This is a genomic window from Streptomyces violaceusniger Tu 4113 (assembly GCF_000147815.2).
GTDB lineage: Bacteria > Actinomycetota > Actinomycetes > Streptomycetales > Streptomycetaceae > Streptomyces > Streptomyces violaceusniger_A.
Map to the genome: position 1 here is coordinate 1 of NC_015951.1, position 54,763 is coordinate 54,763.

A 54,763-nucleotide genomic window follows, 5' to 3' on the forward strand; every position below is an offset into this window, starting at 1 on the left:
ACGCGATTGACGCAATGTCAATTTGGCGTGTGACGGACTCCCTTGGCGGAGAGTGGTTAGCGTCGGAGGGCGACAACTCCCTTCAGTGGGGCTGAGCTTTGAGGGTAGCGAGCTGCAGTGACAGGGTCCGGGCGTTTACGACTACTTGCCTTGACGCAGGCCCGATTGACGGGGCGTGGGCCACTGACATGCGGCTCCACCTCCCTCTGCCGGACCGCACCGTGGCGCTACCGGCGCCGACTACGGGCGAGCATACGCCCGGTACCCCTTTCGTGTCCATCCCCGCTGAACCTGCTGCATCACTCCGTGACGCCGGGTAGAGTCTGTGAAATTACAGCACTACCAGCAGAGCTACAAGAGCCTGAAATTCCATGCAAGTAAAGGGGCGTGTGATGCTGGAAACAAGGCATCGGATCCCCTTCACACACAATCCAAACCCTTCCTACAACACTCATCTTGACTCAGAGTCAGGTGCACCGGAATATATCCACCCGTCGCCTGAAAGCCCTCCGGACAACCACCCTCAATACGAAATAGATCCGGACGGAAAACGGTCGGGAGACGTGTCACATAAAACTTGACTGTGAGGCCCCAGGACGGGGTCTGTTTTACGTGACAGCTACGTTCGGAACCCGTTCGTCTTGACGGGAGGGGTTCGTGGAAACTGAGGGATGCGGAGACCATGAGGACGCGGACGAGGTCGATCGCGGCGGTCAGAGGCCGCTGCGCAGCCGTATCCGGGACCACCTACTGCTGGGGGCCGCGTACGGTGCCGGGAACGGCCTGGCGGGACTGCTGGTTTGGTGGGCGACCCGCCAGTGACTGGCCCGCTGGCGTCGTCGTCACCGGCGGGCGGCGCTCAGAGGGCGGAGCATGCAGCGGGGGTCGTAGAGGCGCGCGTCTAAAGATCAGATAGATGCAGCGCGTTGACCTGCGAAAACGCAGACGGTGTATGCGCCCAGGGTGAATGGATCACGGCTGCGGGCGGCGAGATGCATGCACGTAGGTGAATAGATCGTGCTTGGCAAGGGACACGCCCGGCCGTGCATGGATCAACCGAATAAGATATCGCGGCTGGTATGTTATGCGGCGTCAGAGTTGATCAGAGGAGAGCTCGTGGCCCAGCCCCTGCGGCGTAGTGCGGAGTCCCCCGCGAAGGCGACGCGGCTGTCTCCTGCGCCTCCGCCGCCGAACACTGTCGACGGTGTTGAGTCTGCGCGGCAGCTGCTGAAGAAGCTGGAGGACCTGGCCCGCAAGGGCGGTACGTTCAGCACCAGCCCGGACGTCAAGCCGTATGCCTTCTACGGCAGCCAGCACGTGAGCACGTCGCAGGTGATCCAGGACAACCTGTGGAAGTTCGGGTTCTCCGAGACGGCGCGCAACGTGCTGGACCACATGACGGTCCACCATGATGCCCAGGCCCTGGTGCAGATGACTCAGAGCAGCCTGGCCGCGAAGTTCGGCTGCTCGCAGTCGAAGATTTCGCGGTCGATCGGGCAGCTGAGCAAGCACAACTTCGCCTGGAAGGAGCGGCGCGGCGTGTACCGGCTCCACCCGCTCTACGCGTACCGGTGGGGCAGTGTGAAGCAGCGGAAGCTGCTCAAGGAACTGGGTGAGAAGACACTGACCAAGTACGAGATCGTCGTCCCGGCTGTCAGGAATGAGGCATCGCGATGAGCACTGTCCCCGGCTTCCACAACCCGGAGATCTTCGAGGCCCTGCCGAACGCACGCCTGTCCCCCACGGCCCGCGACGTCTTCGATGTCCTCACCGCCCGCCAGGAGGCCGGCGGCCTGGTCCACATCCGGCAGAAGGACATCGCCAAACGCCTCGACATCAGCCAGGCCGCCGTCTCCCGGGCCATCGGCCAGTTGAAGGACAAGGGCATCCTCGACGGCCGCCACCGCCAAGGCACAGTGCTCATCCACCCGCTGATGGCCGCCTACGAGTCGTTCGCCCACATGGTCAACCACCTCCAGGACCCGAACACCTTCGTATGGCCGCTGAACTTCCCCACCGGCGACATGCGACCGCCGCGCACCAGCGACGCGCGGGTCGACACCGACTTCGACCCCGACCCGGACGGTGGCGAGGACGCCCCAGCCCCTGAAAGCCGGCCAACCCTCCGGCTGGCTGGCTGATGCGAGGCTTGGAAACACGCACTCGGGGGCTCTCAATTCCCGTAGGAGGGAGCGGACGTGACGCTGACATTCCATCCGAAGCCGTGTGAATGGCCTGGCCAGCGGAACCGGAACCTTGGAGTGGCCCCTGCTCATGGGGCGGCCATGGCGGCGCCTCCCTGGTGAACCGACTGCCTACCCGCTGATGCGGGCCGTGGTTCGCCTCAGGGCCCCGTGGCAGGGGGCTCGGTCGTCCCGCCTGCGATCCAGGAGTTACGACTTCGCCCCATCCAGCTCCACGGTTCCTGCAGGTAATGCTGTGCCACGGTGACGTAGTCACCCAGGCTGCGGTCGAGCTCAGCTGCGCCCACCGAGCGGTCGTCCAGAGAGGTGAAGATCGCCTGCATTAGGGAGTCTCCAAGCTCCGTGACTCTGCCGGGTCCCTCCAGCCTCAGCACCTGATACGTCCGCTCCGCCTCCGCGAGAAGCGCCTCGTCCAGAGAGCCTTGATCACGCTTACGATCTTCGACGAGCGCCTGAGCGGCTTGCAGGAAGGCCACGTATACCTCGCGCTTGGCCTCAAGCTGCTGCACTCTAGCCTGTGCTTCCAGGGACTGTTGCACCGTCTTCAAGACAGCCTCGGCCTGCTGCTCTCCCGCATGCCGTGCTGCAGCAGCTTGCTCCTCGCCCGCCAGCCGTGCTGCAGCAGCTTGACGAAATCCGGCACTGCGCGTGAGCCAGCCGGTTACGGCGCTGCCAGCAATCGCTGATCCTGCCGCGATCAGTGCTATCCCCCAGTCGCTCATCACGACATCCTCTCGCGTGCGAGCCGTACTCGAACGCGCGGGGTGGCCGGCAGGGGAAACGTCCCCCCACACCTGCTGAGGCGTGCTCCCCGGCCACAGCCGAGATCAACTACCTGCCATAACACCACTGCAAGGGGGCATGGCCCAAGGCGACTGGATTCGGATCCATCCGGCGACGGTCCGGGGTGAGGGCGGTCGGGAAGACGCCCTCCGCGAAGCGGTCGAGGCCATCAAGGCCGGCGAACTCAACGAACCGGCACCCCCACCCCGCAGCGGCACCTGACCGCCGTGCCCACACGCCGAACCGCATAACACTGCGAGATGAAGGTCAGCGACCCTGTTGCAACCGCTCGTGGAACGGGGGAGTCTCCTGAGGAGTGAGTCCAACTTTGCCCCCCGGCCCGGCTGAGCGGCGCGGCCTGCGTCTCTGGAACGTCGGCCTGGTCCTAGCCCTAGCGTTCATAGCCGCAGTCCTCGTCGCCGCTGGCGTCTTCTACACCACGTGGGACCTTCTCGGAGCCCGCAAGCTCAAGTCCGAGTCCACCATCGACTCGAAGACGCTCTTTGACCTGGTGAAGCTCTCCTTCGGGGTGGTGGCCGGAGCCGGCGCTCTGGTCGCCCTGGTCGTCGCTTACCGTCGCCAGCGCATTGACGAGGACGGTGCCCTGCGCGACGCCTCACGCTTGCATAACGAGCGTTTCACCAGCGCCGTCACCCAGCTCGGTGACGGTTCCCCCGCCGTACGTCTCGGGGGCGTCCATGCCCTCGTCGGCCTCGCCGATGACGCTCCCAGCCGCAGCCTCCGCCAGACCTGCATCGACGTCCTGTGCGCCTACCTCCGCCTCCCCTACACCGCAGAAGCCGATCTACCGACCGGCGACATCGAAGCCCGACATACCTACCTCGCACTGCGGGAAGTCCGGCATACCATCATCCGCCTCATCCGTGACCACCTCCGTCTGCCTGCGGATCATGACCACTCATGGCAAGGACACGACCTCGACCTCACCAACGTCACCTTCGACGGCGGAGACTTCACCAAAGCAGTGTTCTCGGGTGGCACGGTCAGCTTCCAAGGGGCGAGGTTTGTGGGCGGCACGGTGAACTTCCGCGGGGCGTTGTTCTCCGGCAGTACGGTCAACTTCATGGGGGCGGAGTTCTCCGGCGGCACGGTCAAATTCCGCGGGGCGAAGTTCTCGGGAAGCACGGTCAACTTCGTGAGGGCGGAGTTCTCCGGCGGCACGGTCGACTTCAGCGCGGCGACGTTCTCCGGCGGCACGGTCACCTTCATCAGGGCGACGTTCTCCGGCGGCACGGTCAACTTCAACATAGCGACGTTCTCCGGCGGCACGGTCGACTTCCGCTGGGCGATGTTCTCCGGCAGCGCAGTCGACTTCAGCGAGGCGACGTTCTCCAGCGGCACAGTCGACTTCAGCGAGGCGACGTTCTCCAGCGGCACAGTCGACTTCAGCTGGGGGACGTTGTCCAGCGGCGCGGTCGACTTCAGCGCGGCGGTGTTCTCCGGCGGCACGGTCGACTTCTCCCGGGCAGATGGCGACGCACCCTCCCATCTGGTGCCAGCCTCGGGAGCGACCCAGCAGCCTGGACTTCTCCTGCCCGCAAACTGGCTTACATCGGGCGCGTAATCGAGTCGCAGAGCAAGCGGCGCGCTGCGCCATCGCTCCGAGAGAGCAGCGCCGCTTCCCATGTCCGGGTGATTGGTTTGTCGTGCAAATGCTGCGCTCGGCGTCGGGGTACCGTGACGGCGTACGGCCCGGAGTCAATTGGAGTGACTCCGGGCCGTACATGTGTGGGTCAGGTCAGGCGGACCAGCCGATCGAGGAGACGTAGGTGTAGGCGTCCCAGTCGGTGCCCAGGGTGCTTTGGATGATGTCGTCCCAGACGGCTTCGAGTTCTCCCATGTCTTCGGCGATCCAGGCGTCGACGGCGCGGTCCCACACGGCGCCGCGGACGTTGACGCTGCGGGTCTCCAGGTCGCGTTGGTGTCTGCGGTCGACGGCGGACTGGTCGGCAGGGTCGATCTCGATGCGGGTTCCGCGGCCGCGGTTGTTGAGCCGGCGCTTGAGGTCGGCGATCACGTTGCGGCGGCGTAGGTCCCAGTATGCGGCGTCCAGGCGGGCGAGGTTGGCCTTGCTGGGGGTCTGTTCCTCGGCCAGCCAGGCCATGAGGGTGCGGGGTCTGACGTGGATGCCCGCGCGGTCCATGGCCTCGTAGCCGGCGTCGCTGGCGGTGAGGTAGCGCAGGCGGGCGGCCAGGCCACGCTCGGAGTCGACGGGGGATTCGATGCCGGTGACCATCCGGTCGATGCCTTCGGCCAGGGCCACTCCACCATGGACGCCTCGGGCGCGGAAGGTGCCAAGGTGCCTCCAGCGGCTTCCGGAGGCCATCAGCGGGTCACCTTGCCGACGGTGTACTCACCGGACGCCTTGGCGTCGCTGTGCTTGATCTTCATCTGGGCGACGCCCCGTCCCTCGGGGAAGACCTGCCGCCAGTCGCCGGTGACGTGCAGCTCGTCGGTGCCCATCATGGCGATGACGTCCAGACCGGCCTGGTGGGCCTTGTATGCCTTGCCCCAGAGGTTGGCGTACGCCTGGCTGTGAATGATGTGCATCCAGTCCGGACGCACCATTTCGCGGTTATGAATCGACTCGCCCATCGTGGAGATGAACTTCGAATACATCGCCTTGATGTATTCGAAGGTGATGGTGTCGTCCTCGGTGATAGCCGTCTCGCGCGCGGCGGTGAGCGTCTTCCGCAGGGCGTCCAGGAAATTCTCGGTCGCGCCGGACGTCCACGACTCGTGAATATCCGGCGGGTCGAGAAGCCCGTATTTCGGCCCTGAAAGGCGCAGTAGGAGGCGCAGGGTGGCGTTGGTGACCCATACGGGGCCGGGCTGGTCGCGGTCGCCGAGGGGGTCGGGCAGGTGCGGGTGGGTCCAGGGTGAGGGGGTGATCAGGTGGACTCCGGAGCGCTTGGGGTCCACGCCGTCCGCGTCGGTGGAGTGCTCCAGTTTCCCGATCGGGAGCCAGGTCTTGAGGGCGGAGAGGTAGGCGGCGTTGACGTCCAGGGCGGTGACCGCGGTGCTCCCGGAGCTTTTGAGGGAGTAGTCGGGGTGGTGGAAGTTGGGGCGGGCCTCCCAGATCTGGTCCGGCTCCTTCTTGGAGGGCTTCTTGAGGATGTCGGGCAAGGCCGGGTAGGCGGTGTAGGTGTAGCGGGCGGTGGCCCGGGTCTCCTCGAACAGGCGCATGACGTCCGGAATGGCGCGCTTGATCAGGGCCTTGAGGGCGGCGTCGGCGTCGCCTTCGGCGCGCTCCAGCTCTTCGTGCACGGCCTGGCCGATGAGGCCGGCGGTCTCGGCCTGGGCGCGGGCCGCGGACTTCGCCCGGCGCTGCGGCCGCGAGGACACCGGCGCCGGAACCGGTGACGGCGCGGAGGCCGGAGCGGGTGTGGACGTGCTGGCCGGGGCGTGCGCGGGCGTGGCGGCGGCCTGGGGCGGCGTGGCGGCGGGGGGCTGGCACATGGCGCCGGGGTGCAGGGAACGGCCGTCGATGGCCTTGTAGGGCGTTGCGACGCCGCAGCGGAGGCAGGGGGCGGGCTCGCCCTGGACGGCCAGCCCGTCGGGGCCCCACGCGGTCTCCGGGGCGGCGAACTCTGCAGCCGGGGCGCTACTCGGGGCGGCGCTGGGCTCGGTGGGTGCGGGGTGGATCTGGGCCAGGCCCTCCAGCAGCCGCAGGTACTTAAAGCGCCCCGGCGGCTGCGGATCCGTGGTGCCGTCCTCCCAGTTGGCGACCGTCTGCCGACCGACCCCCACCGCCTCGGCGACCTGGGCACGGGAGAGACCGGCGGCCTGCCGCAGCCGCAGACGCTCGGCCGGCTCCGGCATGCGCGCCGTCAGCCGTGCTTCCTGCAACAACGCTTCCACGCTGTCCATTTGGTCATCGCTCATACCTCAACCCTACACCCTGCTAGGCGTAGAATGGCAAGCAATTAGGCGATCATTAGGCGTCCATTTGCGTGGAGCGGTGCGCTGGAGCGGCGGTGATCGGCATTCTGGGAGCAGGCCGTCTCGATCCCGGGGAGTTGCGGCAGGGCGGGTCAGAGGAGGGTTCCGCGCAGGGCGCGGCGGTCACCGGTGAGGGCGAAGCGGCGGGCGGCCAGCCGTCGGTCGAGGGGTTCGCCGATCTCCTCGCACAGCAGGGCCAGGCGGGTGGCGGCCTGGTCCTCGGAGAGGTAGCCGGGGGCGACTTCGAGCATCAGCTCGCCGACGGCGAGGACGTTGGCGGCGAGCTGGTCGACGGCGCGTCGCCCGTCCGCGACGGCTGGGTTCGCCGGCGGTTCGGTGGGCGCGGCCGTCGCGATACGGACGTCGTGGACGGCCTGGTGGACGATGGCCCGGACGGCCTCCGGTTCCGGGCCCCGGGCGCTGCTGGCGGTCAGAGCGGCGAGGCGGCGGGTGATCAGGGCCGCGACGTCGTCGGCGCGGCCGGCCACGGCCAGGAGCGCTCGCTGGGACAGCCCGAAGTCGATCGCGGCCGCCGCCGTGTCGGTGTCTCGCGTGCGAGACGGATCGGCGGTGGTGACGGCGGCGTTGATGGTTCCCAGTGCGCGGGCGATGTCGAGGAGGCGGTACGCCTGGGCGCGGCTGATGCCGAACTCCGCCGCGCAATACGCCTGCCACGAGGCGAAGCCGAGAGGCAGCCAGACGCGGGCGGCGTGCGCATCGCGGACCCGGGCAGCGAGGACGGCGACCGAGCGCCGGACGTCGTCCATCGCCTCCCTCAGCCCGGCCGTCATTGCGCGGGCCTGCGCAGCGGTCAGGGGTGGCCTGGCCCGTCGGGCGACCATGCCCTGGTCCTCGTCCTGCTCGCCCATGTCTCCATGGTCCTGCGCGGCCGCGGGCCGGACCAGGGCGTGTGTGAGGCTCTGTCTGAGCCTCACAGATCCCTGCGTCTACCTGACGAGATGAGGGCTCGATCTCACTGGGGGCGCGCGGAGGGCGGCAGGGCCATGTCCAGGAGACGGTTGATGGTGCTGCGGTCCAAGCTGCTGTCGAAGTGGAGGGACTGGCGGAGGAGGGCGCCGACCTGGACAGGGTCCAGGTCCAGGCGTACGCGAGCGTCAAGACAGATCTCCCCGAGGATGCTCGCGGTGCTGTCGGGGCGGTGCTGGATGTACCAGGTGAGGAGTTTCACCGTGCTGGCCGGGAAGGGCGTGAGATCGTCCGTACTGGTGCTGGTCTCGGTCCTTCGCCTGACGTCTTCGGTGAGGTGACCGACGATGACAGCGATCAGTACCTCGTGCACGGCGCTGTGGGGAATGAAGCCCTGGTCGTGCCCGTACATGAGGCTGGATGCCGCCGTCCATGCGAGCTCGTCGGCGGCTTGCCGGGCCAGGTCGCCCTTCAAGTAGGGCTTGGTGCCCTTGCCACGGGGTTCGGTCAGGCCTTCGTGGAAAAGTTCACGCAGCCGGTTGTGATCGGCCACGAGGCCAGCGGGCTGGGTGGTGTCGTAGACGGTGGTCCCCGACAGCAGGGCTTCGGGGCCATTCTTCTGGTGGTAGTTCTCGGCCCAGTCCCGTGCGACCGGCTGGGACCACCGCATCTGGCTGCCTGATCCCTCCTGCGGTTCGGGGAGTTCTTTGGCCCCGCCGTACCGCAGGTCGGGCATGTCCTCTGTGGGTACTGCCGCGATCTTCGCCAGGCCGGTCATGTCGACCCAGCTCTCGGTTTCCAGCTCGGGTGCATGGAAGTCGACGATGCAGGCGTCCAGAGGCCGTGCGTCGGGCTGGGAGCCGCGGTGTTGAGCCCATAGGGCCAGGTGGTCTGCCCAGTTGGGTACGGGGGCATCGGGCGCGGTGAAGCTGGCGATCTTCGCGATGCTGGCGTTCTGGGCGTTGCTGGGTGCCTTCAGCAGGTCGGCCGCGGTGATCGTCACCTGCTTGTCCACGGGCCGGGGGTCGTACCGCTCGAAAGCCCTGTCCAGCACCTGTCCGGGGCGGTGCCAGCGTTCGCCGTTCCACCAGTAGCCGCCGTGCCGGTAGAGGAAGCCCCCGGGCTCGAACATCCAGGCGTGGTGCAGGTCGCTCAGGTCGCGATCGTGGATGAGGAGGACGGTGCGGCCGTGGACCGGGTGGTGGTACACCGCCCAGGCGAAGGACGGATTCTTCGGCTCGGTGGTGAATGCCACCCAGCCTCCGTTTCGCGTGCGGTCGGTCCTGCCCCACAGGCCCTTCCCTTGGTTCCGGCCGGTCCGCTCGATCGCGTCGGGGTTGTCCAGAGGCAGCCGGCCGTCGTTGACGAAGGGAAGCCCCGGGGCGGGGTGGTCGGTCCTGGTGCCATTGGCCACCGGATGGACGCTGTGCATAACAATTCCCCCTGTGTTCGCATGCGATGGTGAGCCAGATCGGGGGAACGCTAGCCCGCCGACCAGTCGGATATGCATCCAAAACAAGCCCAGATTGCGCGTGACATCCGGCCAGCCGCGGCCACCGCCACAGCGCCTCGCACCACACTGCGCCGCCTCGGCCGGAAGCGGCGTCTCGTCGTTCCCGGACACCTCGACCCGTCTACAAACGGGCTGTGAGGCTCACAATCTCCGCGTCGTCGGGTAGGTCCAGGGGCTGCTTGAGGGGGCGGGGGAGCAGCAAGTCCGGACCGCCGGGCAGCAGGCCCTTGTTGCGGAGGACCTGGGCGCGGCCGCGGCACCAGGCTGAGCAGAACTCCCGGGGCTGGCGGTTGGAGTCGGGGCAGCGTTGCGTACACACTTGGCAGTGGCCAGGAGCGGCGACGGGGGTCAGGCGCTGCAGTAGCCGCCGGACACTGTCTTCCTCCTCCTTCTCGCGCGGTTCGACGTCGGCCGTGCAGCCTTCGAGGAGCTCGGTGAACGCGGCGCGGAAGACGGCGATGTCGCGGCGGCAGGCCCCGAGCAGCTCCAGGTACTCCTCCACTGGCCAGCTGGCGAGCGTGCCGGAGCGCGACAGGTACAGGCCGACGGTGTCGATCCGGTACTGGTCCTCGGCGTCGAGCAGCAGATAGCCGACCAGCTGCCACGCTTCGGCCTGGCGGAGCGTGCGGGTGTGGCGGGTGCTCTTGAAGTCGAGCAGTATCCCGTCGACGGCGAGGTCGGCGTCCGCGGTGATGCGGTCGGTCGGGAACGTAGGGCCGGGCACGCAGTCCTCGGGCCGCGTGCGGGCCCGCAGGGCCTCCAGCGGTCCTCTCGCGGCCTTGTAGAGCTGGGCGACCACGTCGGCCACCATGTCACGGTGCGGGAGCTGAAGCAGCCGCTCGAGGCTGAAGGCGCCGGGGTCCTCCCAGGCGGCGCTGGCCAGCGGAGTGAAGGCGAACCCGATCGAGGTGCGGTAGTTGACCTGGTACCAGGCTGCGGCGATCAGCATCCGGGCCAGGTCCTCCTCCTCGTCATGGGCCCGATCCATCGACAGCTCGCGGTTGTCGAGCTGGAGGCCAAGGACCGTCTCCTCCAGCCGCGCGGCGAGTTCCTCGCCCACGGCCCGCATCCGCTGACTCGGATGGGAGTCGCGGGTGCCGGTGAGCAGGATGCCGGCGCGCGCGACGTGGTCGACGGGCTCGGCAGTGGTGAATGCCAGGCGCATCCGGTAGTCGATCGCGGTGCCGACGTTCCCGGCCTCCATGCCGACTCCAGGGCCTGGCAGCAGGATCTGGTCGCTCTGGTCCCGGGCACGGAAGTTCTTCCGTAGCTGGCGGGCGCCAGCAGACAGTTCACGGTCCAGGAACCGGCGCAGCGGGGTGCGCGGACAGTGAATGCCAGAGGTCAGGCTCATGAGGTCACCGCCTTGGGCAAGCAGCGCCCCGAGGGCGCTCTCGATTCGTCATGAACCCGGACGCTAAGCGGCTGGACTGACAAACCGTCACTCACAAGAAGTAGCCGCCGGTAGCGGTGGCCTCACGGTTCACCCGATCGCGTGACGGCTCGTGTGTCCTCGACTACTGGATAGCCGGGGACACTCAGATTGGTACACGTGTGTCCTGTTCGACGGGAGCGAGCGAGCCGTGAACGTTGTCGACCACCGCCATGAGCGTGATATCGCCGCCGAGCTGGTCGGTCCGGCGCCCTACGACCCGACCTGGCTCAACGGTCAGGGCCGCGCCCTGGACGTGGACAGCACTGCGGTGGCCCGGTTGTACGGGGCGGCCCGAGACGGCTGCGACGTCTGCCGCGAGGACCTGCTGGAGCCGCTGGGCCGAGACCCGGCCCACGTTGCCGCGCTGGCCCTGTGGGCCTGCACGCACGTGATGGACACTTTCAACGACCTGCCCATGGAGATGCTCGAGCGCGGCGACCCGGCCTTTCGACGGCTGGCGCGGGCATACTCGGACAGCACCTTCCGGCACGGCTTCGAGGAACGCGAGCTGACTGACCTGCATGAGGTCTGCCTGCGCTTAGACCCGCACGCCCTCCAGCCCGCCGCAGAGCGGGCTCTGCAAGTGCTGCTCGCAGACTCAGCCGACCCGGACCTGTTTGGCTCCCTGACCGGTGCCTACACGCCCGGCGACGAGGACGATGCCCGGGACTACACCGTCACGAGGCAGATTGCTGCCGCCCGGACCACCGTCTGACGGCATGACGACTGAGCTGGCTCAGCGTCTAGATGTATTGACGCTGAAGCGTTGTTGACGCGGCCTGGCCGGTCGGCCGGCGTCGCGTGTCGCGGTGGCCGGCCATCGCGCGACGCGCTTGTGGTCAGCTGCTGGTGGGTGAGTTGGCGAGGAGGCGGCGGGCGGCGTCGAGGACATTGCCGCAACAGGCTGCCTGGCGGCGGCACCTACCGCCACCGGGGTCTGCCGTGTACGGCCTTCCGGCTGACCCCCGGTGCGGCGGGGGGCTGCTTCCACAGCAGAGCCGGGGGACAGCCGGAGCGAGAAACTTCGGCTACGCCTCTAGCGTGCCGGTACATGAGGAGTCCCGTGTTACTCATGCCGCACCACTCACGCGGCGCCGCGGCTACTTCTGCGGGCGCGGCCACGCCCGCACCCCGGCGCCTGGGCACCCGACGCCTCAGGCACGTTCCCGCAGACAAGCACGTGAATCCATCGCCTCGCCGCAGGAGCCGCACCGAATGGACCGGATAAACACCTCACGCCGCACCGTGCTTGGGCTCGGAACCGCCGCCGCAGCCACACCATGGCTTGCCGGAGCCTCCGTTCAAGCCCGCGCCGCCACCCCGGGAAGCGCCACATCAACAGGGGGCGCCGCGACCACAGGGCTGGAAGAGCTGGGCATCACCGAGCTTCGCCGGCGGATGAACGACGGACAGCTCGACGCCGAACGGCTCACCCGCTACTACCTGGACCGCATCGACCGCATCGACCCGCTCCTGCACGCGGTGATCGAGCTCAATCCCGACGCGCTGCGCGAGGCCCGGCGCCTGGACGCGGAGGGTGATCTGGGCAGGCCCTTGCACGGCATGCCCATCCTGCTCAAGGACTTGGTGGAGACCGCGGACCGGATGCACACGACGGCCGGATCACTCGCCCTGCGGGGCCTGCGGCCGGCAACGGACGCCACGGTCGCCGCCAGGCTGCGCGCGGCCGGTGCCGTCATCCTCGGCAAGACCAACCTGAGCGAGTGGGCCGGCGGGATGTCGCTCACCCACCACGCCGGCTGGAGCGCCCGCGGTGGGCAGACCCGGAACCCGTACAAACTGGACCGGTCACCGAGCGAGTCCAGCTCCGGTACCGCGGTTGCCACCGCGGCAAGCCTGTGCGTCGCCGGAATCGGAACTGAGACCAACGGCTCGATCATCGACCCGGCCTCGGTGAACTGCGTCGTCGGGGTGAAACCAACCGTCGGACTGGTCGGGCGCGGCGGCGTGATCCCCGGTGTGCCCAGCCAGGACAGCGTCGGCCCGATCGCGCGCACGGTCCGCGACGCGGCGATCCTGCTCGGCGTCCTGGTCGGGATCGACGACCGCGATCCGGCGACCGAGGCGAGCCGCGGCCGCTTCCATCGCGACTACACCCGTTTCCTGGACGCCGACGGGCTGCGTGGGGCGCGCATCGGCGTACCGCGAGCGGTGTACTTCGGCTACAGCCACCACGCCGACGAGATCGCGGAGCGGGCGATCGACACGTTGCGCGAGGCCGGGGCGACGGTGGTCGACCCGGCCGACATCCCGACAGCCGAGCAGCTTGAAGACCTGCCCAGTTCGATGGTCGTCCAGGCATATGAGGTCAAGCGTGCGCTCAACGCCTACCTGGCCGGCGCCCCCGGCGACCACCCGCGCAGCCTGGCGGAGCTGATCGCGTTCAACCGTGCGCACGCCGACCGCGAGCTTCGCTATGTACAGCAGGACGGGCTGGAGGCGGTGCACCGACTGGACTTCACCGAACGCGAGTACCGGCAGGCGCTGGCCACCAACCACCGGCTCTCGCGCGCCGAAGGCATCGATGCGGTGCTGCGCCGATTCCGCCTGGACGCACTCGTGATGCCGACCACCGGACCGCCGGCCAAAATCGACCTGATTCGCGGGGACAGCTACGGCGGCGGCGCGTCGACACCCGCCGCACTCGCCGGATATCCCGCGATCAGCGTCCCGGCCGGCTTCGCGTTCGGCCTGCCGGTCGGCCTGACATTCATGGGTACGGCGTGGAGCGAGCCGAACCTGCTCCGCCTCGCCTACGCCTACGAGCAGGCCGGCCGCGTCCGCCGACCGCCGACCTACCGAGAAGCGGACATTGGCTTCTGAGCCGCGTTTGGTACACAAGCGACCCGATGGCGCGCAGGCGGGCACGGCGCTTAGACCCGCACGCCCTCCAGCCCGCCGCAGAGCGGGCTCTGCAAGTGCTGCTCGCAGACTCAGCCGACCCGGACCTGTTTGGCTCCCTGACCGGTGCCTACACGCCCGGCGACGAGGACGATGCCCGGGACTACACCGTCACGAGGCAGATTGTCGGCTCGGAAGCCGTCATCACCTTCACCCCGCACGTTGACTAAGACCACCTGCGCCCTGGCGGTCGGGACCCCGGCACTCCCGGCTGCCACATCGCACCCGCTGCGCGCGCAGCAGCGTCCCGTCCAAGGTTCTGGTCGGGGCGCTGCTGCGCGGAGGTGTGTGGATCAGGCTTCGGCGTAGGCCACCGCAATGAGTACGCAGGGCGGTGACGTAGTAGATCAGTCGGGCGTCGTCCACGTCGTCGGTGTACTCGCGCAGCTCGGGGGGAGAGCCGGCGATGGGGGCGCCGATGTCGGGATCAACGGACAGCACGGCCAAGTCGCGGTCGAGCGCGTGGATCTCCGGTTCGATGGTGGGTGATGTTGTCGATCTACTTGGCGGCGGATTCGCTGAACACCACCCGGGCGCCTGGTGGCGGCCTGGGCCAGTGGCTCAGGTCGCGGCTCTTGGGCGGGATGCGTGGCGGGGGCAGAGGGGCGGGCGCCGGTCCAGGCAGTAGCGCAGCCGCGCCCCGTGCTGGTCCATCTCCCTGCCAGTGAGGTCGGCGACGCTGTCCCAGCAGGCGGCCATTGCCTCCTTGAATGCTTCCTTGAAGGCCGACGCGGACTCTGCGTCAGCAGCCGCGACCTCCATAAGAACGCGCTCCGGCTCCTCGGCGCGTACTTCGTCAGGGCGGCCGGCGGTGCTGGAGTCGAGCGGAGGACGGTTGGGCAGGGTCGTGGCCGATTGCTTTCTTTGCCGCGGGGCCCGTGCAGCAGCCGGGGTCGTACCCAGAATGCGCTCGATGTGCCGTGCGAAGTCCGGCCCGGGCAGAGGGATTTCGTAGCCGGGATTGCGGGCGTAGCCGGCGGCGACGGCGGCGGCGACGTAGCCGATGACGGCGGTGGTGGCTTCGGAGTGCCTGCGGTTGGCGGCAGGGGTGAGGTGGCTGAGGATGCGCAGGACGGTGGGGACGCTGGTGTCGTCGAAATCGTGGGGTGGGGTGTCGAGGCTGGTCTGTTCGCGCCAGAGAGCGGCCGCGTAGCTGTCGCCGAGCGCGAGGCAGTGCAGGTAGAGACAGTAGGCAGCGGCGTCGTCGCCAGCGCCAGCGGCGTATTGCCACCAAAAGCGTGCCCCCTCTTCGGCGTCGGCGAGGTGCAGGAGGCAGCCCAGGATCCAGGCGGCGCGGGGGGCGGGCAGTTGTTCGGTGATGAAATCGGTGAGCTGGCTGGGGGTGGAGCGGTTGACCGCCACTTCGCAAAGGGCCTGCAGGTTCCTCATGGCGGTGTCGTCTCTCACATCGCGGCTGCAGCTGTCCCCCAACGGCGTGCCGTCGGGAGGAAAGTCAGGGTAGGCGGTGTCTTCATAGGGGACGGTGTCCGCAGGGACCTGAGGGTCTTTCAGGAGCAACGCCCGCGCGAGGAGGTGGTCGATGGAAGCCATTACGGGTGATCACTCCGGATTCTCGTGACGGTGGTAGATGCGTTCCAGGGCCCCTCGGGCGTGGTGGTCCATCGCGTGAGTGATGGCTGGGGACAGGCCGACAACGGTGGGGATGGCGTCCTCGCTGATGCCGCACAGGTAGCGCAGGACGGTGACGTCGAGCTGGTCATCGGGCAAGCGGCCCATGGCGTCGAAGAAGCCCGCCTGTTCGCCGATCTGAGCGAAACGGACCGCGAGGTCGTCGGTCTGGCTCTGGGCGAGGGTGGAGAACGCCGCGGCGCGCAGGTCGGGGTATCCGTCGTGGCGCGGGGCGCGCAGCATGACGCGGGAGCGCAGCAGGCACCAGGCGTGGCGGCGCACGTTGGGGCTGGCGGTGGCTTCATCCCAGCCGAGCCAGAGTATGTCGAAAGCCTCCGCGACGACCCAACGGGCGCGTCGATCGGTCTGGAGGAAGGCACGGGCGTAGTCGGTGTAGGGCTGGCGAACGGCTTCGGTGAAGCCCTGGTGAGCCACGGGCGGCTGTTCCGGCGGCAACGGCTGGACTGCGTGTATGCGGTTTTCGATCCAGGAGGTGTCTTTGTCCGCTTCTCGGGCGGCGGCCGTCCACAGCCGGCGCATCGGCAGGATGGGAAGGTCCAGAGAACAGACGACGCTGTAGGTGATCGCCCAGCCCGGGTAGTAGCCCTTGCCCCGTAAGAGCTCGGAGATGCGGGTCTTGGAGTATCCAGAGCGGTTGACGAGGTCGTCCAGGGTAAGGCCGCTGGCGAAGAGTCGGCTGCGGAGCGATTCCAGCCATGCGCGGTGGGAGGTTCCCACCTTCTCCTCGATCGACTCCGGCTTGCGGCCGCGCCGACTGGGCGGCTCCCCGTCAGATTGCTCCGGTACGAAGGACGGTGTCATCGAGGCGACTCCTCACGCCCGGCCGCACCAGCTGCGGCGGCCGGCGAGGGGGTCACGGCGACCTCTGGCCGCGTCTCCGTACCGCCCAGCGCGGTGACGATCTGCTGCACCAGCAGCCCGAGCGAGGGCAGCAGCGCGGCCACGGCCTCGAGCTGACCCAGCACGGTCATCACTGTGCTCCACGCGAAGACCGTCACCAGTACGGCAACGGTCAACACCTGCTTTCTGGACATCGCACCATTTCCCTGAACTCGAATGTCTGTCAGGCCCCGTCCGTGGCGGTGCTGAGGCGCCGTGGAGGAGTTGGGTGCCAGCATGGTCCGCCAACCATCCGGCACTCAACGTGATCATGGAGTTACGGAACAATGCCGCCGGGGCCTAAGGGCGCTAAGGGGATGTGCGCATTACGTCATTACGGTCGCTCGTGAGGTCAAAAGGTGCCTCTACTAGCACTTTTGATGGCGGAAACGTACTTCTCCCCGCGACACCGCAGGCAGGGCGCACCATGGAAGACAGACGCCTCCCAGGGCGTCGGACCTTCCCGTCTGGAAGGCCACGCTGTCCCCTTGTGCTGAAGAACGACCGGAGGGGACGGCACCGCTCCCGCCCAGCTCCCCGTGCCGGGCGGGAGCTCCCCGCGCAGCACACCGCAAGCCCCAGCCCCTCCGGCCGACCGCGCCGCGCTGCCTGACTGGCTCCAGGAGAAGCTGGACCGGCAGGGGCCGCCCGGCCCGCAGTGAGGCGCCTCCCGTGAACATCGGGTACTGGAAGGGGTCAGGCTGCGTCCTCGACCTGGAGGAGGAGCAGGTCGAACTCGGGGCCGTCGGCGGTGTTGCGGTAGGGGCCGGCGTACTCGTAGCCGAGCCGGGCGTACAAGTCCTGGCCGCGCCGGTTGGAGGGCAGCGCGAGCAAGGACGACCACTTCGGGGCGATGGTCTTGAGGAGCTCGGCATGCAGACGGGAGCCGATGCCCTGGGACTGCCACGGCGGGCGGACTGCCAGCTCGCACAGGCCCATCAGACGCTCGGTGCGGGCGCCCGCGGGGACCTGATCGACCAGGCCAGCGCCGAACCAGTAGTCGGCGGAGCAGGGGAAGGCATAGCCGAATCCCACGGCTGTGCCGCCCGCGTACGCGACGACCAGGGCGAAGCCGGCGTAGTTGAGGTGGCCGGTGATCTGGCGGTGGAGGGCCGGCACGGACAGGCCGGTGGTCTCGCCGCCGGGGTTGTCGACCAGCTCGGGGTGGGCGTCGGCCCAGATGTCGGCGAGCACGTCGATCATCGGCGGGACCTTGCCGGGGCCGTAGGTGCGGATCACCATGTCGGTGCGGGTGCTCGGGGTGCTCACCGTCTCCTCCTCATCTGACGCCGGTGGCGGCGCGGTACTCCTCCAGCCAGTCGGCGACCGCCGGGACGGCGGCGTGCCGCTGGAGCGCGCTTTCGACGTTGTGCAGCTGCTGCAGCAGGCGGTCGGAGCGCACCTGGGGGAGGTACGCCAGGACGCGTCCGGCGGCCTCGGCTGCTGCCTCCGGTTCCGGACGGTCCCTGAGGGCATGTTGGATGGCGACGTCGGCGGTGTACAAGGCGCGATTGCGCGCGAAGGTGTCGCCGTGCAGGAGAACAGCCTGTTCGGCCCCGGCGGCGGCCCGTTGATGCTGGCCGAGGTCGGCGCGCGCGAGAGCCTCGAGCCCGGCGAGCTCGGCCGGGGTGAAGAACTCCAGCCATGCCGGGTCGGCGTCGCTGGGGCCCTTGACGTAGAGGCGGTGGGTGAGGACGATGGCCTTGTCGGTGGCGCTGGCATCCCCCAGGAGTGCCCAGCCGCCGGCCTCCCGCATCGCGAAGAGGGACAGCATGCGGGGCGATCCGTAGGTGCGCACGACGGCCTGCGCGCCTTGGGCGGCGGAGATCGCCTCGCGGGGGCGGCCGGATGCTTTGGCCAGCAGCGACAGGCAGCCGAACGCGTGTCCCTCCAGGCCGGGATCGTCGGCGATCCGCGCGGCGGCCAGGGGCCTCGCCGTACAGCGAGCGGGCATCGGCGGCCCGGCCGGAGTCGTAGGACAGCCACCCGGCGGCGATCGACAGATGGCCGGTCGCCGAGCGCAGCCGCTTCCCGGTCCTGTCGGTGTAGGTGCCTTCCTGGAGCCACTGGTAGGCGGTGTGCAGGGCCCGGGATGCCGCGCGGCGCAGCGCGGCCGAGCCGTGGTCGTGGTCGTGGGCGTAGATGGTGGTGACGGCGCGGTCGACGGCACGGACGTCACCGGCTCCGATCCGGCCGGGAGTCTCCTCCGGGTCGGCGCCGAGGGGCAGGAGGGACAGTGCGGCGCTCGCGCCGTCGGCCAGGAAGGCGCGGCGGACCGGGTCCACCGCCTCGTCCGTCCCGTGCGCGGTGGCGGCCGGCTCGGCGGGGGGTGCCGGGGTGTTGAGCCGGAAGCCGAGGTCGGCCGGCGGGCGCCCGGTCAGCTTGGTCAGGACGCGCCGGTAGACCGCGCGGGGGAGTCTGACCTCTCCGTCCTCCCAGGCCGCCACCAGGCGTGAGGTGCAGCCGACCGCCTCGCCCATCTGTGCGCCCGTCTCGATGATGAGGGTGGCGAACTCCTGGCGGGACATCTGGAATTCGCCCTCGCGCACGGCGCGCATCTGGGCGTTGGGGCAACGAGGGCGGTCAGCCATGCCGGCTCCGGACTGCATCCGCGATGGACGGGTGCGGAGACCGTACCGCTCCCACTCCATCTCCTGCCCGGCATTGGCCCCCGGTTCACCCCGCCGGGGCCGACTTGCATCGTTCTTACATCGCCCTGGCGTCGCATCCGCCGCCGCTCTGCTGCTTGCGTAGAGGGTGTCGTGACGACTGATCAGGGAGGCCACCATGGCGCACGGCTCCGCCACGGCGAGAAAGCCCGCCGCTACTCCTGCCTGGTACCGGGTTGCCCTGCCCACCTCCCGGCGCCGCGCGCTGTGGGCCCACGGCGACGACCGGACCCTCTGGGCGGCATGCGGCTGCGCCTGGGACGCGGTGGCCATCACCCCGATACAGCTCGGCCTGGACGCCCTGACCGCCATGCGACTGGGCGTGGCGAGCGGCTACCCGGTACTGGCCGACCAGATCCACGACGAGCTGTACATCCTGGTGCCCCCCGGCACGGGCGCGGCCGCCACGGGCCTGCCCGGCGTGCGCGTGCTCTCCACCGGCAGCCAGCTACTGACCCCGGTCACCGAGCACGGCACCCCGGCGGCGCACTGGATCAGCCCGCCGCACCGATCCCGGCCCCGCCTGGTCCCCGCGGACCGGCTCACCACGCACCTGCGCCGCCTGATGGCCCCGCCATACGAAGGGGCGGCCGCGCGGTGAACCAGCCGCTGTACGACCCCAAGGGGCTGATCGAGGCGGATCAGCCCTACGACCGCGAGCCGTACGCGTCGCTGGTCAAGGCGGTTCTGGCATGGACCGCCGCCGACGACGCACTCGCGCCCCGCGACTATGAGCAGATCGCGCTGGTGCTGACCGGGCACGCCCGTGCCATCGCCGCCGACCTCCGGCGCCGCTGCGCCGGGCTCTCTCAGGCCAGCGACAAGCAGCGGGCGCTTGCCGACGTGGTGCTCGCCGAGGCGGACCGCCGGCTGTCGACACCGGCGAAGGGCACCATGCGCTGCGTGCAGAACCGCGCCCGGCTCATCCGCGCCTTGCACGAACGCCTCGACCGACTACGAGCCGTACCGCCCTCGCCATCCTGACCGGGGGTCTACTGAAGCCCGCCCGGCGCCTCCCCCGTGGGCCCGGGCGACACGAAGCCCCTGGCGATCTGTTGGGACAGGTCGCCAGGGGCTTCCCACCGGTAAGAGCCGCTCGCCCGCGGGTCACTCCCCTTCGTCGCAGATCTCCGCACGGCCGGCCGCCGGCGCGGCCGCGGACGTGTCCGGGGCCTGCGCCTGTTCGGGGGCGGGGTATTGGGCCGCCCATCCGTCCAGCAGCCGCTGATACGCCCGACGCCGCGGCGGCCGCGGCTCGGACCGGCCGTTCTCCCAGTTCTTCAGGGTCTGCACCGTCGTGCTCAGGGCCTGCGCCACCCGGTCCTGCGTGACGCCGGCCGCTTCCCGCAGCCGGGCCCGCTCCTCGGGCGGCGGCATCTGGGGCTCCCCTTGCAGTAGCTCGTCAACCGCGCTGAACAGCTCATCCTCCGTCGGCATACTCCACCTCCACGCTGAACAATACCATGGATTTAGCCTTAGATTTGCACTAGACTTATCCTTGGATTTAAGATCACTGTGGTGGTCATGACGCGGGGAGGCTCGATGGTGCGAGAGACGGACGTCAGCTCAGCCGTGCTGTCCGAACAGGAGAGCCACGACGTCCCACACCAGCCGAGCCTCCCGGCACAGACGAATGAGGCTGTGCGGCAGGACCGGCCGACCGTGGCGGGATCGCCCCCGGCCGGGTCTCCAGCGGCGACCTTGGCCGGTGACTGGTCGGAGGAGGTCCTGACCGGCACCGTCCTTCCCCGCGTCCTGGGCGGCGCGGTGCCTCAACCGGGTCCGGCGCGGCCGGTGGTGGTGTTCGTCGCCGGACAGCCAGGCAGCGGGAAGACGCTGGTCGTCGACCTGGTACACGCCGCGCTCATGCGGCGAGGCGGCGCGGTGCGGGTGGACCGCGACGCCTACAAGACCATCCACCCCCACTACACCGCCTTCCTCACCGAGGACGTACGTACCGCCGGGGTTCGGGCGCGGCCGGAGACCTACCAGTGGCAGGCCGACATCGAGGCGCGGGTGCGGGAGGGCCGGTACGACGCGGTGGTGGAGGCGCCGTTGGCCCACCCGCAGGAGTTCCTGGCAGGGATGGCCGCATATCGGCAGGCGGGCTATCGCGTGGAGATCCTGGCCCTGGCCGTGCCCGAAGCGGTCAGCCAGCTCGGCATTCTGGACCGGTACCTGCGCCTCGCCGAGGAGGGCCGCGCCCGGTACGTCTCCTGGGACAACCACGACACGTGCGCGGCCGCGCTGCTCGAGACCCTCGCCATGGTGGAGACCGCGCACCTGGCGGACCGGATCTTGGTCGTGCGGCGCGCCGACTCGGCGGCACTGGAGGCCGTGTACGACAACGAGCTCGACTCTCCCGGGAACGGGAACTGGCGCCGCCCGGCCGGGGCGGCAGATGCGGTGCTCGCCGAGCGGGGGCGCCCGTGGGACTCGAGGGAGACGGGCCGGTTCCGCCGCCAGCTCGCCGACGCCGACCGGCGTCTTACCCATCCGGAGCTGCCGGAGGACTGGGCACTGGCGGTGCGCCGCGACGCCGAGCGCGCCGCCGCCTTGGCCGAGCCGGTCCGGCGCACCGCCCAGCCGCGCCGGGAGCCGCCCGGGGTGGACTATCACCGGCTCTCGGCGGAGGAACACCGCTTCATCTTCGATGAGTTGATCGTGCCGTCCCTGGGGCATATCACCCCGCAGGAGAAACCGGTCGCCGTGTATGTGGTGGGCCAGCCCGGCGCGGGCAAGACCCGGGCCGCCCGGATGGTCCGCCGCACTCTGCGCGACAGCCCGGCTCACATCACGGGCGACGACTTCAAAGTTGCCCACCCGGACTACCTGCAGCTGCTGCGCGAGGAGCCGCGCACCGCCTCCGCACGGATCCGCGCCGACTACCGGGCCTGGCAGGCCCAGGCCGAGGCGTATGTGCGCGAACGCCGCGGGGACGTGGTCATCGAGATCACCCCGGGCAGTGCCGCCGGGTTCGTCACCGGCGCGGCCCTATACCGGCAGGCCGGTTACCGCGTGGAGCTGGTAGTCCTGGCCGTGCGCCCGGCCGATTCCCGCCAGGGCACGGCCGCCCGCTACGCCCAAACGAGCCAGCGGGGCCTTCCCGCGCGGTTCACCACCGCCGCCGGGCACAACACGCACTTCGCGGTCCTTCCCGAGGTGGTGGCGGTCGCCGAGCAGCTGTCCGTGGTCGACTCGGTCATGGTGATGCGGCGCGACGCCCATCTCCTCTACCGCAACGAACAGACCGCTCCCGGGCGGTGGTCGCGGCGCCCTGCCGCCGAGTTGGCCCTGGTCGCCGAGCAGTCGCGTCCCTACACCCCCGAGGAAGCCGCCCCGTTCTGGGCCGTCCAGCGGTGGCTGCACACAGCGATGCCGCAGTACCGCGACGACCTCATCGCGATCGCCGGGCTGGCCTGCCCGCTGATGCCCGCCCAGCAGCCGCGCCAGCTCCACACACCCGCTCCTGCAGCCGCGTTGCCCGTGGCTGCCTAGCCGATCCCGGGCTCCTCGTCTGGGGCTGGCGGAGCGAGGGCCCGGTTGCGTTCGCGGTTCTCTGCCCTTCCCATTTCCGGGCGTCGTTAGAGGACGGGTTCCCCAGCGATCTCACGGGCCGCCTCGTCGATGGCCGCTTCATAGTCGTCGTCGTCGAGGATGAGTGTGTGCATGGCGGCGCGGTGCCTGAGCTCGGCGAGGTGGCTGAGTACCTCTTCCTCGGACATCTCCCGGTCGAATCCTTTGACGTGGACCTCGGCGTCGGGCTTCATCGTGTGCCTCCCTTGCGGAAATCGTGCCCAAGCGCGTCCCTGAGGTCCCTGCGTGCTGCACTGAGCCGACTCTTGACCGTGCCGGGCGGGATCTGCAAGAAATCAGCGACGTCGGCCACGGAGTAATGGAGCACGTAGTGCATGACGAAGCACTCGCGCTTGTCCCGGGCCAGGTTCCCGATCGCAGCGTGGAGGGCCACCTTCTCCACCGTCGTAATCGCAGGATCCAGATCCTCACACGGCACATTCAGACCGGTGTCGCCCAGGTGCTGTACTGGGTGCTTAGCCTGGATGCGGTGCACGCGCATGAGGATCCGTCGACCAGTAATGACGACCCAGCCGACGCGGTTGGGGTGGGCGCATACGTCTGGCCATCTGCGGTAAGCGATCTCGAAGGCCCGGCTGGCCGCATCCTGTGCCAGCTCCCAGTCGTTCTGTCGCGCGTTGAGGATGCGACAGACCTGCGAGAAGTGAGCCTTGAAGAAGGAGACGAAGTCGTCACCCTCCTTCTCCTTCGCAAGCTGGGGCGGCTCCCTAAAGGGTAGGGCCTCATCGAAGGGCCCAGGCGGGTCCTGGGGAGGAAGAACCTGAGCGCGGAACGCTCGCAAGAGGTTGTTCGCGCGCATCGGATTGAGCGGTGCGGATTTGACCTCGACCAGGATGTTAGAGGGGCACCGGTCGCCGAAGAGCACCACCCGGTGCTCTGGGTGACTAGAAAACGAAGGCCACACGAACCCCTGGGCCCAAGGGTTGTGCTCGCGCAGCAGCGCAGCCCAGGCCCGCGTACGACCGTATTCACCGCTGTCAGCAAGTACGAGCGCAGATGATGCACCGACACGAGCAAGGGCAGCGGCGCTCGTCAGGTCGAGGAGGGCCAGTGGCTCAGTGGTTTTCAACTCGGCCAGGCGGCGTCCCGCGATTATCTGCGGCGGGATCAGCCGCACACCTCCCTCGTTGAAGGGAACGGCACGCAGCACCGTCTCCGCGAGTGCCGTTTCAGGAGTTAAGGCCGCGTAGAGGAAGGGGTACGGATCCTCAGGTGTGCCGTCGAAGCGCTCGCCGAAGAAGTAACTGTTTTCGACAACAGGGTTGAACGCGGTCGGACCGCGCCGTTCGTGGTGAACCCTGTGGAGGGATGTGCCCTCCGGCATTCGAAAAGCCTCGCCGACCAGGGGCTGCGATGGAGGACGGAGGACGGACATAGATCACTGCTCCTCGGTACCGGGAAGGGCGGGACGGGAGGATGAGGGAAGCGCGGGAGGAGTCGAAGCGGTGCTGTGCCGCCGGGCGCTCTCACCGATGATGACACCCGAATGTCCCGGGGCGGGAACGGCGATCTCCAGGACACTGCCGTCAGCCCGCTGGTCGTAGATCCTCCCGCCCTGATGAAGGGTCGCCGGCACCGCGAGCAACGTCGAGCGCCGTTCACGCTCGAACGCCACGGCGTTCCTGCCCTCAACCCACGTCCGAATCGTGTACCACATCCCGCTCACCCGTCCCCTCAGTGTGCCGCCGACGATCGACAATGCTGTCCGGATCTCTCGAAAGACCATGTCCGCTCCTGGGGCATCTGTTGGCTACCTTCACCCCGGTAAGGCACCGTGCCTGCACGCTGGTTCACATGAATTTTTCTCGGATCCCAAGCGGGGCTGACCCAGATTGGCGCTAGGCCCGCCGCACCCGTACGGCACCCAAGCCGGTCTGCGGGTCGCGCTGTATGAAGACCACTGCGGCTACGCCTCGCCCTGCGGCTCGGAGGCTTCCAGCTCTTTCAGCCGCTCGGCGTAGACGTCGGCGATACGCCCGGCCTCCTCGGGCTCCGCGTCCCTGAGCCGGTGCTGGTCCTCCACGCACTCCTGCCGCCGCGTCTTGAGCTCGTCCAGGCGCTGCTGGTCACCGGCGCGCCGTGCGAGCAGGAGCTGCCGGCTGTACCAGGCGATGACCATCCCCACGATGTCGTGCGCCACCTCATACCCGGGGCTGTCGCCGCCCGGGTCCCGGGGCTGCCCCGGATGGGCCGGTCCGTCAGGCGATGATGCGGGGTCGTGCATGGAGACCACCTCGAGTGTTCGGGAACGCTGGCAAAAGGATCATTCTCGGGCCTGGGCCGGATTCAGTTCACCACCGGCCCTTCTCGGCCCCCTACCCCGCCGGACTGCCGTCGGCCGCCGCCCGCGGCATAGATTGGGTCCGCAGGTGATCACTCCTGGGGGGACACATCACATGGCCGACCTTCGTGCGCTGTTCAGCTCCAATGACCCCGTGGGCAGCAATGAGGCGTTCACCAACCGGCAGAACCAGTGGAACCTCGTCGCCACCGCCCTCGAGGAGCACCTGCGGCACACCGCCGATCCCGCTTTCGACGTTGAGGACCTCGAAGCGCCCCGCGACAACGTGGTCGTGTTCCACGGTGTCGGCGGCATCGGCAAGACGACGCTGTCGCGCAAGCTGGAGGCCGCGCTCGCCGACGCCGGGCACCGGCCCGCCCAGTGGGGCGCCCCGCCCTGGTCCGGCGAGCGAATCTGGCCCGTACGCATCGACCTCGCCCGCTCCGCCGGCACCGACTTCAAGAGGATCGTCCTCACCATCCGGGCCGCGCTCGCCGAGCTCGGCCGCCCCCTGCCCGCCTTCGACATCGCGCTGCGCCGGTACTGGGAACACCAGCACCCCGGCGAGCCGGTTGAGGAGTACCTGCGCCGCGGCGGGCCGGCCTCCCGATTCGGCCGGGCGATGCCGCAGCAGATGCAGTCCGCACTGTCGGATGTCGCCCAGGCCCTGCTCCTGCCCGGCACCGTCGGGTCCGCGGTCGGCCAGGTGACCGGCTCCCTGGCGCGGGCGCTGCGGGAGCGCCGGCAGACCGTCCGCGCACTCGCCGGGTGCGCGCGGCTGGCCGACCTGCTGGAGGCCGAACCCGACCTGGACGCCCTGTCCTTCTACCCGCACCTGCTGGCGTGGGAGCTCGCCCAGCTCCCGGCCGACAAGGCAGTCACGCCGGTGATCCTGCTGGACACCTTCGAGGACACCGGCGACCGACACCGTGACGCCGAGCGGCTCCTGCAACGCCTGGTATGGCTCATGCCGAACTGCTTCTTCGTCATCAGCGGCCGCAACCGTCTTCAGTGGGCCGACGATGCCCTCCAGGGCCAGCTCGACTACACCGGCCCCGCCGCCTGGCCCGGCCTGGCCCCCCGCTCCGGGCGGCCGGCCCGGGCCACCGGGCAGGGCGGTGCCCGCCAGCACCTGATCGGGGACTTCTCCGAGACCGACTGCGACACCTACCTCGCCCACCGCCTCACCCAGGACGACCAGCCGCTGATCGGCCCTGAGACTCGCGCGGTCATCACCCAGCGCTCGCACGGCCTGCCGCTCCACCTGGATCTGGCCGTCGCCCGCTTCCTGGAGATCCGCCGCACCGGCCGCACCCCCACCCCCGCCGACTTCGACCACACCTTCCCCGCCCTCATCGCCCGCACCCTGTCCGACCTCACCGCCGACGAGCGCCATGTCCTGCGCAGCGCCAGCCTGCTGGACGCCTTCGACCTGGACCTGGCCACCCAAGCGGCGGGCCTGGCCCACCAGGCGACGGCGCGCCGGCTCGTCGAGCGGCCGATGATCACCGAGGATCCGCACGCGATCTGGCCGTACCACCTTCACGACGCCATCCGCACCGCGCTGCGCGGGGCTGATGACCACACCGAGGACCACTGGACCCCCGCCGACTGGCACCGAGCCGCCGAACGCGCCCTGGCCGCCCTCGGCCGGCAGTGGCAGGACGCCGGCGTCCTCCTCCCCGGCCGGGCCCTCCTCGTCGCGTGTCTGCGCCAGGGCCTGCGCCTGGCCCGCGACCACCACCTCACCGACCTCGGCTGGCTCACCGCCGCTGCCTACGCGTACATCGCCGACTCCGTCTGGGAACCCCTCGCCCCACCCACCCACTCCCCGGCCCCCTCTCCCGGTCCCGAGCCGCAGCCCGGCCCGGACACGCCCGCCGACGCCTTAGCCGAGCTCCTCACCGCCATCGCCCGCCGCCAGCACGAACACCGCGAACGCACCGCCGAGCGCCTGACCGCCGTCCTGGACACCGGCCTGCTCTCCGGCGAGCTCACCGAACTCGCCCTGTACTACCGGGCCAAAGCCCACAAAGACCTCGGCCGCACCGACGCCGCCATGCACGGCATGCGCCAGGTCGCCGACGCCGACGGCCGGCTCGCCCCGCGCGCCCATCGCGGCCTGGCCAACCTCGCCCGCATCCGCGGTGACTTCCCCACCGCGCTGGCCGCCATCCCCACCCTGGGCTGGAAAGGCCGCCACCACCGCGTCCTGGCCCACATCCGGTGGCCCCACGGCGACATCGACGCCGCCGTGGCCGCCTTCGAAGCCGCACGGACCGAAGCCGAACAGCACGACGCCCCGGGCGAGCGGGCTATCGCCCAGACCCTCCTCGCCCTGGTGACCGCCTTCGCCGACCCGGCCCGCGCCGACGACGAACTCGCCCTCGCCCACCAGTACCTCGCCCCGCTCGACCAGCGCGCCACCACCCTCTACGCCCACGTCGCCGCACTCATACGCGACGCCGGCACCGACCACGACGTCACCGACCGCGCCACCGTCCTGCGTGCCGAGATCACTGTCGCCGGTCTCGCCTGGCTCACCCCGCTCCTGGAAACGGTCCTCGCCTTCCACCACGCCGTACGCGACGCACCAGACGACCTCACCACCACCCTCGACCGGCTACGCGAAGCAACCGCAAACGGCGACTACGCCTACTACGTCGACATCGCCGCCGCCATGGGCAACCTCCCCCAAACCGCTGAAAGCACCGTCCAGTGGCTTGACGACGCACACACCGTCCGAGAGCGCTGGCGCGCACTGGTCACCGCCCGCCAAGACCATCTGCGCGGCACCCCGTAGCGGCAGGCGCTACGTCTGGGAGTCGCCTCCGCGGAGCGGAGTCTCTGGATACCGACTTGAGCGAGGGATGCCGGACGGCTGGTGTGGTCGCCGCCCGGCATCCAGGGTCTGGTCAGTGGGCGGCGGCGAGTTCTTCGATGTGTTCGGCAAAGCCGTCGGTGGGCAGCGGCAGCTCGACGCCGTCGACGTACTCGATCGCGGTCGGGACGTAGCGGACGACCGCTTCGGCTGCCTCCGGGAGTACGGCCATGCGTACGGTGGCCGTGGGCTCCTGGCCTTCCCGGCCCAGGTCCAGACGGTGCATGAGGACTTCGTGCACCGCGGGGGCGGGAGTGTGCCGGTCGGCCACCATCTGCCGGTACCAGCATTCGGCGGCCAGTCCTTCACCGAGAGCGAGGTGATGGAGGTACAGGCAGTAGGTGGCGGTGGAGTTCCCGGCGCCGGCGGCGAACTGCCACCAGAACTGGGCGGAGTCCTCACGGGCGGCCAACTGCAACACGCACCCGAGGATCACCGCGCCGTCGGGCTCGAGGGTTCGGTCCCCGATGAACGAGGACATCTCCTGGAGCGCGCCATCGTCCCCGACCACCATGCGGCTCACCGCGCGCAGGGCGCCGGCGGCGTCCTCGAGCAGTTTCTCGTCCGGCTGCCACCCCTCACTGGGCTGCTGCCGCGGTCTGGGCAGCGCTGACTGGGCCCGTGCGGACTGCACGGTGGCGTCGTAGCTCAACGCACCGAGCACGAGCCGGCCGGCGACCCGCGCGGCGATCCGTTCCTCGGCCGCGGCCAGCTTCTCTGGGGGATAGGGGCGAGGCTCCAGGCGGGCCTTGGCCAGGATCCGGTCAATCGGTGGGGTGCCCATCACGGCTTCCTTCCTGCTCGTCCAGCCCGAGGACCTGGCGCAAGCGCCGTCTGGCGTGGCGCGCGGTGGACCGGACCCCGGCCGGGCTGATGCCGAGGATGCGTGCGGTGGTGGCGGCGTCGTACCCGAGGCTGTAGCGCAGGATGATGACATCGCGCTGCCGGTCGGGGAGCTCATTGATCGCCCCATAGACGAGCAGTGAGGTCTCCAGTTCGCCGATCGGGTCCGCGGCGTTGCGCACGTCGTAGGTCTCGAACGCTGCCATGTCGGCGACCACGGGCCTGCGATTACGGCGGCGGGCCAGGTCGATGGTGCGGTTCTTCACCACCTTCCACGCGTACGCCTCGGGCGTCGGCTGGGCCAGCACGGTCTGCCAGGACACCGCGAGTTGCTCGAAGGCATGGTCGACGGCCTCCTCAGCGTCCGCGCTCGATCCGAGGTGTATCTCGGCCCAGCGCACGTACGCGGCGCGGTAGAGCTGGTGGAACGCCCTGAAGTCCGCTGGGAGAGCGACTGCACCAGGCGGGCGCCTCAAGCTCTCCTCCGGCGTCACCGGCTCCCCTCCCGCTGACGAAACGTTCACGGCCTTTCGGCCCCTTCCAGTTGTCGCGGACGATGCCTCGTTCAGCACCAGAGGACCGCTGGAGTCCTCCACCCTCATAGCGCCCACAAGCGGACGATCGTGCAGGAGACAACCGGAAAATATTTACTCAGTGCTACTGATGCGTCACTATACGTTCGAATGCGGGCCCACTCCCGCCCGACCAACCAGGGCGACGACATCACCCGCATCCGCCAGCCCTCAGCGCACCTCGCGCGCTGGACCGGATGGTGCCCAACGTCCTCGTCGCAGCCGAGGCCGTGGGCACCATCCCGCCCGGCCGCACCACAGGCCAGCAACTTCGGCCCCCACGGGCCAGCCCTCGAGTGACTCAGGACGCCGACCGCTTTCTCGCCGTCTTCTTCGCCGCAGCCTTCTTCGCCTTCTTCGCGGGCATCTGCCGCACCTCGGCCTCCCCGGCTTCCTCCCCGCGGGCCTCCTTGGCGGCCCGGACGCTGTCCTGCAACGCGGACATGAGGTCGACGACCTTGCCTCTGGGTTCGGCCGGCGCCTCCATGCGGGGTGGCTCGACACCTTCGGTCTTGGCTTGGATGACGGCTTCCACGGCCTCGCGGTACTGGTCGCGATACTGGCTGATGTCGGTGCTGCCAATGGCTTCCATGAGCGCCATGGCCTCATCGACCTCGGAGTCGTCGATGTCGACGGCCTTGGGGGCGAGACCTTCGGCCGAGCGGATCTCATCCGACCAGTGGAGCACCTGAAACCGGTGCTAAGGATCGGTCGAAGTTCTCGCGTGCCTGCTGCGCCGGAGAGGTTTCCCTCCCCATAGATCGTCGCGAAAGGCATTGCGCACAGCCAATTCCGCGTCTTCGAATCGTTCAAGCAATCGATCCAACGCGGCATCATGTGAGGGCAGGCAAATCTGTCTGCGGTCGGTGACCCGCGAGTGCAGAGCATAGGCGCAGTTCACCACGTCCAACATGGCGTCCATCACGGGATCTGCGGCGATGCGCATACTAAGCGTTGCTGCGACGTTGGCGAGATCCCCGTATAGAGCGCGCACCTCGTTGGCAAGATCCGCAGAGAGCTGCGATGCCTGCGCGGCATAGCCTATTGAATCGCGGAAGCGAAACATGACACGGACAAAATTGGCGTAGTCCTCGCTGCGAAGCTGCCAGTCGACTTGTTTCCGTTGAGCTTCTGCGGCCTTCGCTACCTGTCGGAGTGCTGCCCAACCGGCTATGCAACCGACTACGAGCGCAGAGAGCGCGCCAACCGCTGCTGCATACAGAGCTGCCTGTGTCTCCGTCACGGTCCTGATGATGGCAGGAGCCCCACAACCCCCGGGCAGCCCGACTGTTGTGGGGCTCCTGTCGCGTTCAGGACCGCCGGAGATGGCGGGCATCGCAGGCGCTACACGCCTCGCTGCCCGGCCGGGCGAGCTCGTCCAGCGCCTGGTCGAGCGTGAGGTCCGCGTCGCCGGTCGGTATCCAGCACGACTCGTGGTGGATGGCCCGGCGGCCGGCGCTTCCGGCGGGCGCGGGCAGGTGCTGCACGCTCCAGTGCCCCGGCGGGATGGCAGCGGAAGGGTGCGGTGCTCGCCGCTGAGGAAGGCGTTCTCTTCTGGTGGGCACCCGTGAGTAGTCGGTGCCCTCGATCGGAGTGACGAGGTGCGCGGGCACGCGGAAGACGGCGGAGTCGGGTTCGACGGTGATCCCGTCGGGCAACTGCACCTCGGACCACATCGGCAGGAGGAGATCGCACCACCAGCCGCCCCCGAGGCCGAGGCGCTGGAGGCGGCCGATGAACTGGGCGGTCACGCTCTGGCCGTCAGGCAGTTCGACCCACACGGGCGGGCCGGGCGTTTCCGGGTCCGGACTGTCGGAGGCGCGGGCGTCGGTCACCGCTACGCGGCGGGTGTGTCGGCGGTGGGTGTGTCGTGGGCGTGCTTGAGCATCGTCCGGGCGGTAACGAGGTCCGGGCCCTCCAGGGCCTTCCAGAAGGGGTGCGTGGCGATGGTGATGGTCAACTCCATCTGTCGGACTCGCAGCCGCTGCACTTCCGCATGGTCGTCCTCGGTCCAGCCGTCGGTCGCGGGGCGCTGGCGCGGGCGCCAGTACTCCGGATCAGAGAAACCCGGGTGAGGCTCAACAGACCACGGAAGGCGGTCATACAGCGCCCTGAGGGTGTGGGCGACCTGGTGGAGGGCCTCCTGCATGATAAACCTGTTCGATTTTTGTGGACGGTGAAGCACCGCTCGGAGTGTCGTCGGTGTGACTGAGCGCTTCGCCTGGCGGCTGAGCGGCCGAAATGGCGGATTGAGCACTTCGCAGGTCAGCGCGCCGGCCGGAGCCCCACATGGCTCGTTTGCGGTCCGCGCCGGGCGGAAAGGCTTGGTGTTCCTGCACGTCAGAGCGCTGCGCGTGAGCACTTCAGTTGGCGAGTCCCGCCAGGTCGAACGTTCAGTCACAGTCGGTTGTGGTCGGGTAGCCGGGTCACGGCAACGTGACCCGGCTACCCGACCACAGTCGGATGTGGAGCGCGGACGGTGCTGCCGGTCGGTGGTGGCCATGGGGCAGGTGAGACTGTTCGGGGCCGTGTGTGGGCGCCCGGTCCACGGTGAGGAACTCCAGGCCGCCCCGGCTCGGCCTTAGCCGTTCGCGCGTGGTTCGTTTGCGGGACGTGAGTGAGGCGTTTCCAGAACGTCAGTGGCCCCGGGAAAAGTGGTGTTCACACCGCGGGACGCCAGAGAAGAGGCCCGCACGAGACGCAGGGGGAACCTGATCATGCGTACTTCCCGGATTCGCACCGCCGCCCTGGCCACCGTCACCGCCGCGCTCGCGCTGGGCCTGACCGCCTGCGGCGGCGCCGACGGCGACTCGAAGGGGGCGGGCGGCGACAAGGCCGCCGGTACCTCGCAGAGCCGGTCCGTGTCCGACGGGGACGCCAAGGGCGGGGCGGAGCAGGCCAAGAGCGGCGGTGACACCAAGACGGGCGAGCGCTCGGCGACCGCCTCGGGCGGGTCGGACGAGGTCGCGAACAAGGCCACCACGGCGGCCCAGCAGTGCCGCGGCGACGAGATGATGGTCACCGCGGTGCACCAGCTCGCCGACCAGCAGGGCGACCACCTGCTGATCACCGCGTCGAACGAGGGCGACAAGCCGTGCTGGGTCACCTCGTACCCGTCCGTGAAGCTGGGCGACGACGAGGCCGTACTGCCGCACTCGAAGAAGGACAACCCGGGCGGCGACAAGCGCATCACGCTCCAGCCCGGCAGCACCGCATATAGCGCGGTGAACCTCTTCGACTACGGCTCGAAGAACCAGACGGCGCAGTCGTTCGCCATCGCGCTGCGCGGCGCGGACGGTCAGGACGGCCCCTTCTACTCCGTCGACAGCAAGGGCGAGAAGCCGCAGTTCCGCTGGAACGAGGCCGACGTGCTGAACTGGAACACCGAGAAGCCGTACGACTTCTGACAGCCCGCCGGCCAGTGACGCATCATCCCCGACGTGCCGCACCGCGCGTCCCGCACTCCGCCGCCACGGCGCCGATGTGCCGGCGATCGTGTCCGGCTGGTCTCGGGAGGGGACGACGAGCCTCCCGACCGTGCGCGTCATGCGGCGCGCTGGAAAGCGGTGGTACGGCCTCGGGCTCACCATGCCGACGCCTCCTTCGCCTGGGACGCCAGCGAACCCGCCGCTGAAGTCTCAGGTGGGGTCCAACGGGGTGATGCCGCTCCCCGCGTAGAGCTCGGGTTCGAGGGAGAGCACCGTGACAGGGTCGCCCGCTTGGGCCGCCTGCCAGGCGATCGCCGCCGGGTGCGCCACCGGCCAGTCCACGCCCGGCCAGGCCATCGCTTCAGCGGCATGACCGGTGGTGAAGGGGACGGCCTCCGCGAAGCGCAGGGCCGCGGCATGTGCCCCGGCCCCGGGCACTACAGGCGGCGGAGCATCTGTGGTCCGACGAGGAGCCACCGCTGCGGTACACCTATCGAGGCCAATCGGGCGTCGTCCTGCTCGGCGCGATGTTCGACGAGGCAAAGCGGAGCGTGCTTGAGCAACGGGAGAGAGCCCAACGACCGCCAGCCTGACGTGCAGGGGCGGCCCCGGCAGCGACCCATCGTGGTCTTTCAGCGCCGGGCGTCTCCCGCATTCGTGGCCAACCCCCGCCACCTGCGGCAGGCCGAACACCGGCTGGCCAAAGCCCAGCACACCCTCTCGCGCACCCAGAAGGACTCGGCACGCCGGGCCAAGGCTCGGCGCCGTGTGGCGCGGCTGCACCACGAAGTCGCCGTCCACCGCAGCACCGTGCTGCACGCGATGACCAGGCGGGCTGTCCGCGGCTTCGTCGCGGGCGGAGGGAATCTTTCCTCGGAGAACAGGAAGCCGAACTTGTTGTGGTCGGCGAGCTCGGCCACTGGACTGGCCCGTGAGCCAGCCCAGTGCGCTTGATCAGTGGCGATTCCACCAGTAGGCGAGGAAGAGCAGGCCACCGCTGCTGATGGCTTTGATGGCCGTCCTGGTCAGCTCATCCGTGGCCGTGCTGACCAGGCGACGGACCTGACGACGCCCGCTCCTACAGCAGTGTTCTGGCTGCTCAGAGCCGAGCGGCGGCCCGTCAATGTGATCGTCAGTGGTGGACTGACAGTGGGAGCACCTAGGCTCAGGGGAAGTGCAGATCGTGGTCTCCAATGGTCGACGGTCAGTGCTTGGCGTTGGCGGCCTCCTGTTGCGAGCAGGGGGCCGTCGCCACGTTTCGGCGACAACTCGCGGGCGCCGAGACCAGTTTGACGCACGCCGCCGACAGTCCGGGCGCGCCGAGGTCAGGGCCAACTGTGTCCGTTCTGGTGGGAAGGGAGCTCCCTGACCAGCGCGGATAGCGGCCGAGCCACTGCTCACACCGGATTCTTGACGCTCCTGGAACAGTGCACCTCGATCGGGCCTCACCAGCAGATACAGAAGGAACGCCAGCGCTTGGGTCAGCACCGCGGAACTTGCCGCCGGTGTACACCTTGTCGCTCTCCTTGTTCCCACCCGGTGGGCACGCAGCCAGGAGAACGGTGAACACCTCGATGTCGACAAGCTCATGATCGAGTACTCGACGTAGAAGTCGTCAGCACCCGCGCCGGGGTTGACAAACCACGAGATCCCCCACGTAGATGCGCTTCACGGCACGAAGGCTTTCCCCTCGGTATCGGGCAGGTAGCCTTTCCCTGTTTCCTCTACGGGCCGGTTCGGGACCGGCCGATGGCAGCCGCCGATGCTGCACCGTGACGCGGCTGCGCTGTGGCCCTTCGAACCGTAGGTAGATACCCCCTTGACCGGCTACGGATTGAAGAGCCCGGTCCTTGACCGGGCTCTCGCCGTCCCGGGCCGGGCAGACCAGCTCGCCGAGCGCAGCGGCGCCCCATCCCGACGAAGCCGCCCCGTCCCACTCCCCACCCATTCATCAGCAGGCGGCGTAGGAGGGCGGCCTGTCGGGGGTGCGCCCTCTTGAAGACGGAGGGCCCCGGCGGAGGTGATCGCCGGGGCCCTCCGCCTTCTGGTAGCCGGTCAGCGGCGGGGGCGCCAGCGCGTGAACACATGCTCGTGGGGGCCTGCGTGGACGCCGAAGGGGATGTCGATGCGTTGGAGGGAGACTCCCTGTCCGGCGTCCAGCACGGTGTAGCCGCATCGGGTGTAGAAGGCGGCCAGGTCGCGGTCGGTCTCGTACGAGCCGTAGATCAGGAGGTAGCCCAGCTGGTCGTAGACCTGGCATGCCCTCTTGAGTAGGGCGGCGGCCAGTCCTTGCCGACGGGCCGTCTCCGCGACCGCCAGGCCGTGGACCTTGGCAACGGCCACCCCCATGGCCAGGGCCTTTGGCGGTTCGTAGCCCTGTTCCATCGCCATGTTGATGATGGTCCCGGGGGCGGTGTCGGACAGCACGCCGACTACCCGGTCCTCCTGGTCGACGGCGACCAGGGGAAGGCTGATGCCGGACATCGACTCGGGCATGGGTTGTGTGACGAACGCGCGAGCGGCGGTGTGGAAGAAGGTGCTCGTGGTGCCGCCCAACCCTTCCAGCAGGAGGGATGCGGCCGTCCCGTCCTCGATGGCGGAACGCAAGGCGGGGATGAGCCCGACCCCGGCCGTGGCCAGCAATGTGTCGGCTGCTTCCGCGTCCTGGGCCCGTGCGAGGCGGATGCGGGTGTCTGCGGGACCGGGCCAGCCCGCCCGCAGCCTGTCGGCGGTCAGCGGCGCGGGCCGCGCGCCCTTCTTGGTCGTGCGCTTACCCATGGGCAACCCCCTGGCGGTCGGCGAAGAGCCTTCGGTGCAGCCGTTCACTGGGGAGGATGTTGTCCGGGCGGAGGCCAAGTGATGCGGCTCTATCGGGCGTCAACCCCTGGTCACCGGGCGGCCGCCGGTTACGCACGCGGGTGTCCGTGACCGAGGCCGCACGGTAGAGGCCCTCTCGCTGGTCAGCGCCTTGGAGCACGTAAGCAGTCCGGTGGCCTTCGCGGCTCTGCCACCCCGCGCTGGCCGACAACCCACCGGGCACTGGCATTTTGAGATACAGATCACAGCCCATGGACGGGGACATACCCCCGAAGTGGCGGGTTTCCCGGTGGGACAGTCAGTGTGCCGGTCGGGGCTGCTCGACAGTGCCTGCTCTCCGCAGTGCTGCCCGTAAGCCGCGCTTGCTGTCCCGCTCCGCTCCGCGGCGCCACGGGGTGGAAAGAACCATCTCCCGCTTGTCTCACGTATGCGAAGTGCGCATGCCGAAAGGAAGGACCTCACATGGCCGCCGACCCGAATGCAACCCCGCGCCGAGATCAGGAAACGCGGCTGTTACTGCTTGTGCTCGCGCTGGCGGTGATCCTGCTGACGGTGTCGGGCCTTGTCTACATCACGTACCAGCACCCGGCGCTGACCGGGCCTCTAGGCGTCGGCTGGACGGCCGCCGCAGTCATGGTGACTGGGCTTGGATTCACCGTCACTCGGCGATGACAGGGACGCCGCTGGGCCGGGGCCCCGGCTATCTGTGGGCGTCGGTCGTGTTGTCCGGGGTGATCTCGGCAGCGACCGCGTCGGTCAGATCCTCGGCCAGGCGGCGGGCGGCGTCAATGCCGCGGCGTTCGGCCCACAGCTCGATGAGCGCCTGGCGCTCTTCATGTACGACCACCCAGAAACGGACCTCAGTGCTCGAACGGAACAATCGCCCCCATGCCTGACTGGATGCCCTCGTGGGGCACGACCGCGCTGATCTCAATCGTGGCGTCCCTGCTCACCCTGATAGCCAGCGGGCGATATGTCTCGCCTCTGCTCGAAGTCCGCAACCGGCGCTTCCAGGCGAAGATGCAGGCCCGCGAGAAGTTCCAGGCGAACATGCTGGACGTCCTGTCCGCAGTTACACACCTGCTCGCCGCGCCCGTTGTGCCGGAGGCGAGCGACACTGTCCGCGCCGCATTGCGTGGGGAGCGCGCCCGCTGGCGTGCCCAGGTCGACGAGGCGACCAAGTACCTCACCGACCACGCCGTGCAGCTCCTCTTCGCGTACAGGGGGCCTCAGCTCCCGGATCTAGCGGTGCGCTACTCCAACAACGCGCGCGCGGTATGGATCTCGGACCGGAGCGAAGACCTGAAGCTGACCACCCTCCGAGACAGTACCCAGCACTGTCACGCGCTGTTCTTCGACAGTCCCCTCTACGCCCACCAGCGGGCCCGCTCCTGGACGGAGCTGGAGCGGCTGATGGACGAGCTGGAGACGCGGGAGGTCCCGAGCTGCGAATGAGAAGAGCCGCAGTTGCCCCATTGTGTCCGATGAGGGCCGTTGCCGACCGGCCGCAGCCCACGGGGCAGAAGGAGCCGTCGGACCACCCGGCCGCCCGCTCCTCGTCTCGTACCACGATCAGGACGGCCGATACGGCGAGCCGAGCACGCCACTCTCGCGAAGTTGAGCCAGGTGCTCCAGCCCGCCGGGCCGGGACGGATCGCTTCGGTGACGTCAGCCGGCGTCGGGGCTCCGCCCTCAAGCTCCCAGGTCAGGAGACGCTGTCAGGGTCGATGCCCTGCGCACGCGCGAGGGCGACCAGAAGACGCTCCATCGAGCCGATGGCATCTCCCATCGTGCCAACGGCACGCTCGATCCCGTCCAGACGCTGAGTGATCGACCGGTCTCCCGGCGCTCCGACGGCGTTGGCGAGGGAATCGATGTTCCCGAACGCCGTACGCTGCTGCTCACCGATCGTCGCCAGCTGCTCGCTGTGCTCCGCAAGTGTCCGCCCAGTGCGGAACGCCTCCGCCTCCAGGTCCCGCAGCCGCTCGTCGTACGTCGCCGCCTCATTCGCCATGCCCACCATTGTCTCAGGCGCTGTGCCTTGGATCAGCCGCTTCCGGCAGCTTGGGCCCACCGGTGCTCACGCCCTTCGACGTGCGCGCTTCAGCCACCGCCGCAGCGCGCCCCGCCGCCCGTCTTCACCCGGGCCGGGCGGCGGGAAGGGCGGCAGCGGTGGCCCCTGCCAGGGCTGCTCCGGGGCGGCGTCTGCGGGAACGGCCGGCGGCTGCTCGGGCCTGGGCGGAACGCCTGCCGCTGGCTGACCGGCGGGGGCCGGGTCCACGTCGGGCACGGCGGCGGGGGCATCCGTTGTGGCCGGCTCGTTCATGCCAGCCGCCGGGGCATCCTGCGCTGGTGGCCGCAGCTCTGTAGACGGGTGCGGCTCGGGTGAGGTGGGTTGTGTTGCGTTCCTCTCGGCGGGGGCTGGTTGCTCGGTATCGGCGCTGGCGGTCGCGGCGCAGCTGGTGGGGTGGCGGGTGGTGCGGAGCGGGCCGTACGCCGTCGACGGGCTTCGGCCTGGGCGTTGCCGCGCTGCGCGGCCGTGACCGGGGGCGGGCAGCGCGGTGGGGTGGCCTGGTCCTCGTCGGTGGTCCAGTAGGCGAGTTGCCAGTGCTCACCCGCCCGCATGCGCAGCTGTGGCTACGAGGCGTTCAGCTCCGACGGCGGCGACGAGCTGGGCATGCAGGTCGGCACCGGTGAATGCCTGGTGTGCCTCTACCGGCGCAGCCCGGCCATCGCCAACGCCATCGCGCGCGAGATGGAGTGGGAAAGACGCTGGGAGCGCGACTGACCGAACGGCATCGGACGGGTTGTCGCATCGGATAAGCCCTGGTTATCCGACGCGGCGCGCTGTTGCGGTTCAGGAACGGGGCGGCTGCAGCGCCGAGCCGGGTTCGGTCAGCAGCGCGGAACGGTCGGCACACACTATGAGCGTGCCCCCCGCCGCTTGCGGCGCCGAGGGGCACCATTGCATTCAGCGCTTCTTTGTCTTCTTCACCTGCAGCTTGTTCCATTTCCCGCGATGCCGCTGGCAGCGGGAGTAGCCCACCATGGCGGGCCTCTGGCAAGGCCTGCCCGTTGCGGTGTCGGTCGATCCGCATTTCGCCTGTTTGCCCACGCTTTTCCCCTCCGGCCGGTTGGCCCGTCCGGTGCGGCCGGGCCGCTGGTTTCAACGGTGCTGGCCGACGGGGTGTGGCGTAACCTCCGTTTGAGTGCGCGGCGGGTTTCGAGCGGTCGACGGCTTGTTCCACTCGCCTGGGGCGGACACAGCTACAGATGATCAGCGGCATGCGTTGCAAGCTGCCCGCACGCGTCATTCAACTCGCTGCCCGCCGCGGAAGGGCCGTGAGTCAGAGGGAAGATGCTGCGCAGTCCTCCAGTCGGGCGGCGAGTTCGAAGGAGGCTTTGGGGATGGTGCCGTAGTCGGCGTCGGATTTGGTCTCCAGGCGCTGGACCGCCACGGCGATTGACTGGCACAGCGGCTGATCGGCGAGGGCGGGGTTGTCGACGACGCGCGTGCTGGCGGCGACGCCGGAGTGCAGGATCGCCATGGTGCGGTTGATCATGGACTGGGGGGTGTACCAGCTGCCGCGGTGTCCCTGGCTGGGCGGCCGGCGTAGGAGGCTGACCAGGTCGTCATGGGGGCTGGTCTGGTTCTCCAGGTGTTCCAGGCAGGCGGCTTCGCGTGCCCAGTGCTCGGCATCGCGGAGTTCTCCGCGCTGCATGTGCATCAGGTACAGGCACAGCGCCGCGGTGGCGCTTCCAGCGCCGGCGGAGAACTGCCACCAAAACTGTGCTCCCTCCCTGTCCGCCAGGTGCAGCAGGCAGGCGAAGATCAGCGCGCTGGCGGGTTCGACGCGGCACGACTGCGCCAGGAGCGCGATGTGGTGAGCGGCACGGGAGTCGCGGATCACCAGGGTGGACAGCTTGCGCAGATCCTGGGCGGCCTGTTCGTGCTGGGCCGTGCACAGGGGAGTGCGGTGGCGGGGGGCGTCCTCAGGGAGCCAGGGCTTGACCTGCTGAGCGGAGGACTCGAGCAGCAGCGCGCTGCGCCACCAGGTGTCGGCGATCTCGCGTTCGATACGCAGACGTGAGGCCGCGGTGTCCTCGTCGTCGTACTCGTGCTGAAGGATCTCGGCGTCGGCCAGGAGTTCATCGAGGCTGCGCGGGGTCATGTCACTCCTCATCGTCGCAGTCCGTATCGAACGCTATGCCCAGTTCCCGGGCGATCTTCCGGCGCGCGAAGTGGCAGTGCGAACGCACGGTGGCCTCGGTGACTCCCATGATGCGGGCGACGGTATCGGTGGAGAAGCCGAGGACGTAGCGGAGCACCATCACGTCGAACTGCCGCTCGGGCAGCCTGGCTATCGCCGGGTACAGGCCCAGAGCGCTCTCGATGACCTCGAATTCCTGGCGGCTGGACTCCAGCACCGCGCGCACCACGAGCTGCAGCATGGCCGTCTCGGGCACCGCGGGCTTGCGGCCCTGGATCCGGAGCTCCCCGGCGTGATGAGAACCCTTGAAAACGGCCAGGGCTACTCGTCGCCCCACTCGGTCCGGCCTTCAACGGAGTGGGGAGTTACAACGAGCTGTGCGACATCCCGCGAGTTCTCCTGAGGCCCGCTGAGTGCCCGAGGCCGTGGCCAGGGGCTTCTTCCTCCTTCGGGTGCTCTACCGGGGTGTGACATAACTTCTGAATTTCTGAAATTTCCTCGGTGCGTGCGACGGATCTGCGATCTGATCGAGGCGAGGAGGCCCGGGTTGTCGGCGCTGGCGGTGGTGTGGGACCTGCGCGAGTACCGGGAGCCGGTCTCGGCGGAGGAACTGGAGCAGTTCGAGGCCGACGTGCTGGCTGGCCTGGTCCGCCGAGGAATTACCCACGCTTGCGGCGCCGGTCACGACCGGGCCACCGGCCGGGCCGCCCATGTCTGCGGCGACCCAGCCCGGGCAGATGGCGTTGACCAGGATGCCGTCCGGGCGGAGTTCGGTGCCGATCCCGCGGTCGGCGTCCGTGACCAGCGAGATCGGCGCAGCGGCGTTCATCGCGCCCGCCTTTCAACTCCCCGTTCAGCCCATGGTCTTGGCGCCGTCCAGGGACTCGCGAATGATGTCGGCGTGCCCGGCGTGGTGCCCGGTCTCGGCGATGACGTTCAGCAGCACCTGGCGGGCTGACCAGCGTACGCCGGACTCGAACCACGGCGCCTTCGGCAGTGGCTGGGTCGCGTCCAGGTCGGGCAGGGCGGCGATCAGCTCGTCGGTCCGGTGGGCCACCGCCTCGTACTCAGCGAGCACGCCGGCCAGCGTCTCGCCGGGCAGCAGCCGGAACGCGTCGGCCCGCTCGGCGAAGTCGGCCTCGGTCATGGCGCTGAAGTCGGGCATGGCCGACGGGCCGTCCAGGATGAAGTCCACCCAAGTCCGCTCCACCGCGGCGACGTGCTTGACCAGGCCGCCCAAGCACAGCTCGCTGACGGTGGTTCGCAGTCCGGCCTGCTCGTCGGTGAGGTCGCGGGTGGTGAAGCGCAGGAAGTGCCGGTGCTTGCTCAGCGTCCGCAGCAGGTCGGCGCGCTCGCCGGTGAGGGTAGCCGACTCGCTCAGGCTCAGGGTCTCGGTCATGATCTCCGCCTTGGGTTGGTCCCGTGTTCCTCGGTCAAGAACGACGGTAGAAGCCACAGCGGTCAGTTTCTGTCCTGAATTCCGGGAGAATCGGAGACATGGCGAACACCAGCACCCGGACCCTGCGACTGCTCTCCCTGTTGCAGAGCCACCGCTACTGGCCGGGCACCGAACTGGCTGACCGGCTCGGCGTCTCGGTGCGCACTCTGCGCCGGGATGTCGACCGGCTCCGCGAGCTCGGCTACCCGGTCGAGGCGCAGCGCGGCGTCGACGGCGGCTACCAGCTCGCCGCGGGCGCCGCGCTGCCGCCGCTGGTGATCGACGACGATGAGGCGGTCGCCCTGGCCGTCGGGTTGCACACCGCCGCGGAGAGCGCGGTGGAGGGCATCGCCGAGTCCTCGGTCCGGGTGCTGGCCAAGGTGGTGCAGGTGATGCCCACCCGGCTGCGTCGCCGGGTCGAGGCGCTGCGCGCGATGACCGTACCCGCCGGCTGGGGCAGCCCGGCCCGGGCGGGCGTCGACCCGGGCGTGCTCACCACACTCGCACTGGCCTGCCGGGACAGCGAACAACTGCGCTTGGGGTACACCGCGGCCGACGGCCGCCGCACCGACCGGCAGGTCGAGCCGCATCGGCTGGTCTGTCTCCAGCGCCGCTGGTATCTGGTCGCGTACGACCTCACCCGGCACGACTGGCGCAGCTTCCGGGTCGACCGGCTCACCGTGTCGGAGGCCACCGGCGCTCCGTTCCGCCCGCGCATCCTGCCCGCCGCCGACGCCGCCGAGTTCATCCGCGCCGGGATCGGCAACCTGCCCCGCCTGTACCGGGTGGCGGCCCTGGTGTACGCACCGGCCGCGACCGTAGGAGAGCGGATCGGGCGGTGGAGCACGGTCGAGGAGGTGGACGCCGAGCACTGCCGGGTGCGTATGACCACCGACTCCCTGGACTGGGCGGCCCTGGCCCTGGGCGCTCTTGGCGCAGAGTTCCGCGTGCTCGAACCGGCCGAACTTCTCGACCAACTCCGCGACTGGGCAGCCCGGTTCGACCGGGCGGTGCAAGGTTGACAGTTCACCCGCTGGGGGCTCCTGCCGCCAGCGGCGGGCGGCGCGGACGATCTCGTCGCCGGTGCCTTCGAGGCGCTCGGCCGCGCCAAGCTCCTCAAGCCTCCACGGCAACACCATGAGTCCGAGGCGAACTCACGGGTCGATCCCCACAGAGCACAGCATCCGACCCGCGGGTTCCCGCTGAAGTGCCTTCAGTTTCCGCGAACCTGCGGGGGTCGTGGGGGTCGAGTAGGAACCATGCGGAACCGGTCTCTTGTGGAGTTGAGTGCAACCACAGATCACAGCTCCATGTCTCCATCCGCATGACAGCCAACCAGCGGCCGCGATCGACTTCGGGTGATCGGGAGCTGCGCCTGTGGAAGGTCGGCTGGGCCCTCGCCGTCACCTTCGTCGCCGCGGTCCTAGTCGCCGGGGGCGTCTTCTACGGCTTGGTGTACCTACTGGACTTCCAGGAGATTGACAGCACCGCGAAGCTCGACGACAAGACACTCTTCGACCTAGTGAAACTCTCCTTCGGAGTGGTCGCCGGGGCCGGCGCGCTCGTCGCCGCCCTGGTCGTCGCCTACCGCCGCCAGCGCATCGACGAAGCCGGCGCCCACCGCGAAGCCACCCAGCTCCACACCGAACGATTCGGCCAGGCCGTCGAGCAACTCGGCTCAGACTCCCCGGCCGTCCGGCTCGGTGGCGTCCACGCCTTGGCCGGCCTCGCCGACGACGCCCTCGACGACAGCCTGCGCCAGACCTGCATCGACGTGCTGTGTGCCTACCTCCAACTCCCTTCACGCCCGACCCCGGTGAAGATCCAGCCCACCAAGAGGAACACCACCGCTACCTGGCCTTCCGCAAGGTCCGCCACACGATCCTGCGCCTCATCGGCAACCACTACCGCCGCCCCCGGGGAACCCACCGCTCATGGCAGGGCTGCGACCTCGACCTCACTGGCGTCATCATCGACGGCAACGTGGACTTCGAGGGCGCGAGCTTTTCCGGCGGCAAGGTGTCGTTCGGCACCGCGACAGGTCCAGCTCCCGCTGGGCTGATCACTGCCGTCGGCACTCCTCCGTCTGCGGTGGTCGATCTCCCGGCGTCTTGGCTGCCCGCAAATCCATAGCGATAGGGGTGGCGAAAACGGTCGTGTGCGCCCCCGCACGCCAATCCAAGCGGGGAGATCCACGGAGCAGGTGTGGGGTCACCCCCGAGCAGGGGGTGGCCGGTTTCAACGAGCGCCATCAAGGGCTGTTCCGTACGCCTGCCGCGCCTCGGCCTCCGCGGCCGCCGTACGGCGCAGCTTCCACATGCGCTCTGGCCTGCCGGGTGGCCTTGTGGTTCGGCTGCGGGTGCGGCTTGCCTGCCGGTATGGTGAGCAGGCCCCGGATGAAGCGGACGACCGCGATGCGTACTCGGCGCGTCGTTGGCGTACTACTCCCGGCGCGGGCGAGCACCTGGAGCCTCGTGGGCGACGGCCTGTGACACCACCGTTCCCGCTGCGGCTGGTCAGTCGTCCTGGGTGTCCTCATGCAGGTGCTGGGCGAGATCGTCGGCCCAGTCCCGGGCCCAGTCTCGCAAGGTGGCCGTGTCCGTCTCGGTGAGCCCGTAGGCGATGAATTCCTCGTCCTCGTACCATTCCGCGCCCGCCAGGCGTTCTTGGAGATCCTCGAGACAGAATTCGTCGCGGGCGTGGCGGCGGCCGAGTGTTTCCAGGTCGGCGGTGGTGTGGAGGCGGGAGGCGGCGTGGACGTCGATGAGGTCGCGCACGGCGCCGCGGTCGGCCAGCGCGCGTACCTTCGTGCCGATGACGTCGTCCAGGGCGAGGACAGGGCCGTACTCGGTCGCTGTGGGCGGGCGCCAGAACGCCTCTTTGAGGATGTCGACCTCGCACTCCTCGCCGCTGGCGGGGTCGGTGACGACGAGGCGGCCGGAGAGCGGGTCCACGCCGATCTCCCTCACCTGCCAGCCGCGGTCGGTCAGCCCGGCGGTAAGGGTGCGGGCGATCTCCGCCATGGGCGCGGGGTTCTCGGTGGCGACGTCGAGGTCCTGGCTGAGCCGGTCGACCAGGCCGTGCGCCTGGACGGCGTACCCGCCGGTGATGACCAGGGGTTAGGGGGTGCCGATGGCCAGGACGTCGGAGAGGAGCCGGCGGTGAAGGTCGCTGAGGTTCACGCTGCGGCTGCCGGGCGGGCGGCGGCCAGCTCGGGGAAAGCCTCTTCCCATACGTCGCGGATGGCGCGGCTGATCAGCGTGCGTAGCGCGGGCCACTGGTTGATCAGGAGGTCCCGGTTCAGCAGGGTGATCAGGTCACCGTGCTGTCCTTCGGCCAGCACGGTGCGGTACATGCTCATCCGCGACCGCGGCCGGTCCAGATCGAACCGCGTCAGACCCGACCACGCCACATGCAGCGGCAGCTGGACGGAGCCGTGCGCCGGACCGGCCAGTTCGCCGAGCGCGTCGGGAAGCCTTCGCACATAGCGCTGCCGCAGCACCTCGGCAGCAGGCGGCGACGGCTCGGCGGCAGGCATAGCGGACATGCACCCAGTGTATGAGCGATGAGCACGCGACTCGCGACAGAGGGCGCCCTGCTGGCCCTGCGGATCCCAGCCGTCCCGCCACACCGGGGTCCGGCAGCGGTCGAGGCGCCAAAACGGCCGGCCCGGCCACGGGAACCCGTCGTCTCACAGGACCGGGCCGCACGCGCACGGGCAGGATCACGCTGCCTTGCTGACAGCGGCCATCCCGGCGCGCCGGACGCGCCAGCGCGCCGGGGCCGAGGCGTATCAGGCGCAGGACTCGAGCATGCCGGTCAGCGCGGCACGTTCTTCCTCGTCCGAGGTGAGGGCATAGGCGTGCTTGACCGAGATCCACGCACGGGCGTACGTGCAGCGGTAGCTGACCAGGTCCGGCTGCCAGTCGGAGGGGTCCCTGTCGCTCTTCGACCGGTTGGAGCGGGCCGAGACGGCGATGAGCTGGGAATGGGCGAGATCGTTGGCGAACGCCCGGCGGTCCGCGGTCGTCCACTGCGAGGCGCCGGACCTCCACGCCTCTTTCAGCGGCACGACATGGTCGATGTCCACCTTGGACGCCGCGTCGAGCACCGCACCGTCGTACACCGATCGCCAGCTGCCGACCGTGGCCCGGCACTGACCGTCCTGGGTGACCTCTTTACCGTCTCGGGCGAGGACGACTTCGCGGGTGTCGCAGGTGCCGAACTGGGTGGCCCAGTGGGGGAACTTCGCCCGGCTGTAGCCGGGGACATCGGCCTCGGGCGCGACGGTCAGCTCGCCCAGCTCTACCTGGGCCTCCTCAGCGGTCGGGGGCTCCGGGAGCTCCGCCGCCGATGCGGGAGCGGTGGTGGAAGACGCGGTGCCCGGTGTGCTGGGTACGGCCCAGCTCGAGGGTGCGGAGCCTACGAGGCCGGCGGTTGCCAGCGTGGCGGCCGCCGCAGCGGCCCAGCGACAAATCATCATGACCGTCACCGTGGCCTGCCCTGTGGGGCCGAGCGCTCAATTTCCCAAGCCGTCACCCCAAAGTGGATACGCGGCAGCGAGGCTCCAGCTGCCCTCGAGCACACAGGCATATCAACCGGAGACCTCCCCTCACCGAACTCCTGCTGCACGCTCCTCGTGGTGTCCGGTTGCCTCGGAATTCGAACAAGCGATCTAATGCGGGGCATGGCCCAGCATGACTTCCCCCTCGACCTCGTGGAGGCGCAGACCGCCTGGTACCGCACGTACTGGCAGCTCGCCGAAACCGGTCCGACGGCAAGCACCACGAGGGACCGCCGACGCCTGCAGGAGCTGTCGAGACAGATCGCCGGACACCCGTACTGGTGTGGACCGTCGGGCACACCGGCCGCGCGCATGGAGCTCAAGGAGCTCGCCCGGCGTGAGGTCGGGTGATGAGAATCGCCGCCCGAGCGGAGGCATCGATCCGGGCCTTCCGGGCCCGGATAGTTCGCCCTCGGCAAAGAGCGGGGGCCCGACGTCTCCGAACGGCCAGGGCCGGCTCGTCGCAGGCTGGGTGATCAAAACGAACTGGTTGGGGCTGTGATTGGAACGCAGCCGCGATCAGGTGGAGCTGAGGGCGGGACGCTGGGGAAGAATGTCGGCAGCGATCACGAAGGAGGCCTCGTGCGGCTGACGGTCGACACCGAGACGGACACCTACGAGCAGGCGATCGCCGCTGTGCAGGCCGCCTACGGTCTACGTCCCGTCCCCCCTGCCGACTGGCCGGAAGCACCAGCCCTCGACCTCCGCCCCGGCCCGCAGGACCTCAGCGGCGACGACATCGGGGACGGCTGGAGCGAACAGGCGCTCTTCGGGATGCTCGCCTCACTGATGCCCGGGGCCCGCGCGGTGCTGTGCCGGATCACGGACCTGGGCGGCACCACCTCGTTCGACGAAGTCCAGCAGTACTTCGCCAACCATCCGACCACACCGATCGCCACGGCCAAGATGGGCGGAACCCTCACCAGCATCAAGGCGGTACAGCGCCGTGTCGCCCCGCCCGGCGCACCCCGGCTGCTCCAGCGGGACGAGCGGGCCCGGCTCTACCAGATTGACCGGGTGCTGGTAGAAGGGCTCAGGCGGGCCTTCGCGATCGCCGATGCCCGCCCCGACCTGCTGCGCGGTGAGCCCACCGCACACGTCACCTGACGCGGCCGCGCCACTGGCAGGAGACCGTGTGAGGCAGACGAGAATGCCCACAAGGATGATGGCTGCCGTGATGAGCGGGGCGACCAGGGAGTTCGCCGGGCACAGGATTCAGGCCCATGGCTCGGGAGGGGGTGGCCGATCCCTGGGATGCGGTTGGGTTGCTTAGATGGTCACGCCTGGCCGCTGCCGGGGCAGTTCGGCGTGCCGTACCGCGTCGGAGGCCAGGACGATGACCACGCCCAGGCTGGCGAAGATGCCGCAGCCGACGAACACCGGGGCGGCGCCCCAGGCTCCGATGGCAGCGCCGACCACCGGATAGCTGAGGGGGGCGACACCGACCAAGGTGAGCATGACGACGGAGGTGACCCGGCCGAGATAGGCCGGGTCCGCTGCGGTCTGTATGAGGGCGTTGTCCAGACTGCCGAAGACACCCGCACACAGCCCGATGACCGCTGCCAGTACTGCGGCGGGCCATAGGATGGGCACCAGTGCGATGGCTGCCGCGCCCGCGCAGCCCGCGAGCAGCGTGCCGGCCAGCATCAGGCCGGCACGGGGCAGCCAACCGGCGATGGCGAGCAACGTGGCGCTGGCCGCTGCTCCTGCACCGAAGCTGCTGACGATCCAGCCATAGCCGTAAGGACCCCAGCCGCGCTCGGCGTTGAGGAGTACCATGCCGACGTTGAGGGTGCCGGTGAGGCCGAGTTCGCAGATGGCGCCGGCGGCGACGAGCGGGCCGATGAGGCGGTGGCGGCGGATGTAGCGCAGGCCGCCGAGCAGGTCTTGCCGCGCGGTGGCGGGCTCCGGCCTCTCGGGGGCGTCGCGCGGCCCCAGGGGCCGTATCCGTATCGTCAGCAGGAGCGGCAGGGACAGCGCGAAGAGCAGGCCAGCGACGGTGAAGGCAGCTGCAGGTCCACCGAGCCCCATGGCCAGCCCGCCGATCGGCGGGCCCGCGATCTGGCCGAGGCGCATCGACAGCGAGCGCATGCCGGTAACCCGAGCCAGCTGGTCAGGGCTGGTGATGCGCGGCGGAAGGGCACCGACAGCGGGTACAAACAACGCGTCCACGGCACCGAAGACGAGCGCCACCGCGACCAGGATCCACAGGGCCGGCGCCGTCAGTGCGAGGCCGGCGGCCACCGCCAGGATGAGGAGACAGCGCAGCGCGTCACTGCCGAGAATCACCCGACGGGGGTCGAACCGGTCGGCCACCACGCCTCCGCCGAGCATGAGTAACGCCCGCGGTAGCGCTCCTGAGGCCATGACGAGGCCGACTTCGGCAGGACCGGCGGCCTTCTGGGCGGACCAGCCCAGGGCGACGAAGTACACGCTGTCGCCGACGAGGGAGGTGGTGTATGCGGTGAGCCAGCGCAGCACGTTGCCGTCTCGGTGGGCTGGTGTGGTGGCGCGATCGGGCAGGGCTATCTCTGGGGTGGCCATGGAGAGCTCCAGTCATCGGGGGTACGGCTGCATCAGGACGGGAAGGGGAAGCCGTAGAGGTGCACGGACACGTGCTCGCGGTCTTCGGTGTCGCCGGCCGCCTTGGCGGCCTTGCCGCGCTCCCGCCAACGCCGAGCCAGTGCCTCAAGCTCGTCGCTCATCTCCGCGAGTTCGGCCGGGGTGAGGTCGAGCAGCCACTCGGAGCTGAAGGCCGCGTCGGTCCACGCATTCCCCCAGCCAGACTTCTGGTCGAGATACGCACGGTACTGGGCGATCCGGGTGGTGAGGATGCCTCGGGTCACCGCGCCGACAGCGGCGGCGCCTTCGGGCGTGTCCGCGAAGTCCGAGTCACGGAAACCCCAGCCCTCTTCGGACGCCACTTGCCACCACCGCTCGCGGCCATCGGCGCCCTGGCCGTTCGCTTGGGTCACGAAGCCGTGTTCGGCCAGCTTGCGCAGGTGGTAACTGACCAGCGACGGTGTCTCGTCGACATGCTCGGCGAGCTGAGAGGCGGTCGCAGTGCCTGCGGCGTACAGCAGCCGATAGAGCTGCATCCGCAGCGGGTTCATAAACGCCCTCAACCGTGACAGGTCAGTGATCTGCTCAGGCTCGTGCGGTGGTCGCATGCCCCAACGGTAGGTATGAAGCGAAAACTTCGCAACAACCGCTTCAGAATGCATGGGGCATCATCGGCCGCTGGAGTTGGCGGCTACGCTGGAGGACACCAAGGGGCTCTGCACCGCTGGTGGTGCGAGGCGATGCTCGATACTGACCCCGCCGGTGACCGGTTCGCCGAGGCCACGCTGAATGGCATCCTGTCTACGAAGAGCCTCGCGGCAGCCGTCGCGCGCCACCGGGCACTGGAGTTGCCCCTTGAGTGAGTCGCACGGGGCAAGAGCCAGTAGGCTGGCCGTGTGAACCGTCCGAAGAGGCGACGCGCCGCTGGCTGACCTATCTTCGCCGGGTGAGGTTATCTGGGCTATTCAGATCCGATCGATGATCTGGCGGCCAAGGTCACTACCTTCCGGCTGGACAAGATGCTCGCGGCTGGTCCGGGGATCTACTGACCTTCAAAGCGTGGTGTCGTCATGGTGGCTCGCGCTGGAGGCCGGTGCCGGTGAGGCAACCGTCGAGGACGTCGGGGCGGTACTGGAGCTGGCGTAGTCCCCGGCGAACAGCGGTGATCAGGTCGTCAGGGTCGGCGAAGGCCCGGTTGGCCAGGACGGTGCGCCGCATCACGGACCAGATGCCCTCACGGGATTGAGATCGGGCGCGTAAGGCGGCAGTTGGAAGACTGTGAGCCAGTCACGGTCAGCGATATACCGGCGCATTCCTGCCGTGAGGTGGGTGTTGAGATTGTCCCAGACGAGCACGATGGGGCCGCCGAGCTGGTCGTGGGCGGTCTGGATCAGGTCGCGGTAGTCCTTCCAGGAGAAGCTTTTGCGCCCGTCGGGGCGTTTGCTCGTCTTCGAGGACGAAGCCGGATTCTCGATGACGCCGCCCACCACCCGCACCTGTGTCCGGGGCCGATCCCGCCGCCGCTTATCCATCGCCGCGCTGACCTGCTACAAGACCGGCGAACGCTCCCGGCTGATCTACCGGCCCTGCCCCGAACAGGCGTCGAGCGCCGCCACGGTCCTTCCACCTGCGGCCAGGTCTCCTTCACCCAGCCGGCCGCCGCCGCCTCGTCTCGCTCGATGGCACGGCGGGCGGGAACCTGGCAGGTCCACCCATGGCGTCTGAGCAGCGCGGCGACGCCCTGGATGGTGTAGCTCTTGTGGAACCGGCGCCCGATCAGGGTCTTGATCCGTGACAGGGTCCAGGTCTGGTCCGGCCAGCCGTGCGTGACCGGGCCCTTGAGCAGCTCCCGCTCCAGCAGGGCGAAGAGTTCGTCGCTGAGCAGTGGCAAGGATGCCGGCCCTTTCGAGGCCAGGGCTCTCGGTCCGCCCTGTGACCAGGCATTGCGCCGGCGCTGTACCGACCGGACGCTGACTCGCATGTCGTGCGCGATGTCCGAGCTCTCGTCGCCCTGCTGGAAGCGCTCGGCCGCCTCCATCCGCAGATTCTCGCGGAAGGCTCGCCGTTCGTCGGTCAGCCCGCCGCCCTATGCGTACCTAATGCACTCGGCATACCGCAGGGATCATGGACAGTCAGCCCCACCGACACCACGCTTTTAAGGTCAGTAACGCCGTCAGACCAACATCCCTACACGCCTGCCAGATGCTGCTGCGCCCCATCCTTCGGCGTGATCTATCTTGGTGTCGATCGTCAGCCGCACGGCCCCCTTCGTGATTGCTTCTGACATTCTTCCCCAACCCCACCGCCCCGGCTCAGCCTGATCCGGGATGGGCAGACCGTCCCATTGGTGTCGCCGGACAGGTAGTCGACAACCTTGGTTGGCGCATCGGTCGAATCGTCCAGGAACGCCTCGAGATACCGCGTGGCAGTGAGTTGGGGCCGCGAAGCCCAGGCGATCGTGGCCTGCGCTTCCCGTCGATCAGCTCCCGGCCCGCGTCGTCTAGGGTCTGTTGCGAAAGTGCTGGTCACAGCCACTTGTTGAGGACTGCGACCAGCACGGTTGCTTCGTAGCGGACGGCGAGTTTGTCGTATCTCGTGGCGACCGCGCGGTGCCGCTTGAGTCGGTTGATGCCGCACTCGACCGCGTGCCGATGCTTGTAGTCGGTCTTGTCGAACCTCGGCGGCCGACCGCCGCGCGAGCCGCGCTTCTGCCGGTTGCGGACGCGGTCCGCAGGGACCGGGACCGTCGCTTTGATACCGCGTCTGCGCAGGTAGGAGCGATTCTTGCGGGAGTCGTACGCCTTGTCGGCGCGCACTCGATCCGGCCTCTTGCGTGGCCGTCCCCGGCCACGCCTGGGCACCCGGATCGCTTGCAGAACAGGCTCGAACTGAGTGGAATCGCCCCGCTGCCCGGCAGTGATCACCACCCACAACGGCTTCTGGCCCTGCTCGACCGCGAGGTGAACCTTGCTGGTCAGTCCGCCCCGGGAGCGTCCGAGTCCGTGGTCGGCCGGCTCGACAGTGATCCCGCCGGGCGGTTCCTTCTGGAGGTCCCCCTTTTCGCCGCCCCTGCGGCGTGCTGGTGGGCACGGCAGACCGTGGAGTCGACGTTCACGTCCCAGGTGATCAGGCCCTTCGCGTCGGCCTCGGCCTGGAGCTGCGTGACGATCCGCGCCCACGTCCCGTCCCGCTGCCAGCGCCGGAACAGGTCATAGACCCGGTCCCACGGCCCGTACCGTTCCGGCACATCACGCCAGGGAGCACCGGTGCGGGTCCGCCACCGTATGCCGTCAATCAGCTGCCGCCGCGTCCACACCTGCGGACGGCCCGGCTTGATGCCCCGCGGCAGCAGCGGCCCAAGCCGGGCCCACTGGCCGTTCGTCAGATCCCCACGTCCCACAAGACATGATCATCAACGAACGAGATCAACTTTCGCAACAGACCCTAACGAGCTCGTGCATGGTTGGTGGTGAGACGTCGATGCCTTCGGCAGGGCTCGGTGTTCACACCTGCTGTGCCGGGTTCAGGTCCGCGGTCTGCTGATGGGACAGCAGGCCGGCAATGGCCTGAACGGTGTCGCTCATGTGTTCGCGGCGGCCGAGGTGGCGGGCAAGGGCCCGCCAGTTCTTCAGGTGGGCGATGCCGTGCTCGACCCGGATACGTCGCGAGGAATGTGCTTTGCACTGCCGCTCATGCATCTCCTCGTACCAGTCCGGGGCGTTCTTCTTGAACTTGCGGTGCGGTGGTGTCACCACGCGCCCGCCGGTCTGGGCTCCCAGGCCCTGGTAGCCGGCATCCGCGAGGATCTCCACCACGGGCCCTCCGGCCAGCAGCTTGACCAGCCCTAACTGGCGGGCCTGGGTGATGTCCGCGCAGCTTCCGGGTCTGGACGGGCTGCAGAACAGCACCCGTCCGTCCTCATCCGTGACCACCATGGCCTTGACGGCGTTCTGCTTGCTCTTGCCGGAGATGAACTTGTCCCGGTCCCGGCGACCGACAGCCGGGCGGCGGACCCGGATCTCGGTGCCGTCGATGATGCCCGTCATGCCGGTCGCGCCGAGATGGTCGATGACCTCGGCCAAAGTTCGCAGCCGCACGTCGGGGTCGATGGTGCACCCCCGCTCGGCGAGCAGGGGCCGCACCTCACCGATGGCCCGGGTGATGGTGGAGCGGTCCACGCCGAACCAGCAGGCCAGCACGTCGTGCGTGGTCCCGTGGCGGAGATGGACGAGAGCGGCCAGGAGCCGGTCGACGAACACCAGCTGGTGTTTCGCGCCAGCGCCCACGGCCCGCTTCCGCGGCCGGGAGGCAAGCCTGGCCTGGCGGCGCTCGTGCCACAACGGGCCGACCTCGGCGACGAGTTCAGCGATCACCCCGGCCGTCAGGCCCGTGATCCGTCGGTTGCTGATGATCACTGCACGAGTCGCATTCCCCACCACACGACCATGATCAACGATCACGACCTCGACGTCTCACCACCAACCATGCACGAGCTCGTTAGTCTAGGAAGAAGGACGGCTCCACCTCCGTATGGAACGCGGCCCCGTTGTACGTCGCGTACACGGCGGCTTGCGCGTCCGTCAGAAACTCGACCGGCACCCCAACCTCCACACAGTGAGCATTTTCGGTGTTGCCGATCCAGGGTGAAGATGCCTTTGGCGATTGACGTCATGCGGTTTGGGCTACGTCGGGATCTGCGGAAGATCCTCGATCTTCGCCAGGGTGGTGTTCGCGCACGTACTCCAGTGCCACCATCGCGCATTCACACGGGCGACGCCTGCAGGGCCGGTCGCCCTCATGGGTGACGACGAGCATGGTCACCCACTCCATGAGTGCATGGGGCAGGTCGAGTGCGGCAGGACAGATGACCACCGAGGCCCCCGAGCAGCGTGGTTGAGACGTCAGACATCTCGATCAACGCTCGGGGGCCTCGCTCGTTGCGCTTCATAGGCCGGCACCTGAGCGGTGGCCAGCTCGAAGAGGCTCAATGCAGCCGAAGACGCCCAGGTGTTGGCGCTCAGTCGTGTTCGTGAAGGGAGGCATGATTCAGGAGGGATCCAAGAAGCGTCTTTCCCGGGTACTGGAGAAGCCCCGCTAGCGCACTGAAGAATTCATTGAGGATCTCCAGGGCTGTTTCGCGGCTACACCGGCCGAGATCATGCAGAAGCTGAGCCCGGGGGAGTTCTCCCTCCTTGAGGCAGATAGTGAGTGGCAACCCTACATTCTCCGATGACCTCGTTTCGACGAAGCGGGCATTTTCGCTCTTTGGTGAGCGAATCGAATGGCTTTCGATGACTAGAAGACTCTCAAAGAGGGGCTCCCCTCTCGGTACGTTGCTCCACCCATGAATGTCAGTGAGACTGTTGTAGGAATATTCTCTAGCTGCCGCGTGCTTGCTCTGGATATCCCGCAGCCATGGCGTGACTGCACTATGTCGATCGACCTTAATGCGCGACGGGATTGTATTGATGAACAAACCCACCATAGATTCAGATCCAGTCAAGTCGACTGGCCGACCCGCTACGGTCGACCCAAATATCACATCGTCACTTCCTTCTACCCGGGCAAGCACCAGCGCCCAGGCACCCTGCGCGACGGTGGCGGCCGTTACACCCGTATCAGTGCAGAATGTGGCGAGTCTCTCACCGAGTTCTACGCCGAGTTCAACTTCCAGGCTTGCGGCACCGCTCTGTGTTCCGGATTCCCGCAAGGCGGGAATCTTTGCCGTTCTCGGCAGGTCGGCTAGCTCTCGTCGCCAGAAGGATTCCGCGGTCAGGCTATCCTGCTTTCTTACCCATTCCACAAATCTGCGATAGGGGATTGCGGGAGCGAAGGCAGCCCGCTCGTTCCGGACCAGGGATTCATATGCAGCCTGGACTTCTTCTAGAAAGACCGCCATACTCCATCGATCCATCAGAATATGGTGGAAGCTGAGCACCGCATAGAGTTCGGTCTCCTGAGTATGGACGAGGGATATACGGATGGGCGGGGACTGGGATAGCGCGAAACCTTCGGCGAGATCCTGCTGCAGAATTACTTCCCACGCTGTGGTTTTCTCCTCCTCTGCGAGCAAGCGCAGGTCCTGGTGACGGACGTCGAGGAGTGCGTGACGGTGCACTATCTGCACAGGTACGGAGAGCTTGCGCCAGGCGAAAGTGGTGCGGAGAGCCGCGTGGCGCTCTGCAACATCACGGAATGCTTTCTCCAGGCAGAGCGCATCGGTTCCAGGGGCACGGTACACCTGTTGTTCCATATAGACGTTCTCCTGTGCCGCCAATAGGGTCTGGAAGAGCATTCCCTGTTGCATGGGCGCGAGGGAATAGATATCCTCAATATCGGCGATCCCTGACGACACATAATCGATCTCTCGCTGAGCGAGATCGGCGACGGGAAAATCCGAAGGAGTGTATCCGCCCGGGTTGTTGAGGCAATACTGTGCGAGTTCCTCTATCCGACGCAGGAAGGCGTCGACGAGAATTCGAACTGTTTTTTCGCTGTGCATAGTACGCGAGTATCCCCATTTCGCCACGAGTTCTCCATTCCGCACCTCCGCTTCTACCTCAAAGGTATACGGCCGGAGTTGACTAGGCGGTTTTTCCTCACCCAAGCAAGATTTCAGCACCT

The 54,763-nt window shown here is 68.7% G+C and carries 58 protein-coding genes and 2 pseudogenes (1 of these 60 cut by a window edge); 21 read left to right on the forward strand and 39 right to left on the reverse strand.

Annotated elements, in window-relative coordinates; all coding sequences use genetic code 11:
* The first annotated feature begins 657 nt into the window (after nt 1-657).
* The 3 genes from STRVI_RS53225 (at nt 658) to STRVI_RS43685 (ending at nt 2,141) form a co-directional block, all read left to right on the forward strand.
* Nucleotides 658-822, forward strand: coding sequence for a hypothetical protein (locus tag STRVI_RS53225; RefSeq protein ID WP_014043456.1), 165 nt, complete (start codon nt 658-660; stop codon nt 820-822).
* 294 nt (nt 823-1,116) lie between these two features.
* The gene (locus STRVI_RS43680) at nt 1,117-1,677 is read left to right on the forward strand and encodes a hypothetical protein (RefSeq protein WP_014043457.1); all 561 of its coding nucleotides are present in this window, start codon (nt 1,117-1,119) and stop codon (nt 1,675-1,677) included.
* Nucleotides 1,674-2,141 (forward strand): helix-turn-helix transcriptional regulator, encoded by a 468-nt coding sequence (locus tag STRVI_RS43685; RefSeq protein WP_014043458.1) that lies wholly within the window; start codon nt 1,674-1,676, stop codon nt 2,139-2,141. Before STRVI_RS43680 ends, STRVI_RS43685 begins: the two co-directional genes overlap by 4 nt.
* Nucleotides 2,142-2,344: 203 nt before the next feature.
* Here STRVI_RS43685 and STRVI_RS52315 read toward each other — a convergent pair whose 3' ends face one another.
* Nucleotides 2,345-2,926 carry a PspA/IM30 family protein gene (locus STRVI_RS52315; protein WP_150112969.1) on the reverse strand — a complete coding sequence of 194 codons (582 nt, stop codon included), beginning with the start codon at nt 2,924-2,926 and terminating at the stop codon, nt 2,345-2,347.
* A gap of 389 nt (nt 2,927-3,315) precedes the next feature.
* On the opposite strand from STRVI_RS52315, the gene STRVI_RS43695 reads away from it, so the two are divergent.
* Nucleotides 3,316-4,572, forward strand: coding sequence for a pentapeptide repeat-containing protein (locus tag STRVI_RS43695; protein WP_043242239.1), 1,257 nt, complete (start codon nt 3,316-3,318; stop codon nt 4,570-4,572).
* 174 nt (nt 4,573-4,746) lie between these two features.
* Here STRVI_RS43695 and STRVI_RS43700 read toward each other — a convergent pair whose 3' ends face one another.
* From STRVI_RS43700 to STRVI_RS43720, 5 genes are all read right to left on the reverse strand, one after another.
* Complete coding sequence (locus STRVI_RS43700; protein WP_014043461.1) at nt 4,747-5,334, reverse strand: hypothetical protein; 588 nt, start codon at nt 5,332-5,334, stop codon at nt 4,747-4,749.
* On the reverse strand, nt 5,334-6,893 hold the full coding sequence (locus STRVI_RS43705; protein ID WP_014043462.1) for a helix-turn-helix transcriptional regulator: 1,560 nt from the start codon (nt 6,891-6,893) through the stop codon (nt 5,334-5,336). The genes STRVI_RS43700 and STRVI_RS43705 overlap by 1 nt, the downstream gene beginning before the upstream one ends.
* Nucleotides 6,894-7,042: 149 nt before the next feature.
* A complete protein-coding gene (locus STRVI_RS53890; protein ID WP_014043463.1) occupies nt 7,043-7,819 on the reverse strand; it encodes a hypothetical protein in 777 nt (258 codons plus the stop codon).
* Between the two features lie 104 nt (nt 7,820-7,923).
* Nucleotides 7,924-9,309, reverse strand: a complete 1,386-nt coding sequence (locus STRVI_RS43715) for a hypothetical protein (protein ID WP_014043464.1) — start codon at nt 9,307-9,309, stop codon at nt 7,924-7,926.
* 202 nt (nt 9,310-9,511) lie between these two features.
* On the reverse strand, nt 9,512-10,744 hold the full coding sequence (locus STRVI_RS43720) for a hypothetical protein (protein ID WP_014043465.1): 1,233 nt from the start codon (nt 10,742-10,744) through the stop codon (nt 9,512-9,514).
* 229 nt (nt 10,745-10,973) lie between these two features.
* Between STRVI_RS43720 and STRVI_RS43725 the strand changes: the two genes are divergently transcribed.
* From STRVI_RS43725 to STRVI_RS43735, 3 genes are all read left to right on the forward strand, one after another.
* Entirely contained in the window at nt 10,974-11,540 is a 567-nt protein-coding gene (locus STRVI_RS43725) for a hypothetical protein (protein ID WP_014043466.1), read from the forward strand.
* Between the two features lie 500 nt (nt 11,541-12,040).
* Complete coding sequence (locus tag STRVI_RS43730) at nt 12,041-13,669, forward strand: amidase (RefSeq protein WP_014043467.1); 1,629 nt, start codon at nt 12,041-12,043, stop codon at nt 13,667-13,669.
* Between the two features lie 95 nt (nt 13,670-13,764).
* Nucleotides 13,765-13,917, forward strand: coding sequence for a hypothetical protein (locus STRVI_RS43735; RefSeq protein WP_014043468.1), 153 nt, complete (start codon nt 13,765-13,767; stop codon nt 13,915-13,917).
* A gap of 391 nt (nt 13,918-14,308) precedes the next feature.
* On the opposite strand, the gene STRVI_RS46870 is transcribed toward STRVI_RS43735, so the two are convergent.
* From STRVI_RS46870 to STRVI_RS55360, 5 genes are all read right to left on the reverse strand, one after another.
* Nucleotides 14,309-15,298 (reverse strand): DUF6207 family protein, encoded by a 990-nt coding sequence (locus STRVI_RS46870; protein WP_014043469.1) that lies wholly within the window; start codon nt 15,296-15,298, stop codon nt 14,309-14,311.
* Nucleotides 15,299-15,307: 9 nt separating this feature from the next.
* The gene (locus tag STRVI_RS43745; RefSeq protein ID WP_014043470.1) at nt 15,308-16,198 is read right to left on the reverse strand and encodes an RNA polymerase sigma factor; all 891 of its coding nucleotides are present in this window, start codon (nt 16,196-16,198) and stop codon (nt 15,308-15,310) included.
* A complete protein-coding gene (locus tag STRVI_RS43750; protein ID WP_014043471.1) occupies nt 16,195-16,431 on the reverse strand; it encodes a hypothetical protein in 237 nt (78 codons plus the stop codon). The genes STRVI_RS43745 and STRVI_RS43750 overlap by 4 nt, the downstream gene beginning before the upstream one ends.
* 541 nt (nt 16,432-16,972) lie before the next feature.
* Entirely contained in the window at nt 16,973-17,545 is a 573-nt protein-coding gene (locus STRVI_RS43755) for a GNAT family N-acetyltransferase (protein WP_014043472.1), read from the reverse strand.
* 10 nt (nt 17,546-17,555) lie between these two features.
* Complete coding sequence (locus tag STRVI_RS55360) at nt 17,556-18,230, reverse strand: hypothetical protein (protein WP_251983031.1); 675 nt, start codon at nt 18,228-18,230, stop codon at nt 17,556-17,558.
* An 833-nt stretch (nt 18,231-19,063) separates the two neighbouring features.
* On the opposite strand from STRVI_RS55360, the gene STRVI_RS43765 reads away from it, so the two are divergent.
* Together STRVI_RS43765 and STRVI_RS43770 are read left to right on the forward strand one after the other, a co-directional pair.
* Nucleotides 19,064-19,546, forward strand: coding sequence for a hypothetical protein (locus STRVI_RS43765; protein WP_014043473.1), 483 nt, complete (start codon nt 19,064-19,066; stop codon nt 19,544-19,546).
* Nucleotides 19,543-19,929 carry a hypothetical protein gene (locus STRVI_RS43770; protein ID WP_014043474.1) on the forward strand — a complete coding sequence of 129 codons (387 nt, stop codon included), beginning with the start codon at nt 19,543-19,545 and terminating at the stop codon, nt 19,927-19,929. The genes STRVI_RS43765 and STRVI_RS43770 overlap by 4 nt, the downstream gene beginning before the upstream one ends.
* A gap of 123 nt (nt 19,930-20,052) precedes the next feature.
* On the opposite strand, the gene STRVI_RS43775 is transcribed toward STRVI_RS43770, so the two are convergent.
* Nucleotides 20,053-20,382 (reverse strand): helix-turn-helix domain-containing protein, encoded by a 330-nt coding sequence (locus STRVI_RS43775; RefSeq protein WP_014043475.1) that lies wholly within the window; start codon nt 20,380-20,382, stop codon nt 20,053-20,055.
* A 105-nt stretch (nt 20,383-20,487) separates the two neighbouring features.
* Here STRVI_RS43775 and STRVI_RS46875 point away from each other — a divergent pair, with 105 nt between their 5' ends.
* A complete protein-coding gene (locus STRVI_RS46875) occupies nt 20,488-22,443 on the forward strand; it encodes a zeta toxin family protein (protein ID WP_014043476.1) in 1,956 nt (651 codons plus the stop codon).
* 86 nt (nt 22,444-22,529) lie between these two features.
* On the opposite strand, the gene STRVI_RS43785 is transcribed toward STRVI_RS46875, so the two are convergent.
* From STRVI_RS43785 to STRVI_RS43800, 3 genes are all read right to left on the reverse strand, one after another.
* Nucleotides 22,530-22,715 (reverse strand): hypothetical protein, encoded by a 186-nt coding sequence (locus STRVI_RS43785; RefSeq protein ID WP_014043477.1) that lies wholly within the window; start codon nt 22,713-22,715, stop codon nt 22,530-22,532.
* A complete protein-coding gene (locus STRVI_RS46880) occupies nt 22,712-23,866 on the reverse strand; it encodes an RES domain-containing protein (RefSeq protein WP_167543310.1) in 1,155 nt (384 codons plus the stop codon). Before STRVI_RS46880 ends, STRVI_RS43785 begins: the two co-directional genes overlap by 4 nt.
* Nucleotides 23,867-24,448: 582 nt before the next feature.
* Nucleotides 24,449-24,766 carry a hypothetical protein gene (locus tag STRVI_RS43800; protein ID WP_014043480.1) on the reverse strand — a complete coding sequence of 106 codons (318 nt, stop codon included), beginning with the start codon at nt 24,764-24,766 and terminating at the stop codon, nt 24,449-24,451.
* A gap of 172 nt (nt 24,767-24,938) precedes the next feature.
* Here STRVI_RS43800 and STRVI_RS43805 point away from each other — a divergent pair, with 172 nt between their 5' ends.
* On the forward strand, nt 24,939-27,626 hold the full coding sequence (locus STRVI_RS43805; protein WP_014043481.1) for an ATP/GTP-binding protein: 2,688 nt from the start codon (nt 24,939-24,941) through the stop codon (nt 27,624-27,626).
* A gap of 112 nt (nt 27,627-27,738) precedes the next feature.
* Here STRVI_RS43805 and STRVI_RS43810 read toward each other — a convergent pair whose 3' ends face one another.
* From STRVI_RS43810 to STRVI_RS43830, 6 genes are all read right to left on the reverse strand, one after another.
* Nucleotides 27,739-28,488 carry a hypothetical protein gene (locus STRVI_RS43810; RefSeq protein ID WP_014043482.1) on the reverse strand — a complete coding sequence of 250 codons (750 nt, stop codon included), beginning with the start codon at nt 28,486-28,488 and terminating at the stop codon, nt 27,739-27,741.
* On the reverse strand, nt 28,469-29,023 hold the full coding sequence (locus tag STRVI_RS43815) for an RNA polymerase sigma factor (protein ID WP_043242385.1): 555 nt from the start codon (nt 29,021-29,023) through the stop codon (nt 28,469-28,471). Before STRVI_RS43815 ends, STRVI_RS43810 begins: the two co-directional genes overlap by 20 nt.
* A 397-nt stretch (nt 29,024-29,420) precedes the next feature.
* A complete protein-coding gene (locus tag STRVI_RS43820) occupies nt 29,421-29,807 on the reverse strand; it encodes a hypothetical protein (protein ID WP_251983032.1) in 387 nt (128 codons plus the stop codon).
* Between the two features lie 12 nt (nt 29,808-29,819).
* Entirely contained in the window at nt 29,820-30,362 is a 543-nt protein-coding gene (locus STRVI_RS52320; RefSeq protein ID WP_150112970.1) for a hypothetical protein, read from the reverse strand.
* Between the two features lie 67 nt (nt 30,363-30,429).
* Complete coding sequence (locus tag STRVI_RS43825; RefSeq protein ID WP_014043485.1) at nt 30,430-30,954, reverse strand: DUF6233 domain-containing protein; 525 nt, start codon at nt 30,952-30,954, stop codon at nt 30,430-30,432.
* A 2-nt stretch (nt 30,955-30,956) separates the two neighbouring features.
* A complete protein-coding gene (locus tag STRVI_RS43830) occupies nt 30,957-31,268 on the reverse strand; it encodes a hypothetical protein (protein WP_050994144.1) in 312 nt (103 codons plus the stop codon).
* Between the two features lie 568 nt (nt 31,269-31,836).
* Here STRVI_RS43830 and STRVI_RS43835 point away from each other — a divergent pair.
* Nucleotides 31,837-32,526: a DUF4232 domain-containing protein gene (locus tag STRVI_RS43835; RefSeq protein WP_014043487.1), complete on the forward strand. Its 690-nt coding sequence runs from the start codon at nt 31,837-31,839 to the stop codon at nt 32,524-32,526.
* A 231-nt stretch (nt 32,527-32,757) separates the two neighbouring features.
* On the opposite strand, the gene STRVI_RS43840 is transcribed toward STRVI_RS43835, so the two are convergent.
* The gene (locus tag STRVI_RS43840) at nt 32,758-32,985 is read right to left on the reverse strand and encodes a hypothetical protein (RefSeq protein WP_014043488.1); all 228 of its coding nucleotides are present in this window, start codon (nt 32,983-32,985) and stop codon (nt 32,758-32,760) included.
* Between the two features lie 117 nt (nt 32,986-33,102).
* Between STRVI_RS43840 and STRVI_RS49550 the strand changes: the two genes are divergently transcribed.
* Entirely contained in the window at nt 33,103-33,501 is a 399-nt protein-coding gene (locus STRVI_RS49550; RefSeq protein ID WP_167543311.1) for a transposase, read from the forward strand.
* 1,101 nt (nt 33,502-34,602) lie between these two features.
* Here STRVI_RS49550 and STRVI_RS43845 read toward each other — a convergent pair.
* A complete protein-coding gene (locus tag STRVI_RS43845; protein ID WP_014043490.1) occupies nt 34,603-35,325 on the reverse strand; it encodes a GNAT family N-acetyltransferase in 723 nt (240 codons plus the stop codon).
* Between the two features lie 501 nt (nt 35,326-35,826).
* On the opposite strand from STRVI_RS43845, the gene STRVI_RS43850 reads away from it, so the two are divergent.
* Entirely contained in the window at nt 35,827-36,036 is a 210-nt protein-coding gene (locus STRVI_RS43850) for a hypothetical protein (RefSeq protein ID WP_014043491.1), read from the forward strand.
* 28 nt (nt 36,037-36,064) lie between these two features.
* Here the strand turns inward: STRVI_RS43850 and STRVI_RS53230 are convergent, their stop codons facing one another.
* Nucleotides 36,065-36,211 (reverse strand): hypothetical protein, encoded by a 147-nt coding sequence (locus STRVI_RS53230; protein WP_014043492.1) that lies wholly within the window; start codon nt 36,209-36,211, stop codon nt 36,065-36,067.
* 41 nt (nt 36,212-36,252) lie between these two features.
* Between STRVI_RS53230 and STRVI_RS43855 the strand changes: the two genes are divergently transcribed.
* Nucleotides 36,253-36,819 (forward strand): hypothetical protein, encoded by a 567-nt coding sequence (locus tag STRVI_RS43855; protein WP_014043493.1) that lies wholly within the window; start codon nt 36,253-36,255, stop codon nt 36,817-36,819.
* A 250-nt stretch (nt 36,820-37,069) separates the two neighbouring features.
* On the opposite strand, the gene STRVI_RS43860 is transcribed toward STRVI_RS43855, so the two are convergent.
* Nucleotides 37,070-37,378, reverse strand: a complete 309-nt coding sequence (locus tag STRVI_RS43860; RefSeq protein WP_014043494.1) for a hypothetical protein — start codon at nt 37,376-37,378, stop codon at nt 37,070-37,072.
* A 609-nt stretch (nt 37,379-37,987) separates the two neighbouring features.
* Here STRVI_RS43860 and STRVI_RS53235 point away from each other — a divergent pair.
* The gene (locus STRVI_RS53235; RefSeq protein WP_014043495.1) at nt 37,988-38,152 is read left to right on the forward strand and encodes a hypothetical protein; all 165 of its coding nucleotides are present in this window, start codon (nt 37,988-37,990) and stop codon (nt 38,150-38,152) included.
* A gap of 559 nt (nt 38,153-38,711) precedes the next feature.
* Here the strand turns inward: STRVI_RS53235 and STRVI_RS46885 are convergent.
* The 4 genes from STRVI_RS46885 to STRVI_RS43880 form a co-directional block, all read right to left on the reverse strand.
* Nucleotides 38,712-39,536 carry a hypothetical protein gene (locus STRVI_RS46885; RefSeq protein ID WP_014043496.1) on the reverse strand — a complete coding sequence of 275 codons (825 nt, stop codon included), beginning with the start codon at nt 39,534-39,536 and terminating at the stop codon, nt 38,712-38,714.
* A 1-nt stretch (nt 39,537) separates the two neighbouring features.
* Entirely contained in the window at nt 39,538-39,912 is a 375-nt protein-coding gene (locus STRVI_RS43870; RefSeq protein ID WP_014043497.1) for a sigma-70 family RNA polymerase sigma factor, read from the reverse strand.
* A gap of 120 nt (nt 39,913-40,032) precedes the next feature.
* Nucleotides 40,033-40,404 carry a hypothetical protein gene (locus STRVI_RS56600; protein ID WP_043242247.1) on the reverse strand — a complete coding sequence of 124 codons (372 nt, stop codon included), beginning with the start codon at nt 40,402-40,404 and terminating at the stop codon, nt 40,033-40,035.
* Between the two features lie 24 nt (nt 40,405-40,428).
* Nucleotides 40,429-40,974: a DinB family protein gene (locus tag STRVI_RS43880; RefSeq protein WP_014043498.1), complete on the reverse strand. Its 546-nt coding sequence runs from the start codon at nt 40,972-40,974 to the stop codon at nt 40,429-40,431.
* A 98-nt stretch (nt 40,975-41,072) separates the two neighbouring features.
* On the opposite strand from STRVI_RS43880, the gene STRVI_RS43885 reads away from it, so the two are divergent.
* Together STRVI_RS43885 and STRVI_RS43890 are read left to right on the forward strand one after the other, a co-directional pair.
* Nucleotides 41,073-42,035 carry a helix-turn-helix transcriptional regulator gene (locus STRVI_RS43885; protein ID WP_014043499.1) on the forward strand — a complete coding sequence of 321 codons (963 nt, stop codon included), beginning with the start codon at nt 41,073-41,075 and terminating at the stop codon, nt 42,033-42,035.
* Nucleotides 42,036-42,337: 302 nt separating this feature from the next.
* Nucleotides 42,338-43,075, forward strand: coding sequence for a hypothetical protein (locus STRVI_RS43890; RefSeq protein WP_014043500.1), 738 nt, complete (start codon nt 42,338-42,340; stop codon nt 43,073-43,075).
* A gap of 454 nt (nt 43,076-43,529) precedes the next feature.
* On the opposite strand, the gene STRVI_RS43895 is transcribed toward STRVI_RS43890, so the two are convergent.
* From STRVI_RS43895 to STRVI_RS43905, 3 genes are all read right to left on the reverse strand, one after another.
* The gene (locus STRVI_RS43895; RefSeq protein ID WP_251983045.1) at nt 43,530-44,129 is read right to left on the reverse strand and encodes a nucleotidyl transferase AbiEii/AbiGii toxin family protein; all 600 of its coding nucleotides are present in this window, start codon (nt 44,127-44,129) and stop codon (nt 43,530-43,532) included.
* 62 nt (nt 44,130-44,191) lie between these two features.
* Entirely contained in the window at nt 44,192-44,551 is a 360-nt protein-coding gene (locus STRVI_RS43900; RefSeq protein ID WP_014043501.1) for a hypothetical protein, read from the reverse strand.
* A 255-nt stretch (nt 44,552-44,806) separates the two neighbouring features.
* The gene (locus tag STRVI_RS43905) at nt 44,807-45,496 is read right to left on the reverse strand and encodes an HNH endonuclease family protein (RefSeq protein ID WP_014043502.1); all 690 of its coding nucleotides are present in this window, start codon (nt 45,494-45,496) and stop codon (nt 44,807-44,809) included.
* Between the two features lie 204 nt (nt 45,497-45,700).
* On the opposite strand from STRVI_RS43905, the gene STRVI_RS43910 reads away from it, so the two are divergent.
* Nucleotides 45,701-45,928, forward strand: coding sequence for a hypothetical protein (locus STRVI_RS43910; protein WP_043242395.1), 228 nt, complete (start codon nt 45,701-45,703; stop codon nt 45,926-45,928).
* Between the two features lie 231 nt (nt 45,929-46,159).
* Nucleotides 46,160-46,684, forward strand: coding sequence for a hypothetical protein (locus tag STRVI_RS55365; protein ID WP_014043504.1), 525 nt, complete (start codon nt 46,160-46,162; stop codon nt 46,682-46,684).
* Between the two features lie 162 nt (nt 46,685-46,846).
* Here the strand turns inward: STRVI_RS55365 and STRVI_RS43920 are convergent, their stop codons facing one another.
* Nucleotides 46,847-48,121 (reverse strand): MFS transporter, encoded by a 1,275-nt coding sequence (locus STRVI_RS43920; RefSeq protein WP_014043505.1) that lies wholly within the window; start codon nt 48,119-48,121, stop codon nt 46,847-46,849.
* 32 nt (nt 48,122-48,153) lie between these two features.
* Entirely contained in the window at nt 48,154-48,747 is a 594-nt protein-coding gene (locus tag STRVI_RS43925; RefSeq protein WP_014043506.1) for a winged helix-turn-helix domain-containing protein, read from the reverse strand.
* A gap of 132 nt (nt 48,748-48,879) precedes the next feature.
* Between STRVI_RS43925 and STRVI_RS55830 the strand changes: the two genes are divergently transcribed.
* Nucleotides 48,880-49,002, forward strand: coding sequence for a hypothetical protein (locus STRVI_RS55830; RefSeq protein WP_014043507.1), 123 nt, complete (start codon nt 48,880-48,882; stop codon nt 49,000-49,002).
* Between the two features lie 205 nt (nt 49,003-49,207).
* Here the strand turns inward: STRVI_RS55830 and STRVI_RS56605 are convergent.
* The 5 genes and pseudogenes from STRVI_RS56605 to STRVI_RS43950 all read right to left on the reverse strand — a co-directional run.
* Nucleotides 49,208-50,216: pseudogene (locus tag STRVI_RS56605) on the reverse strand (IS630 family transposase).
* Between the two features lie 448 nt (nt 50,217-50,664).
* Nucleotides 50,665-51,539 (reverse strand): IS5 family transposase gene (locus STRVI_RS49575; RefSeq protein ID WP_435532646.1). Its coding sequence is split into 2 segments (ribosomal slippage): nt 50,665-51,192 and nt 51,195-51,539, totalling 873 coding nucleotides; the frame shifts between segments, so codons are not numbered across the junction.
* Between the two features lie 103 nt (nt 51,540-51,642).
* Entirely contained in the window at nt 51,643-52,554 is a 912-nt protein-coding gene (locus STRVI_RS43945) for a transposase family protein (RefSeq protein WP_014043509.1), read from the reverse strand.
* A gap of 310 nt (nt 52,555-52,864) precedes the next feature.
* A pseudogene (locus tag STRVI_RS49580) lies at nt 52,865-53,011 on the reverse strand (IS5/IS1182 family transposase); the annotation flags it as partial.
* Nucleotides 53,012-53,156: 145 nt separating this feature from the next.
* A protein-coding gene (locus STRVI_RS43950; RefSeq protein WP_167543313.1) for a non-ribosomal peptide synthetase crosses the window boundary here: on the reverse strand, nt 53,157-54,763 show its 3' end. It continues 6,184 nt past the right edge of the window; 1,607 of the gene's 7,791 nt are visible here — the last part of the coding sequence; its start codon lies off the right edge, out of view; the stop codon is at nt 53,157-53,159.

What these genes read in the sequence shown, in the direction of transcription:
- STRVI_RS43685 (WP_014043458.1), top strand. Translation starts at nt 1,674, where the DNA reads ATGAGCACTGTCCCCGGCTTCCACAACCCGGAGATCTTCGAGGCCCTG.
- STRVI_RS52315 (WP_150112969.1), bottom strand. Translation starts at nt 2,926, where the DNA reads ATGAGCGACTGGGGGATAGCACTGATCGCGGCAGGATCAGCGATTGCT.
- STRVI_RS43700 (WP_014043461.1), bottom strand. Translation starts at nt 5,334, where the DNA reads ATGGCCTCCGGAAGCCGCTGGAGGCACCTTGGCACCTTCCGCGCCCGA.
- STRVI_RS43705 (WP_014043462.1), bottom strand. Translation starts at nt 6,893, where the DNA reads ATGAGCGATGACCAAATGGACAGCGTGGAAGCGTTGTTGCAGGAAGCA.
- STRVI_RS53890 (WP_014043463.1), bottom strand. Translation starts at nt 7,819, where the DNA reads ATGGGCGAGCAGGACGAGGACCAGGGCATGGTCGCCCGACGGGCCAGG.
- STRVI_RS43715 (WP_014043464.1), bottom strand. Translation starts at nt 9,309, where the DNA reads ATGCACAGCGTCCATCCGGTGGCCAATGGCACCAGGACCGACCACCCC.
- STRVI_RS43720 (WP_014043465.1), bottom strand. Translation starts at nt 10,744, where the DNA reads ATGAGCCTGACCTCTGGCATTCACTGTCCGCGCACCCCGCTGCGCCGG.
- STRVI_RS43730 (WP_014043467.1), top strand. Translation starts at nt 12,041, where the DNA reads ATGGACCGGATAAACACCTCACGCCGCACCGTGCTTGGGCTCGGAACC.
- STRVI_RS46870 (WP_014043469.1), bottom strand. Translation starts at nt 15,298, where the DNA reads ATGGCTTCCATCGACCACCTCCTCGCGCGGGCGTTGCTCCTGAAAGAC.
- STRVI_RS43745 (WP_014043470.1), bottom strand. Translation starts at nt 16,198, where the DNA reads ATGACACCGTCCTTCGTACCGGAGCAATCTGACGGGGAGCCGCCCAGT.
- STRVI_RS43750 (WP_014043471.1), bottom strand. Translation starts at nt 16,431, where the DNA reads ATGTCCAGAAAGCAGGTGTTGACCGTTGCCGTACTGGTGACGGTCTTC.
- STRVI_RS55360 (WP_251983031.1), bottom strand. Translation starts at nt 18,230, where the DNA reads ATGCCCGCTCGCTGTACGGCGAGGCCCCTGGCCGCCGCGCGGATCGCC.
- STRVI_RS43765 (WP_014043473.1), top strand. Translation starts at nt 19,064, where the DNA reads ATGGCGCACGGCTCCGCCACGGCGAGAAAGCCCGCCGCTACTCCTGCC.
- STRVI_RS43775 (WP_014043475.1), bottom strand. Translation starts at nt 20,382, where the DNA reads ATGCCGACGGAGGATGAGCTGTTCAGCGCGGTTGACGAGCTACTGCAA.
- STRVI_RS46875 (WP_014043476.1), top strand. Translation starts at nt 20,488, where the DNA reads ATGGTGCGAGAGACGGACGTCAGCTCAGCCGTGCTGTCCGAACAGGAG.
- STRVI_RS43785 (WP_014043477.1), bottom strand. Translation starts at nt 22,715, where the DNA reads ATGAAGCCCGACGCCGAGGTCCACGTCAAAGGATTCGACCGGGAGATG.
- STRVI_RS46880 (WP_167543310.1), bottom strand. Translation starts at nt 23,866, where the DNA reads ATGCCGGAGGGCACATCCCTCCACAGGGTTCACCACGAACGGCGCGGT.
- STRVI_RS43800 (WP_014043480.1), bottom strand. Translation starts at nt 24,766, where the DNA reads ATGCACGACCCCGCATCATCGCCTGACGGACCGGCCCATCCGGGGCAG.
- STRVI_RS43805 (WP_014043481.1), top strand. Translation starts at nt 24,939, where the DNA reads ATGGCCGACCTTCGTGCGCTGTTCAGCTCCAATGACCCCGTGGGCAGC.
- STRVI_RS43810 (WP_014043482.1), bottom strand. Translation starts at nt 28,488, where the DNA reads ATGGGCACCCCACCGATTGACCGGATCCTGGCCAAGGCCCGCCTGGAG.
- STRVI_RS43830 (WP_050994144.1), bottom strand. Translation starts at nt 31,268, where the DNA reads ATGCAGGAGGCCCTCCACCAGGTCGCCCACACCCTCAGGGCGCTGTAT.
- STRVI_RS43835 (WP_014043487.1), top strand. Translation starts at nt 31,837, where the DNA reads ATGCGTACTTCCCGGATTCGCACCGCCGCCCTGGCCACCGTCACCGCC.
- STRVI_RS43845 (WP_014043490.1), bottom strand. Translation starts at nt 35,325, where the DNA reads ATGGGTAAGCGCACGACCAAGAAGGGCGCGCGGCCCGCGCCGCTGACC.
- STRVI_RS43850 (WP_014043491.1), top strand. Translation starts at nt 35,827, where the DNA reads ATGGCCGCCGACCCGAATGCAACCCCGCGCCGAGATCAGGAAACGCGG.
- STRVI_RS43855 (WP_014043493.1), top strand. Translation starts at nt 36,253, where the DNA reads ATGCCTGACTGGATGCCCTCGTGGGGCACGACCGCGCTGATCTCAATC.
- STRVI_RS43860 (WP_014043494.1), bottom strand. Translation starts at nt 37,378, where the DNA reads ATGGCGAATGAGGCGGCGACGTACGACGAGCGGCTGCGGGACCTGGAG.
- STRVI_RS53235 (WP_014043495.1), top strand. Translation starts at nt 37,988, where the DNA reads ATGCGCAGCTGTGGCTACGAGGCGTTCAGCTCCGACGGCGGCGACGAG.
- STRVI_RS46885 (WP_014043496.1), bottom strand. Translation starts at nt 39,536, where the DNA reads ATGACCCCGCGCAGCCTCGATGAACTCCTGGCCGACGCCGAGATCCTT.
- STRVI_RS56600 (WP_043242247.1), bottom strand. Translation starts at nt 40,404, where the DNA reads ATGAACGCCGCTGCGCCGATCTCGCTGGTCACGGACGCCGACCGCGGG.
- STRVI_RS43880 (WP_014043498.1), bottom strand. Translation starts at nt 40,974, where the DNA reads ATGACCGAGACCCTGAGCCTGAGCGAGTCGGCTACCCTCACCGGCGAG.
- STRVI_RS43885 (WP_014043499.1), top strand. Translation starts at nt 41,073, where the DNA reads ATGGCGAACACCAGCACCCGGACCCTGCGACTGCTCTCCCTGTTGCAG.
- STRVI_RS43890 (WP_014043500.1), top strand. Translation starts at nt 42,338, where the DNA reads ATGACAGCCAACCAGCGGCCGCGATCGACTTCGGGTGATCGGGAGCTG.
- STRVI_RS43900 (WP_014043501.1), bottom strand. Translation starts at nt 44,551, where the DNA reads ATGCCTGCCGCCGAGCCGTCGCCGCCTGCTGCCGAGGTGCTGCGGCAG.
- STRVI_RS43905 (WP_014043502.1), bottom strand. Translation starts at nt 45,496, where the DNA reads ATGATGATTTGTCGCTGGGCCGCTGCGGCGGCCGCCACGCTGGCAACC.
- STRVI_RS43910 (WP_043242395.1), top strand. Translation starts at nt 45,701, where the DNA reads ATGGCCCAGCATGACTTCCCCCTCGACCTCGTGGAGGCGCAGACCGCC.
- STRVI_RS43920 (WP_014043505.1), bottom strand. Translation starts at nt 48,121, where the DNA reads ATGGCCACCCCAGAGATAGCCCTGCCCGATCGCGCCACCACACCAGCC.
- STRVI_RS43925 (WP_014043506.1), bottom strand. Translation starts at nt 48,747, where the DNA reads ATGCGACCACCGCACGAGCCTGAGCAGATCACTGACCTGTCACGGTTG.
- STRVI_RS55830 (WP_014043507.1), top strand. Translation starts at nt 48,880, where the DNA reads ATGCTCGATACTGACCCCGCCGGTGACCGGTTCGCCGAGGCCACGCTG.